57 protein-coding genes, 1 other RNA gene and 3 pseudogenes (2 of these 61 running past the window's edge) are annotated in these 55568 nt (G+C 54.3%); 23 read left to right on the top strand and 38 right to left on the bottom strand.

Features of this window, described 5'->3' with window-relative positions:
• The 4 genes from nrdE to ACE3MN_RS06055 form a co-directional block, all read right to left on the bottom strand.
• On the bottom strand, positions 1-1711 hold the 5' portion of the coding sequence (nrdE, locus tag ACE3MN_RS06040) for a class 1b ribonucleoside-diphosphate reductase subunit alpha (RefSeq protein ID WP_049130992.1). Its footprint begins 434 nt before the window's first position; the window shows 1711 of its 2145 coding nt (coding positions 1-1711); it begins with the start codon at positions 1709-1711; its stop codon lies beyond the left edge, outside the window.
• On the bottom strand, positions 1684-2094 hold the full coding sequence (gene nrdI, locus ACE3MN_RS06045) for a class Ib ribonucleoside-diphosphate reductase assembly flavoprotein NrdI (RefSeq protein ID WP_375364309.1): 411 nt from the start codon (positions 2092-2094) through the stop codon (positions 1684-1686). The genes nrdE and nrdI overlap by 28 nt, the downstream gene beginning before the upstream one ends.
• Positions 2091-2336, bottom strand: coding sequence for a glutaredoxin-like protein NrdH (gene nrdH / locus ACE3MN_RS06050; RefSeq protein ID WP_004135058.1), 246 nt, complete (start codon positions 2334-2336; stop codon positions 2091-2093). Before nrdH ends, nrdI begins: the two co-directional genes overlap by 4 nt.
• A 183-nt stretch (positions 2337-2519) precedes the next feature.
• A complete protein-coding gene (locus ACE3MN_RS06055) occupies positions 2520-2951 on the bottom strand; it encodes a carboxymuconolactone decarboxylase family protein (RefSeq protein ID WP_049089877.1) in 432 nt (143 codons plus the stop codon).
• A gap of 87 nt (positions 2952-3038) precedes the next feature.
• Here ACE3MN_RS06055 and ACE3MN_RS06060 point away from each other — a divergent pair, with 87 nt between their 5' ends.
• Entirely contained in the window at positions 3039-4397 is a 1359-nt protein-coding gene (locus ACE3MN_RS06060; protein WP_375364386.1) for a PLP-dependent aminotransferase family protein, read from the top strand.
• A 63-nt stretch (positions 4398-4460) separates the two neighbouring features.
• On the opposite strand, the gene ACE3MN_RS06065 is transcribed toward ACE3MN_RS06060, so the two are convergent.
• Positions 4461-4787 carry a DUF883 family protein gene (locus ACE3MN_RS06065; RefSeq protein WP_004123945.1) on the bottom strand — a complete coding sequence of 109 codons (327 nt, stop codon included), beginning with the start codon at positions 4785-4787 and terminating at the stop codon, positions 4461-4463.
• A gap of 149 nt (positions 4788-4936) precedes the next feature.
• On the opposite strand from ACE3MN_RS06065, the gene ACE3MN_RS06070 reads away from it, so the two are divergent.
• A complete protein-coding gene (locus ACE3MN_RS06070; RefSeq protein ID WP_004123942.1) occupies positions 4937-5287 on the top strand; it encodes a DUF2002 family protein in 351 nt (116 codons plus the stop codon).
• 36 nt (positions 5288-5323) lie between these two features.
• On the opposite strand, the gene alaE is transcribed toward ACE3MN_RS06070, so the two are convergent.
• Positions 5324-5779: an L-alanine exporter AlaE gene (gene alaE, locus ACE3MN_RS06075; RefSeq protein ID WP_004123939.1), complete on the bottom strand. Its 456-nt coding sequence runs from the start codon at positions 5777-5779 to the stop codon at positions 5324-5326.
• A 706-nt stretch (positions 5780-6485) separates the two neighbouring features.
• Between alaE and stpA the strand changes: the two genes are divergently transcribed.
• Positions 6486-6887 (top strand): DNA-binding protein StpA, encoded by a 402-nt coding sequence (gene stpA, locus ACE3MN_RS06080; RefSeq protein WP_004135062.1) that lies wholly within the window; start codon positions 6486-6488, stop codon positions 6885-6887.
• 46 nt (positions 6888-6933) lie between these two features.
• Here the strand turns inward: stpA and ACE3MN_RS06085 are convergent, their stop codons facing one another.
• The 4 genes from ACE3MN_RS06085 to ACE3MN_RS06100 all read right to left on the bottom strand — a co-directional run bounded on the left by ACE3MN_RS06085 (position 6934) and on the right by ACE3MN_RS06100 (position 9969).
• The gene (locus ACE3MN_RS06085) at positions 6934-7113 is read right to left on the bottom strand and encodes a hypothetical protein (RefSeq protein ID WP_004123934.1); all 180 of its coding nucleotides are present in this window, start codon (positions 7111-7113) and stop codon (positions 6934-6936) included.
• Positions 7114-7204: 91 nt separating this feature from the next.
• Positions 7205-7726 (bottom strand): rhodanese family protein, encoded by a 522-nt coding sequence (locus ACE3MN_RS06090; RefSeq protein ID WP_154932872.1) that lies wholly within the window; start codon positions 7724-7726, stop codon positions 7205-7207.
• 9 nt (positions 7727-7735) lie between these two features.
• Positions 7736-8035 carry an ArsR/SmtB family transcription factor gene (locus ACE3MN_RS06095; RefSeq protein WP_004135065.1) on the bottom strand — a complete coding sequence of 100 codons (300 nt, stop codon included), beginning with the start codon at positions 8033-8035 and terminating at the stop codon, positions 7736-7738.
• Positions 8036-8184: 149 nt separating this feature from the next.
• Complete coding sequence (locus ACE3MN_RS06100; RefSeq protein WP_049085038.1) at positions 8185-9969, bottom strand: sigma-54-dependent Fis family transcriptional regulator; 1785 nt, start codon at positions 9967-9969, stop codon at positions 8185-8187.
• 250 nt (positions 9970-10219) lie between these two features.
• Here ACE3MN_RS06100 and ACE3MN_RS06105 point away from each other — a divergent pair, with 250 nt between their 5' ends.
• From ACE3MN_RS06105 to ACE3MN_RS06135, 7 genes are all read left to right on the top strand, one after another.
• A complete protein-coding gene (locus ACE3MN_RS06105; protein WP_004123921.1) occupies positions 10220-11740 on the top strand; it encodes an aldehyde dehydrogenase family protein in 1521 nt (506 codons plus the stop codon).
• Positions 11741-12409: 669 nt separating this feature from the next.
• The gene (locus ACE3MN_RS06110) at positions 12410-13006 is read left to right on the top strand and encodes a fimbrial protein (RefSeq protein WP_004135068.1); all 597 of its coding nucleotides are present in this window, start codon (positions 12410-12412) and stop codon (positions 13004-13006) included.
• A gap of 149 nt (positions 13007-13155) precedes the next feature.
• Complete coding sequence (locus ACE3MN_RS06115; RefSeq protein ID WP_032710963.1) at positions 13156-13815, top strand: molecular chaperone; 660 nt, start codon at positions 13156-13158, stop codon at positions 13813-13815.
• Between the two features lie 28 nt (positions 13816-13843).
• On the top strand, positions 13844-16378 hold the full coding sequence (locus ACE3MN_RS06120) for a fimbria/pilus outer membrane usher protein (protein WP_098140303.1): 2535 nt from the start codon (positions 13844-13846) through the stop codon (positions 16376-16378).
• Positions 16379-16426: 48 nt separating this feature from the next.
• Positions 16427-17491, top strand: coding sequence for a fimbrial protein (locus ACE3MN_RS06125; RefSeq protein ID WP_004135073.1), 1065 nt, complete (start codon positions 16427-16429; stop codon positions 17489-17491).
• 135 nt (positions 17492-17626) lie between these two features.
• Positions 17627-18421: a CatB-related O-acetyltransferase gene (locus ACE3MN_RS06130; protein WP_049085033.1), complete on the top strand. Its 795-nt coding sequence runs from the start codon at positions 17627-17629 to the stop codon at positions 18419-18421.
• A 35-nt stretch (positions 18422-18456) separates the two neighbouring features.
• On the top strand, positions 18457-19230 hold the full coding sequence (locus tag ACE3MN_RS06135) for a transporter substrate-binding domain-containing protein (RefSeq protein WP_004135074.1): 774 nt from the start codon (positions 18457-18459) through the stop codon (positions 19228-19230).
• A gap of 39 nt (positions 19231-19269) precedes the next feature.
• Here ACE3MN_RS06135 and ACE3MN_RS06140 read toward each other — a convergent pair whose 3' ends face one another.
• A complete protein-coding gene (locus ACE3MN_RS06140; protein ID WP_049085031.1) occupies positions 19270-20190 on the bottom strand; it encodes a LysR substrate-binding domain-containing protein in 921 nt (306 codons plus the stop codon).
• A gap of 144 nt (positions 20191-20334) precedes the next feature.
• Here ACE3MN_RS06140 and ACE3MN_RS06145 point away from each other — a divergent pair, with 144 nt between their 5' ends.
• Together ACE3MN_RS06145 and ACE3MN_RS06150 are read left to right on the top strand one after the other, a co-directional pair.
• Positions 20335-21111: an SDR family NAD(P)-dependent oxidoreductase gene (locus ACE3MN_RS06145; protein WP_049131015.1), complete on the top strand. Its 777-nt coding sequence runs from the start codon at positions 20335-20337 to the stop codon at positions 21109-21111.
• Positions 21112-21175: 64 nt separating this feature from the next.
• Positions 21176-22369 (top strand): MFS transporter, encoded by a 1194-nt coding sequence (locus tag ACE3MN_RS06150; protein WP_098066947.1) that lies wholly within the window; start codon positions 21176-21178, stop codon positions 22367-22369.
• Here ACE3MN_RS06150 and ACE3MN_RS06155 read toward each other — a convergent pair.
• Positions 22366-23268 carry a LysR family transcriptional regulator gene (locus ACE3MN_RS06155; protein WP_004135081.1) on the bottom strand — a complete coding sequence of 301 codons (903 nt, stop codon included), beginning with the start codon at positions 23266-23268 and terminating at the stop codon, positions 22366-22368. The two genes, ACE3MN_RS06150 and ACE3MN_RS06155, sit on opposite strands and share 4 nt — an antisense overlap.
• Before the next feature lie 134 nt (positions 23269-23402).
• On the opposite strand from ACE3MN_RS06155, the gene speB (ACE3MN_RS06160) reads away from it, so the two are divergent.
• Complete coding sequence (gene speB, locus ACE3MN_RS06160; RefSeq protein ID WP_024358403.1) at positions 23403-24374, top strand: agmatinase; 972 nt, start codon at positions 23403-23405, stop codon at positions 24372-24374.
• 19 nt (positions 24375-24393) lie between these two features.
• Positions 24394-24604, top strand: a pseudogene (locus tag ACE3MN_RS06165) (ABC transporter substrate-binding protein); the annotation flags it as partial.
• A gap of 12 nt (positions 24605-24616) precedes the next feature.
• On the opposite strand, the gene ACE3MN_RS06170 reads toward ACE3MN_RS06165, so the two are convergent.
• From ACE3MN_RS06170 to speB (ACE3MN_RS06205), 8 genes are all read right to left on the bottom strand, one after another.
• Complete coding sequence (locus ACE3MN_RS06170) at positions 24617-25411, bottom strand: SDR family NAD(P)-dependent oxidoreductase (RefSeq protein ID WP_004135085.1); 795 nt, start codon at positions 25409-25411, stop codon at positions 24617-24619.
• Positions 25412-25485: 74 nt separating this feature from the next.
• Positions 25486-26418 (bottom strand): glyoxylate/hydroxypyruvate reductase A, encoded by a 933-nt coding sequence (locus ACE3MN_RS06175; protein ID WP_024358402.1) that lies wholly within the window; start codon positions 26416-26418, stop codon positions 25486-25488.
• 5 nt (positions 26419-26423) lie between these two features.
• A complete protein-coding gene (locus tag ACE3MN_RS06180) occupies positions 26424-27152 on the bottom strand; it encodes a class II aldolase/adducin family protein (RefSeq protein ID WP_004135089.1) in 729 nt (242 codons plus the stop codon).
• A complete protein-coding gene (locus ACE3MN_RS06185; protein WP_004135091.1) occupies positions 27153-28673 on the bottom strand; it encodes an amino acid ABC transporter permease/ATP-binding protein in 1521 nt (506 codons plus the stop codon).
• A gap of 24 nt (positions 28674-28697) precedes the next feature.
• Positions 28698-29501, bottom strand: coding sequence for an ABC transporter substrate-binding protein (locus ACE3MN_RS06190; RefSeq protein ID WP_024358401.1), 804 nt, complete (start codon positions 29499-29501; stop codon positions 28698-28700).
• 9 nt (positions 29502-29510) lie between these two features.
• Positions 29511-30587, bottom strand: coding sequence for an isopenicillin N synthase family dioxygenase (locus ACE3MN_RS06195; RefSeq protein WP_064343110.1), 1077 nt, complete (start codon positions 30585-30587; stop codon positions 29511-29513).
• A gap of 12 nt (positions 30588-30599) precedes the next feature.
• Positions 30600-31448 (bottom strand): sugar phosphate isomerase/epimerase family protein, encoded by an 849-nt coding sequence (locus ACE3MN_RS06200; RefSeq protein WP_098140276.1) that lies wholly within the window; start codon positions 31446-31448, stop codon positions 30600-30602.
• Positions 31449-31458: 10 nt separating this feature from the next.
• On the bottom strand, positions 31459-32409 hold the full coding sequence (gene speB, locus ACE3MN_RS06205; RefSeq protein ID WP_004135100.1) for an agmatinase: 951 nt from the start codon (positions 32407-32409) through the stop codon (positions 31459-31461).
• A 116-nt stretch (positions 32410-32525) separates the two neighbouring features.
• Between speB (ACE3MN_RS06205) and ACE3MN_RS06210 the strand changes: the two genes are divergently transcribed.
• The 3 genes from ACE3MN_RS06210 (at position 32526) to ACE3MN_RS06220 (ending at position 35739) form a co-directional block, all read left to right on the top strand.
• Positions 32526-33437, top strand: coding sequence for a LysR family transcriptional regulator (locus ACE3MN_RS06210; protein WP_004135102.1), 912 nt, complete (start codon positions 32526-32528; stop codon positions 33435-33437).
• Between the two features lie 296 nt (positions 33438-33733).
• Positions 33734-34138, top strand: a complete 405-nt coding sequence (locus ACE3MN_RS06215) for a hypothetical protein (protein ID WP_049085044.1) — start codon at positions 33734-33736, stop codon at positions 34136-34138.
• A gap of 248 nt (positions 34139-34386) precedes the next feature.
• Entirely contained in the window at positions 34387-35739 is a 1353-nt protein-coding gene (locus ACE3MN_RS06220; protein ID WP_257999603.1) for an FKBP-type peptidyl-prolyl cis-trans isomerase N-terminal domain-containing protein, read from the top strand.
• Between the two features lie 203 nt (positions 35740-35942).
• Here the strand turns inward: ACE3MN_RS06220 and ACE3MN_RS06225 are convergent.
• The 8 genes and pseudogenes from ACE3MN_RS06225 to ACE3MN_RS06260 form a co-directional block, all read right to left on the bottom strand.
• Positions 35943-36146: pseudogene (locus ACE3MN_RS06225) on the bottom strand (integrase arm-type DNA-binding domain-containing protein); the annotation flags it as partial.
• Positions 36147-36760: 614 nt separating this feature from the next.
• The gene (locus ACE3MN_RS06230) at positions 36761-37441 is read right to left on the bottom strand and encodes a hypothetical protein (RefSeq protein ID WP_375364310.1); all 681 of its coding nucleotides are present in this window, start codon (positions 37439-37441) and stop codon (positions 36761-36763) included.
• Between the two features lie 401 nt (positions 37442-37842).
• On the bottom strand, positions 37843-40176 hold the full coding sequence (locus ACE3MN_RS06235; RefSeq protein WP_375364311.1) for a primase-helicase zinc-binding domain-containing protein: 2334 nt from the start codon (positions 40174-40176) through the stop codon (positions 37843-37845).
• A gap of 11 nt (positions 40177-40187) precedes the next feature.
• The gene (locus ACE3MN_RS06240) at positions 40188-40508 is read right to left on the bottom strand and encodes a DUF5375 domain-containing protein (protein WP_375364312.1); all 321 of its coding nucleotides are present in this window, start codon (positions 40506-40508) and stop codon (positions 40188-40190) included.
• Positions 40505-40732: a hypothetical protein gene (locus ACE3MN_RS06245; RefSeq protein ID WP_004185275.1), complete on the bottom strand. Its 228-nt coding sequence runs from the start codon at positions 40730-40732 to the stop codon at positions 40505-40507. The genes ACE3MN_RS06240 and ACE3MN_RS06245 overlap by 4 nt, the downstream gene beginning before the upstream one ends.
• The gene (locus tag ACE3MN_RS06250; protein ID WP_004132556.1) at positions 40729-40923 is read right to left on the bottom strand and encodes a host cell division inhibitor Icd-like protein; all 195 of its coding nucleotides are present in this window, start codon (positions 40921-40923) and stop codon (positions 40729-40731) included. The genes ACE3MN_RS06245 and ACE3MN_RS06250 overlap by 4 nt, the downstream gene beginning before the upstream one ends.
• Positions 40924-40947: 24 nt before the next feature.
• A pseudogene (locus ACE3MN_RS06255) lies at positions 40948-41277 on the bottom strand (ash family protein); the annotation flags it as partial.
• Positions 41274-41540, bottom strand: a complete 267-nt coding sequence (locus tag ACE3MN_RS06260; RefSeq protein ID WP_032413985.1) for an AlpA family transcriptional regulator — start codon at positions 41538-41540, stop codon at positions 41274-41276. The gene ACE3MN_RS06260 and the pseudogene ACE3MN_RS06255, both read right to left, overlap by 4 nt.
• A 541-nt stretch (positions 41541-42081) precedes the next feature.
• Between ACE3MN_RS06260 and ACE3MN_RS06265 the strand changes: the two genes are divergently transcribed.
• The 3 genes from ACE3MN_RS06265 to ACE3MN_RS06275 are packed head-to-tail and all read left to right on the top strand — an operon-like array spanning position 42082 to position 43645.
• Positions 42082-42819 (top strand): glycoprotein 3, encoded by a 738-nt coding sequence (locus ACE3MN_RS06265; protein ID WP_375364313.1) that lies wholly within the window; start codon positions 42082-42084, stop codon positions 42817-42819.
• Positions 42816-43061: an ogr/Delta-like zinc finger family protein gene (locus ACE3MN_RS06270; RefSeq protein WP_004185270.1), complete on the top strand. Its 246-nt coding sequence runs from the start codon at positions 42816-42818 to the stop codon at positions 43059-43061. The genes ACE3MN_RS06265 and ACE3MN_RS06270 overlap by 4 nt, the downstream gene beginning before the upstream one ends.
• A 17-nt stretch (positions 43062-43078) precedes the next feature.
• Positions 43079-43645, top strand: coding sequence for a phage polarity suppression protein (locus ACE3MN_RS06275; RefSeq protein WP_375364314.1), 567 nt, complete (start codon positions 43079-43081; stop codon positions 43643-43645).
• 515 nt (positions 43646-44160) lie between these two features.
• Here the strand turns inward: ACE3MN_RS06275 and ACE3MN_RS06280 are convergent.
• The 5 genes from ACE3MN_RS06280 to smpB form a co-directional block, all read right to left on the bottom strand.
• The gene (locus tag ACE3MN_RS06280; protein ID WP_079934267.1) at positions 44161-44898 is read right to left on the bottom strand and encodes a hypothetical protein; all 738 of its coding nucleotides are present in this window, start codon (positions 44896-44898) and stop codon (positions 44161-44163) included.
• Entirely contained in the window at positions 44895-46523 is a 1629-nt protein-coding gene (locus ACE3MN_RS06285) for an RNA-directed DNA polymerase (RefSeq protein ID WP_086528024.1), read from the bottom strand. Before ACE3MN_RS06285 ends, ACE3MN_RS06280 begins: the two co-directional genes overlap by 4 nt.
• 2 nt (positions 46524-46525) lie before the next feature.
• Positions 46526-47725 carry an integrase domain-containing protein gene (locus ACE3MN_RS06290; protein WP_086528025.1) on the bottom strand — a complete coding sequence of 400 codons (1200 nt, stop codon included), beginning with the start codon at positions 47723-47725 and terminating at the stop codon, positions 46526-46528.
• Between the two features lie 183 nt (positions 47726-47908).
• Positions 47909-48272: a transfer-messenger RNA gene (gene ssrA, locus ACE3MN_RS06295) on the bottom strand.
• A gap of 144 nt (positions 48273-48416) precedes the next feature.
• Positions 48417-48899, bottom strand: a complete 483-nt coding sequence (gene smpB, locus ACE3MN_RS06300; protein WP_004104655.1) for an SsrA-binding protein SmpB — start codon at positions 48897-48899, stop codon at positions 48417-48419.
• Positions 48900-49048: 149 nt separating this feature from the next.
• Between smpB and ACE3MN_RS06305 the strand changes: the two genes are divergently transcribed.
• Together ACE3MN_RS06305 and ACE3MN_RS06310 are read left to right on the top strand one after the other, a co-directional pair.
• Positions 49049-49486 (top strand): type II toxin-antitoxin system RatA family toxin, encoded by a 438-nt coding sequence (locus tag ACE3MN_RS06305; protein WP_004104653.1) that lies wholly within the window; start codon positions 49049-49051, stop codon positions 49484-49486.
• On the top strand, positions 49476-49766 hold the full coding sequence (locus ACE3MN_RS06310; protein ID WP_024358398.1) for an RnfH family protein: 291 nt from the start codon (positions 49476-49478) through the stop codon (positions 49764-49766). The genes ACE3MN_RS06305 and ACE3MN_RS06310 overlap by 11 nt, the downstream gene beginning before the upstream one ends.
• A gap of 65 nt (positions 49767-49831) precedes the next feature.
• On the opposite strand, the gene bamE is transcribed toward ACE3MN_RS06310, so the two are convergent.
• The 3 genes from bamE to nadK all read right to left on the bottom strand — a co-directional run bounded on the left by bamE (position 49832) and on the right by nadK (position 52947).
• Positions 49832-50173, bottom strand: coding sequence for an outer membrane protein assembly factor BamE (gene bamE, locus ACE3MN_RS06315; protein ID WP_004123807.1), 342 nt, complete (start codon positions 50171-50173; stop codon positions 49832-49834).
• A 147-nt stretch (positions 50174-50320) separates the two neighbouring features.
• Complete coding sequence (gene recN, locus ACE3MN_RS06320; RefSeq protein ID WP_024358397.1) at positions 50321-51982, bottom strand: DNA repair protein RecN; 1662 nt, start codon at positions 51980-51982, stop codon at positions 50321-50323.
• 86 nt (positions 51983-52068) lie between these two features.
• Positions 52069-52947: an NAD(+) kinase gene (gene nadK / locus ACE3MN_RS06325; RefSeq protein ID WP_004104646.1), complete on the bottom strand. Its 879-nt coding sequence runs from the start codon at positions 52945-52947 to the stop codon at positions 52069-52071.
• 124 nt (positions 52948-53071) lie between these two features.
• Here nadK and grpE point away from each other — a divergent pair, with 124 nt between their 5' ends.
• Positions 53072-53662 (top strand): nucleotide exchange factor GrpE, encoded by a 591-nt coding sequence (grpE, locus tag ACE3MN_RS06330; RefSeq protein WP_102649987.1) that lies wholly within the window; start codon positions 53072-53074, stop codon positions 53660-53662.
• Between the two features lie 65 nt (positions 53663-53727).
• Here the strand turns inward: grpE and ACE3MN_RS06335 are convergent, their stop codons facing one another.
• Positions 53728-55017, bottom strand: a complete 1290-nt coding sequence (locus tag ACE3MN_RS06335) for an HlyC/CorC family transporter (protein ID WP_004853327.1) — start codon at positions 55015-55017, stop codon at positions 53728-53730.
• A gap of 18 nt (positions 55018-55035) precedes the next feature.
• On the bottom strand, positions 55036-55568 hold the 3' portion of the coding sequence (locus ACE3MN_RS06340) for an inner membrane protein YpjD (protein WP_004123787.1). 259 nt of this gene lie beyond the right edge of the window; only the last 533 of its 792 coding nucleotides appear in the window; its start codon lies off the right edge, out of view; the stop codon is at positions 55036-55038.

Consider the following 55568-nt stretch of genomic DNA (forward strand, 5'->3'; position numbering starts at 1 on the left):
CGCGCAGCTGCCGCCACATATCGCGGTCGGGCAGAACAATACCGGCACGGGCGAACAGCGCGCGGACTGTCGCCGTTTTCGGCTGCCAGTCGCCTTCCAGGTAGGGGCGGAAATAGTCGCCGCTGGCGTACCGCGACTGCTCGAATCCGGCAAAACGCGTCCCTTTTTCCCGCGCTATCAGCATCGAGGTGCGCAGCGCGTGCCAGGTGATGGTATAGAAATAGAAATTGGTGAAATCCAGGCCCGCTTCGCTACCGTAGGCAATACCTTCGCGCGCCAGATAGCCGTGCAGATTCATCTGCCCAAGGCCGATGGCGTGCGAAGCGGCATTGCCCGCCGCTACCGACGGTACCGAACGGATGTCGCTCATCTCGGAAACCGCCGTCAGGCCGCGCACCGCGACCTCGACCGTGCGGGCGAAATCAGGAGAGTCCATGGTGTGGGCGATATTCAGCGAGCCGAGGTTGCAGGAGATATCCTGGCCGATGCTGGCGTAATCCAGGTTTTCGTCAAAGGTAGAAGGCGAGTTGACCTGCAGGATCTCCGAGCACAGGTTGCTCATATTGATGCGCCCGGCAATCGGGTTCGCGCGATTCACCGTGTCTTCAAACATGATGTACGGATAGCCGGACTCAAACTGAATTTCCGCCAGCCGCTGGAACAGGTCGCGGGCGCGGATCCAGCGTTTGCTGACCCGCTCGTCGGCCACCAGTTGCGCATACATTTCGCTTACCGCGATATCGCCGAACGCTTTACCGTACAGGCGCTCGACGTCGTAGGGGGAGAACAGCGCCATCTGCGCATCTTCTTTCGCTAGCTGAAAGGTGATATCCGGAATCACGACGCCGAGAGAGAGCGTTTTTATGCGGATTTTTTCATCGGCGTTCTCGCGTTTGGTATCCAGGAACCGCAGGATATCGGGATGATGGGCGTGCAGATAGACCGCGCCGGCCCCCTGGCGCGCGCCGAGCTGGTTGGCGTAGGAGAAGGCGTCTTCCAGCATTTTCATCACCGGTACCACGCCGGAGGACTGATTCTCGATGCGCTTGATTGGCGCCCCGGCTTCGCGAAGGTTGGAGAGCAGAAACGCCACGCCGCCGCCGCGCTTGGATAGCTGCAGCGCCGAGTTCACCGCCCGGCCAATGGATTCCATATTATCTTCGATACGCAGCAGAAAGCAGGAGACCAGTTCGCCGCGCTGCTGTTTACCGGCGTTGAGGAACGTCGGCGTGGCGGGCTGAAAGCGCCCGGAGAGGATCTCATCGGTCAGCTGATGGGCCAGCGTCTCGTTACCCTGCGCCAGGGCCAGGGCCACCATGCAGGTGCGGTCGGCAAAGTCTTCCAGGTAGCGCTTTCCATCGAAGGTTTTCAGCGCGTAGCTGGTATAGAACTTCCATGCGCCGAGAAACGTCTGGAAGCGAAAACCGCCGTCCCGGGCATGGGCAAATAGCTCGAGAATAAACTGGCGATTGTAGCGTGCCAGCACCCTGGCATCGTAATAGCCTTCGGCGACCAGCCACGTCAGCTTGTCGTCCTGGCTGGCGAAGGGCACGGTATTGGGCGCGACGTGGCTGGCCATAAACGCCGCCACCGCCTGATGGTCTTTGTCAAACGGGATGCGGCCGTTGCTGTCGTAGAGATTCAGCATCGCGTTGAGGGCGTGGAAATCCGGCGCCTCGCTGGTTATACGTTCTGCGGTTGTCGTTGCCAAAATTCGCTTACTCCTTTACGCACGTTGTCGACATCTTGCGGGGTGCCCATCAGTTCAAAACGATAGAGATACGGTACGCCGCATTTCTGCTTGATGACGTCGCCAGCCCGGCCGTAGGCCTCGCCAAAATTGCGGTTGCCCGCGGCGATGACGCCGCGAATGAGCTGGCGGTTGTGCGGATCGTTAAGAAAGCGGATCGCCTGTCGAGGGACCGCGCCCGCCGTGCCGCCACCGCCATAGCTGGGGACGATGAGAATGTAGGGTTCGTCTACCTGGATGCGCTCGCGCTCGTTAAGCGGAATACGCATGGCGGGCAGCCCCAGACGCTGGACAAACCGGTGCGTGTTTTCCGAACTGCTGGAGAAGTAGACGATCAGGCTCATACGCTGGCCGCTGTAACTGTCGGGCGCAGGCGGTTGATCATGTCGGGACGAAAGCCGGACCAGCGGGTCTCTCCGGCAATGACCACCGGCAGCTGGCGGAAACCTTGCTCGCGCAGCAGATCGACGGCTTCAGGATGGTGGTCGATATTGATCGTGTCGAATTCAAACCCGCGGGTTTCCATGGCCCGCTTAGTGGCATGGCACTGTACGCAGTCGTTTTTAGTGTAAATAGTAATGCGCATGATTCGTATTTCCATTTAAAATAGCAGTACGGCGCTAAAACTGACGTCGCGTGCTATGGGTTACCGATAAAGGAAATACTAGATGTAGTTATTTAAAAGTTCAACAACGCAATATATATGGTTTTTGTAAAGATTAGCCCCCGCAAAAGGATTCTGCGGGGGGCGGGACTTTGTGACGTGAGATTACAGGCGCATGCTCACCGCCAGGCGGTTAAAGGCGTTCATCAGGCTGATGGCGAAGGTCAGATCGCTAATCTGGCGGGCGCTAAAATGGTCCAGCAGCGGCAGATAAACATCGTCTTGCGCATGGCTTTCGGCGATATGGGTGACCGATTCCGCCCACGCCAGCGCCGCGCGTTCGGCATCGCTGAAATGGGCGCTCACCCGCCAGCCTGCCAGCGCGTCCAGCTTGTTCTGCGCCACGCCGGATTTACGCAGGGCTTTGCTGTGCATCTCCAGGCAGAAGGCGCAGCCGTTGATTTGCGACACCCGCAAATACACCATTTCGATCAGCGCGCCATCCAGCTCGCTTTTTTCCAGCGCAATTTTGGCCTGAACCAGGGCGTTATAGACTTCCGGGCTCAGTTCATTGTACGGCTGACGTAGTGTGTTCATTTTACTCTCCTCATTAAGACGCGAGGAAAATAGCACTATAATGGACTGCATAAGATAGCCATATTGTGATGAAAAAAGCAGACCATGATGGACGCCCAAAAAATCCCCCACTACCGACGCATTGCCAGGCAGCTTAAGCAGGCGATTGAACGCGGCGAGCTGGCTCCCGGCAGCAGGCTGCCTGCGAGCCGGGTATATGCTCAGGAGCTTGGCGTATCGCGGGCGACGGTTGAGAACGCCTGGGGCGAGCTGGTGGCGCAGGGGTGGCTGGAGCGGCGCGGACAGGCGGGGACCTTTGTTAGCGAGCGGCTTATTCCGCAGCAAAACGCGCCCGTTCAGCCCGTCGCGGGCGATGAGCCCGCGGCGCCGCTGCCGTTTCAGCTGGGGCTGCCCGCGCTGGATCTGTTTCCACGCGGTCTGTGGGCGCGCGTGATGGGGCGGCGTCTGCGTACGCAAACGCGTTTTGACCTTGCGCCAGGCGATCCCTGCGGAGAACTGACGCTTCGCCGGGCGATCGCCGATTATTTGCGCCTGTCGCGCAGCATTGAATGTCGGCCTGAGCAGGTCTTGATCACCGGTAGCTACGCGGCCTCGATGCGCCTTATATTGCGCACGCTGGCGCGGCCTGGCCAGCAAATGTGGATGGAAGATCCGGGGTTTCCGCTGATCCGCCCGGTAGTGAACGACGAGGGGGTAGCGATCAACCCCGTTCCGGTCGACGACGACGGGATGGATATTGCCTGGGCGCAGCGGCATTACCCGACTGCCCATTTCGCTCTGCTGACCCCGGCTCATCAGAGCCCGCTCGGCGTGGCGCTCTCGCTGTCCAGGCGCAGACAGCTCCTGCTATGGGCGGCGCAGAATAACGCGTGGATTATCGAAGATGATTACGATAGCGAATTCCGCTATCACGGTAAGCCGCTGCCGCCGCTGAAAAGCCTCGACGCCCCGCAGCGGGTCATCTATGCCGGGGCGTTCAGCAAGTCTTTGTTTCCGGCATTGCGCGCTGCCTGGCTGGTGGTGCCTGAACCGCTGGTGGCGCAGTTTCGTGAACAGGCCGCGCTAATGAGCTGTAGCGTGCCGACGCTGTGGCAGCAGACGCTGGCGGATTTTATTCGCGAAGGCCACTTCTGGCGACATCTGAAGAAAATGCGCGCCAGCTATGCCCAGCGCCGCCTGTGGCTTGAGTCGGCGCTGCGCGCGCAGGGCTTTACCGTGGTGCCTCAAGCGGGGGGGATCCAGATGGTGGTCAGGGTGGCCGGTGACGATCGCCTTCTGGCGCAGCGCGCCAGGTGGGCCGGTCTGGCCGTCCAGGCGCTGAGCGACTGGCGGATGGAGAGTCGGGGAGATGGGGGGCTGATCATGAGCTTCACTAATCTGACGTCGGCGGAAATGGCCAACGAGGCCGTGCGTAAGCTTGATGCCGCGCTTTACGCGAAGAGATAACAAAAACCCCTGCAGAGCAGGGGTCGACGCGTATTTGTTATCTTCATGGGTCTGGCAGTTTTATTATCGACGTAAATTCAGTAATACGCCAATAAATACCCCAACGGCTGCTGCGGCGCCGACGCTTTGCCACGGTTTGTCGCGCACGTAGCTGTCAGCGCAGCCCATGGCGTCGCACGCCGCCTGCTGGACGCGGTTGTTGCCGTTAAGCCGGGCGCGGGTCTCTTTCAGCAGCGCCTGCGCTTTTTTGCGCGCGGCCTCTGCTTCGTCTTTGGCGTCGCTGCCCCACGATTTCAGCACCTCTTCCAGCGTATCCGCTAATTGGCTGACATCGTTATGGATATCTTCAGCGCTCTCTTCTACGTTGTTGCGGTTTGCTCGGTTGGCCATTGGTTTCTCCCTTAATTCCATTGAGTCTATAAGTGTAGGACAAGATTTTGAATTATGCTGTAAATAGCCCTTTATGGAATATTCCGAAAGCGTTGCCTTTAATGAATAAGGTAAGGTTAACGTGCGGTAAAAGATAATGAGGAATGAGTATGTATTTAAGACCCGATGAGGTGGCGCGTGTTCTTGAAAAAGCCGGCTTCACCATGGATGTTGTGACGCAAAAAGCGTACGGCTATCGCCGTGGCGATAATTATGTTTATGTGAACCGTGAAGCTCGTATGGGGCGTACCGCGTTAATTATTCATCCGGCTTTAAAAGAGCGCAGCACAACGCTTGCGGAGCCCGCGTCGGATATCAAAACCTGCGATCATTATGAGCAGTTCCCGCTCTATTTAGCGGGGGATGCTCAACAGCATTATGGTATTCCACACGGGTTCAGTTCGCGAATGGCGCTTGAGCGTTTTCTGAGTGGCCTGTTTGGCGAAACGCAGTATAGCTGACAAAAAGCGGCTGGCGGAACCAGTCGCTTTTTTGCATCAACTCAGGCTTTGGCCTGCGGGCAGGGGGCTGACGCGGAACAGGCGACGGCAGTAATCGAGGAAATAGCCGTACGCGGCGCCCATCATCATTGATACCACGATATTGGAACTCACCGCCGCGGCTATCTGATGCCAGTCGGCGCCGACAACCAGCAGAATCGCCACATATACCGGTGACTGGAATGTCACATAGGCCACCACATCGGCAATGTTCTTCATCCAGCCGGACGCGCTGATGCGACGCGCCTGGCGCATCGCGAAATCGCGATAAAAGCCGTAAGGCACCGCAATAATAATGTTCACCGGAATCGCCACCAGTCGCGAAGATAACGACTGCTGAAAAGTCATTCCGGAGAGAAAAATTTCGATCATCATGTTCACAACGGTGCAGTAAACCACCATCGCAAAGGTGTCTGCTACCGCATGACGCAAGCGGGACTGCGCAGAGAACATCGGTATGCTCCTCGAAAATGAAGTCGATAATGCCAAAAGATTGGCGGGAAATCAGCGTTTTTGGGTGCCTGTTTTGATGTGCGTAGATTATATCTCTACATTAAAAGAGGCAACTAGCTATAAATTTTTATTTAAAGGCTTTTGGTCGATAAAATACTCTGCTTCAGGCTGTTTTTTGTTCGTTACGCTACTTTTGTTGCCATTGTTTATTTTTATAATACATTTCAAATAGATAGTTGATTTGTGCGCTGTAGGGATCGGCGGGAGGCCGGTGCGAGAGAGGGCGATTGCGCGACAGAATCGCGTCGCGGCGGGCGTAGCGTCACTTTTGGCATTTTTTACTCGTCAAAAAGCAAAATGTCAGCATGATATGCTGATTTATTCGCTGGGTGAGCATTCAGATTTTTTGCATGACTATTCCGCCAGCGTCAGTGACGCCTTGTGATGGCCTGGCGTGGATATACGGATAACCTGCTGAGCATGCAGGAAATAAGCTAAAGGTAGTGGCTGGTTGATATTTTTCTTTTCGCCCAGGTTTATTCACTGCGTGAAATTTCGCTTTTATCGATTTGTTTATCTTATTTATTGTCAAATATAGCTGATGCTATATCCGCAATTAGTGAAAGGCTGGAAATAAATAATCGTATCAATTAAACTAGCGCCGTAATCTTTGTTTCATTTGCTATTTGGGAATTTTTTGAATTATATGTCATTACTATTAGAGAAATTGAATAATATCCGTTCACTCCGCGCCATGTCCCGTGAATTCTCCATTGACGTGCTTGAAGATATGCTGGCAAAGCTAAGGACCGTCACTGAAGAAAAACGTGCTGAAGAGCAGGCTGCTCAGGCACTGCGGGCAGAACATCAGGAGAAACTAAATACCTGGCTGGAATTAATGATTGCTGATGGTATTACGCCTGAACAATTAGTGGGCCACAATAGCGCTTCCTCGAAAGGCAACAAAAAGCGCCAGCCGCGTCCGCCTAAATATCGTTTTACCGATCATACCGGCGCCGAGAAAACGTGGACCGGGCAGGGACGTATGCCGAAGCCGCTTGCGAAAGCGGTGGCTGAGGGAAAATCCCTTGATAGTTTCCTGATCTAATCGTTAAAACGGTGGGGAAACCCACCGTTATCGTTACCCGGCTTAATCAGCATACGCCAAAATCGCCGTCTTCTTTATATGCCGTCACATCGGCTGCCTTCAGCGTATATTTCTCGCCCTGCTCGTTGCTTGCCTGAACGGCAATAATGCGATCGTCCTCGACTTCAACGACTTTAAGTTTTGGCCCACCCGCGCGCGGTTGTACCAGGTCACCGACTGAAAACATACTGCTTCTCCTGTGTGCTGATAAATCTTTCGCTGACAATAACCATAGCTCAGCAAAAGCGTTACCAACAACTGAGCAAAAGAGGTAGAGGCTAGCGGCGGTTCCACGGCATCAAAGCCAAAAGACGCGCCATACCGCAAAAACCGGTGATCCCGGCGAAGGTTAATCCGGTGCCGACGAAGGCGCTAAGCAGAAAAAAGCCGCTGTTAAAAGCGTAACCTAAAGCGACGCCAAGCAAGATCAGAACCCCGGCGACGATCTGGACCTGGCGCATCAGCGGCAGCGGCTGAGATTTATCCTCTTTCACCGGCAGACCCGCCGCTTTCCACGCCTGAATTCCGCCAGCCAGCAGCCTTGCCTGCGCCGGTGCGGCGGCCTGCGCCAGACGGGCGGCATTATTCTGCGTGCGCGAACCCGCCTGACAGTGAAAAACGATCGTCTCTTCAGGGCTGGCGCGCAGCGCCGCGCCATTCGTCAGGGTTGCCAGCGGCACGAGTTCCGCGCCGGGAATATGCTCGCGGGCGTATTCATCGGCATCGCGGATATCGATCAGCCGCGCGCCGTGGTCGATGAGGGCCCGGGCTTCGGCAGGAGAAAGAGTAGCAATAGTCATAAACGCTCCTTAAGGGCAATAGATTGACTTCAGCGTGGTGACGATGTGCCGAACCGCTGGCCGGGTAATGAAGTAGTGGATGCGCTGCGCCTGACGTTCGCAGCCGATCAGGCCTTCATCGCGCATTCGCGCCAGATGCTGGGAGGTTGCGGAGGGGCTCAGCCCGGTGATGCGCGCCAGTTCGCCGGCGCTGGTGCCCGGCGCATCGCATAGCATGCACAGAATCAATAGCCTACTGGGGTGGCTCATGGCTTTCAGCAGCGCGGCGGCTTCCCCGGCGCTGGCCTGTAGCTGTTCGGGTGTATTCATTTATTTTAGTCTTTTCTAAATTTAGTAAAGTCTAAAATAAAAAGCCGCAGTGCGCCAGCACTGAATGCTGCAGTGACAAAATGGCGCGGCTGAAACCTGGTAACGGTAATGACGGTAATATGGCCGCTGCGCTTCACGCCGCGAGCGAATCAGAAGCGGCTTCCGCGACGAGCGGCGCGGCGATACAGCGTGCTGCGCGCGACGCCTAAAGCCTGCGCGGCCTTACTGATGTTGCCGTTATAGCTTGCCAGCGTATCGGCAATCAGCTGCGCATCGTGCTGCTGAAGCCCACGCGGCGGGCGGGGGGCGGGCGAACTTCGGTATTCCTGGGGCAAATCACCCACTGTCAGCGTTTCACCCTCTTCGGCGAGCGCCAGCAGTACCCTCATCAGGCTTTGCAGCTGGCGGACGTTGCCTGGCCAGGGCTGAGTCGCCAGGTGTTGCACAAGCGCCGGGCCCAGCGCGACGCGACGCTTTTCTCCGCCAAGATCGCGCCACAATCGCTGGATAAACGCCGGGAGTTCAGGCCACTCGCGCAGCGGCGGCAGCGTCAGAGCAAACTCGCGCAGGCGGTAGAGCAGATCTTCGCGGAAGGTACCTTCGGCGACGCGCTGCGCCAGGTTGCGGTGGGTGGCGCAAATCACAGCGAAGTTAACCGGCGAGCTCCGGCTGGCGCCAAGCGGCGTGACCTCTTTCTCCTGTAAGATCCTCAGCAGCCGGGTCTGCAGCGTTAACGGCATATCGCCGATCTCGTCAAGAAACAGCACGCCGCCGTCGGCCTCGCGAATTTTGCCGATATAGCCGTTTTTGTTTGCGCCGGTAAACGCCCCGGGCTGGTAGCCAAACAGCTCGGATTCAATCAGCGATTCCGGAATGGCGGCGCAGTTGATGGCGACGAACTTGCCGCCGCTCCAGCGGCTATGCCGGTGCAGGGTGCGGCTGACGTACTCTTTGCCGCAGCCGGTTTCGCCTTCGATACACAAACCGATCCCGGCGTTAAGCAGACGCAGCAGCTTCTCCCCCTCGCGCTGGCTGGAGAAGAGCAGATCGATACCTGGGCGTGGGGTCACCGCGACGCTTGCGGTAGCGGGCGCGCGCAGACGGTAATAGTAGTGCCGATCCCCGGCGGCGAGCGGCAGCGGTATGCTGACGGCGGTTTGCCGCAGCCGTGGAAAAAGCTGCTGGAAGGTGAGATGGCCGAACTGTTCTGCGTTGAGCGAGAATTCGCGCATCGCCAGCCGGTTGGCGGCCGTCAGAACCGCATCCGTAAACACCAGCAGCAGTTCGTCGACGCCGTCGAGTTTCTCCGGCTGAGGATGCAGGCTCATCAGCCACTGCTGCGGATGCAGACTCTGCTTAAACCACAGATATTCTATTTGCTTCGCGGCGCCTTTCACCCACGACAGCGTTCGCGCGTGCGGATAGTGCGCCGGGCCGGAGATATCCAGCACCCCGGCGATATTGCCATCGGGGCTTTGCAGCGGCACGGCGGCGCAATAAAGTCCCCGGTTGCTGGTCAGGAAATGCTGGCGGCCATCGATTTCGCAGCTGTCGTCAATCGCCAGCGCGGTGCCAATGGCGTTGGTTCCGCGTCCGCTTTCGCTCCACAGATTGCCCGGCGCTAAAGCGAAGCGCTGCGCTTTCTGCATGGCGTGCGTATCGCCAAAGGTTTGCAAAACCAGACCGCTGGCGTCGGAGAGAACCACGACGGATTGCAGGTCGTTGACTTTGCGGGAAAGCGCATTGACGACCGGCTGGGCCAGCGTTTGCAGGCGGCTGTGGCTGGCGAGCCTCTCGGCCAGTTCGCTGGCGTGCAGGCGAGGGAAGTCATCCGTGGCGGGGTCGAGGCCATAGCGCTGGCTACGGCACCAGGAGTCGCTCAGCAGCGGACTCGCTTCGATCTCTGGCGTCAGGGCAAACGGATTTCCTGGCACGGGACACCTCGTGGTTTTATTTGTGTTGCAATATTGTAGCTATAAGGTTTTTGTAGTGTTGCGATTTGCGACACATAAGAGACATTCCGTGCGACAGAACGAAAAGTGAATTTATTAAATAATTGAAAATAAATAATTATTTTAAACCTGGAAAAATGGCATAACCCCTGCAATGGAGGAGAGGCGCAGCGAGCAGCCGTACAAAACTAATACGCCGCTGCGCTTCAACCCTACATGAAGGAGATTCGCGATGCGTTATGCACATCCTGGCACGCCGGGCGCTTTGGTTGCACTGAAGTCAGCCTACGGTAACTTTATTGACGGTAAATTTGTCGAACCGATCGGCGGTGAATTCTTTATGAATACCTCCCCGGTCGATGGTAGCAACATCGGGCAGTTTCCGCGTTCTGATGCCAAAGATATCGACTTCGCCCTTGATGCGGCGCACCGGGCCGCCGACGCCTGGGGTAAAACGTCGGCTCAGCATCGCGCGAATCTGCTGCTGCAGGTTGCCGACCGTATTGAAGCCAATCTGGAATATCTGGCGGTGGCTGAGAGCTGGGATAACGGCAAGCCGATCCGCGAAACCCTTAACGCCGATCTGCCGCTGGCGGTCGATCACTTCCGCTATTTCGCCGGCTGCCTGCGCGCGCAGGAGGGAAGCACGGCGGAGATTGATGAAACGACGGTGGCTTACCATTTCCATGAGCCTCTCGGCGTGGTCGGGCAAATAATTCCGTGGAACTTCCCGCTGCTGATGGCCGCCTGGAAGCTGGCTCCGGCGCTGGCGGCTGGCAACTGCGTGGTACTTAAACCGGCGGAGCAGACGCCGCTTAGCATTACGCTGCTGCTGGAGATTATTGGCGATCTGTTCCCGGCGGGCGTGCTTAACGTGGTGCAGGGTTTTGGCAAAGAGGCGGGCGAAGCGCTGGCAACCAGTAAACGCATCGCCAAAATCGCCTTTACCGGCTCCACGCCGGTAGGCCGGCATATTATGGCCTGCGCGGCGGAAAATATTATCCCCTGTACCGTTGAGCTGGGCGGGAAGTCGCCGAATATCTATTTTGCCGACGTGATGGAAGGCGAAGAAGAGTATATCGAGAAGGCGGTAGAGGGCCTGGTATTGGGCTTCTTTAACCAGGGCGAGGTCTGCACCTGCCCGTCCCGCGCGCTGATTCAGGAGTCTATCTACGAGCCCTTTATGGCGCGGGTCATGGATAAGGTAGCGCAAATTCGCCGCGGCGACCCCTTTGATACCGACACGATGATCGGCGCGCAGGCGTCGCGTCAGCAGTTCGATAAGATCCTTTCCTATATTAAGATCGCCCGCGATGAAGGCGGTAAGATCCTGACCGGCGGCGAACGCGCCAGTATCTCTGCCGAACTGGATAACGGTTTCTATATTCAGCCGACGCTGATTCAGGGGCGCAACGATATGCGCAGCTTCCAGGAGGAGATCTTTGGCCCGGTTATCGGCGTCACCACCTTTAAAGATGAAGCCGAGGCGCTGTCTATTGCTAACCAGACCCAGTTTGGCCTTGGGGCCGGGGTGTGGACGCGGGATACCAATCTGGCCTATCGCATGGGGCGCGGCATTAAGGCCGGCCGAGTGTGGACCAACTGCTATCATATTTACCCTGCGCACGCCGCGTTCGGCGGTTACAAACAGTCCGGCGTAGGGCGCGAAACCCATAAGATGGCGCTTAACGCCTATCAGCAGACGAAGAACCTGCTGGTGAGCTACGGCACGGCGCCGCTGGGTCTGTTCTGATCGGCGCCGTCAGCTATTTATTTTAGGAAAACCCGCAATCTTTAACATGGATTGCGGGTTTATTATTCCATAAAGAAAGTGCTGTTATTCGTTTTGCCTCCCTTGCTTTCACATGAAATACCCTTGCCATTGATATCCCCGATATATAATTACGCAGGTGATTATTGTTTATTTGGTTACGAAAATAAGATAAAAACCAATCTAGGATTTATCCTAATATTGTGTAAATTCACGGTCCGCTCACAGAATGATTGCCGAAAAATCGCGGTAAATTTAAGTGTGATTGTTAAATTACACTGTCTGATGTTGATTTTTAATGTTGTTGTCTCGTGATTTTTGGTTGCGTTAATTAACAAACAGAGCAATGTTTTGAATATTATTTTCATATGTAAAATAAAACAGCATTTCATTAACATAACAAAATATTGCGAATTGTAATGGGTAAGGATAGTATTTATTTGTTCCCTTAATGAATGGTTTATCAATTACGCCGAAGTAACTTTCTTTTTAATAAAAGAGTCAAATAAGCAGCTCAGATTTTTTGCTGCCTGCTATCCTGCGGACGGAACGCGAATATTATTAACATGGAGGATCTGTACGCAGATTTGTACGAGGCTTAAGCCCTCGCGCTCAATCTGTCGAAAATATAAGTTAGAGATGAGATGAATAATGAAAACGCAATTTCGTATTATGGCAATGTTTGTCGGTGCTCTGGTTTCCGCTAGCGCATTATCCAGTCCTTCACAACCGGCCAGTTCAGCAATGACCGTTAACCCCGGTTCTAATGCGGGAACCCAGGGCACGGGCGGCCAGGTAGAATTTACCGGCTCCATTACTGACTCCTCCTGTAATGTCGATAGCACCAGCGCGAACCAAAGCGTCGATCTGGGGAAATGGGCGAGCAGCTATTTTACCGGCGCTGGTTCTGAAACGACGAAAACCGCCTTCCACATTAAAGTAAAAGATTGTCCTTCCACCGTTACCACCGTCTCGGTACTGTTTGACGGTACCCGCGATACCAACAATAGCGATCTGCTGGCGATTAACGGTACCGCAAGCGGGGTGGCGATAAAGCTTTACGAAGACGACAAGTCAACGCCGGTTGATCTCGGCGCCGTGTCACGCGGCCACAGCGTTACCGCTGGCGCGAGCGGGGCGGCGACAGGTACCGCCGATCTGGAATTCTTTGCCGACTATGTCTCAACCAGCGCGGTTTCCGCCGGTTCTGCCAACGGTACGGCCAACTTCAATATGGTTTACAACTAATACCCTAAAAGCGGGTAAAGCTGCGGTTATTCATGGCTTCCCAGACCGAGCTGCCGCCTGGCTGAAATACGGGCTGCAGCATTACTGCAAATTTTTTATCAGCTTCAGGTCGTGATACCCGCTTTTATTATTCCCGGACGGTAGTCATTATGAAACGAACGATCGCCGCGATAGCCTTTTTATTGCTATCAACTGCGGCACAGGCCGGTATTGTCATGGGAGGAACCCGTGTTGTTTATCAGGAAGGGAAACGTGAAGCCGCAATATCGGTCACCAACGCGGATACTCATTCACCTTATCTGGTGCAATCGTGGGTGGAAAACTATGCGGAAAACAATAAAAGCCGCGTGCCTTTTATTGTGACGCCGCCGCTTTTCCGTCTCGATCCCGAACAGCAGAACGTATTGCGTATTAACTATATTGGCGGAACGCTGCCCACCGATCGCGAATCCGTTTTTTGGCTCAACGTAAAAAGCATTGCGCCCACGAAAAAAGATGAAGCGAATAAGCTTCAGGTTAATATTAAATCAAAATTTAAGATTTTCTATCGTCCGAATGGTCTCCCGGGGGAGCCTGCCGATGCATGGCGCAAGGTGACGTTTAAAATCGAAGGTTCCAGACTGGTTGCCCAAAACCCGACGCCCTATTTTGTCTCCTTTTTTGTTATTTCGGTTGGCGCGACAGACATTCCTGAACCCGGCATGATTGGCCCCCTTGACCATAAAGAGTGGCCGATTACTCATTCCGGGGTAGTTAAATGGCGCGCTATTAATGACTTCGGTGGTATTACGGATTACGCGCAACAGTAATTATTTTGCTTCGCCTGGTCGGGATATTGTGAAAAATAACACTTCTGATATGACTTCCGTTTATTCGGCGATCGCGGCGCCAACCGGCGGGATTTTCTTATTGCCGACGGCGATTTTTCTGCTGTGCCAAAGCGGTATCGCGCGGGCGGAGGACTACTTTGATCCAGCGGCATTAGAATTTGCCAATCCGCAGCAAAAGACCGCTGATTTACACTATTTTGCTAAATCAGGCGGCCAGCAGCCCGGGACATATCCGGTCAGCATCTGGGTAAATAACCAGGAAATAGCCCAGAGCGAGGTGACATTTGTCGACAGCAACGGCGCGCTGCAGCCGCAGTTAACCCCGGCGCAGCTGGCGGAATATGGCGTCAACGTCAGCGCTTTCCCGGCGTTTAATACCCTGCATGAGGGAGAGCCGTTCACCCACATCGAACGCTATATCCCCGATGCCAGCAGCCGTTTTGACTTTGCCACTCAGCGCCTGAACTTAAGCATTCCCCAGGCGGCAATGAACGTGCAAAGCCGCGGGTACGTCGATCCGGCGCGCTGGGATGAGGGGATTCCGGCGGCGTTTGTTAACTACAACCTGACCGGGTCGCAAACCCGGCAGTCGGATGACAACAGCCGCTCCAGCTACCTGAATTTACGCAGCGGAGTGAACTTTGGCGCCTGGCGACTGCGTAACGTCTCGTCGATGGAGTATGACCGGACCCGGCGCTGGAATTCACAGAGCACCTGGCTGCAGCGCGACCTGAAGTCACTCAAAAGCCTGCTGCGGATGGGCGATACCTTTACGAGCGGCGACGTTTTCGACAGCGTGCAGTTTCGCGGCGTCCAGCTGATGTCCGATGATGAAATGCTGCCGGATAGCCAGCGCGGCTTCGCCCCGACGATCCGCGGGATGGCGCACAGCAATGCGAAAGTCACCATCTCCCAGCATGGCTACGTTATCTATGAAACGTTCGTTTCGCCGGGGGCGTTCGCCATAAGCGATCTCTATCCGACGGCGCAAAGCGGCGACCTCGAAGTCCAGGTAAAAGAGAGCGACGGTTCGGTGCGGACCTTTACCCAACCCTTTTCAGCCGTACCGTTTATGCTGCGCGAAGGACGGGTGAAATTCAGCCTGAGCGCCGGGCGCTACCATTCGGGGCAGAGCCGGACGCCATCGCCGACGTTTTTACAGGGGACGCTATTTTATGGGCTGCCGGCTGAGTTCACGCTCTACGGCGGTAGCCAGCTGGCGCAGGATTACCAGTCCTGGGCGCTCGGCGTCGGACGCGGCTTTGGCGAGCTGGGCTCGCTTGGGGGCGATGCGACATGGGCCAACACCACGACGCCGTCGGGAAAGCGCTCGGCGGGCCACTCGCTGCGCGTGCAGTACCAGAAGGATTTTGCCGGAACCGGCACCTCATTTAGCCTCGCCAGCTATCGCTACTCTTCTGGCGGTTATTACGACTTTAGCGAGGCCAACGCGCTTGAGAGCCGCAATGGTCTCGTGGACAACAAGCGCAGCCGCGAGGAAATCTCTGTATCGCAGGCGTTTGGCGGTATGAGCAGCCTGGCGATTTCCGCCTGGTCGCAGGAATACTGGCACCGCCAAAGCCGCGATGAAACAATCCATCTCGGATTCTACAGCGCCTGGCGAGGCGTTTCGTGGGGCGTGGGTTATTACTACACCCAGTCTTCCGATCGCCAAAAAGCCGATCGCTCGTGGTCCTTCAACCTGAGCATTCCGCTTGGCGGCCCGCTTGCCGAGAGCGCGATTAGCTACAGCACTACCTCCGGCAATAACGGACGCACCTCGCAGCAGGCGTCGCTGTATGGTTCGATTCCGCGTAATCCCAATCTCTATTATTCCCTGCAGCAGGGCTACGCTAACGGCGGCCAGGGGAGTAACAGCAGCGCATCGCTAGATTACCATGGCGGCTACGGAACCGCGCAGCTCGGCTATCGCCAGGATAGCGCAAGCCATCAGCTGACCTGGGGCGCATCGGGCTCCATCGTCGCCCATCCTCATGGCGTGACGCTGGGGCAGACCGTCGGCGAAAGCTTTGCCATCGTACGCGCGCCGGGAGCCGCCGATGTGGCGATTCAAAACGGCAGCAACGTGCACACCGACTGGCGGGGGTATGCGGTGGTGCCCTCGCTGACGGCGTATCGCAAAAACACCATTACGCTCGATACCGAATCGCTGGCCGACGATGCCGATGTTGAGCTGGAAGGACAGACGGTGATCCCCGGCGGCGGGGCGGTGGTGCAGGCAAACTATCAGACCCATATCGGCAACCGCGTACTGTTTACGCTCAGCGACAGCCGCGGCCCGCTGCCGTTTGGTGCCAGCGTTCGCCTGCATAAGGCTGAAGACGAGCAAGGCGCGGCTCCGGGCGGCATGGTGGCCGATGGCGGGCAGGTCTATCTGAGCGGTATCCCGCAAGAAGGGACGCTTGATGTCGCCTGGAACGCCGACAATATCTCGCGGAAATGCGCGCTGCATTTCCATCTTACCGATACCGTACAGCAGGGGCAGAGTCCGGTAAAAACCGTCTCTGGCGTCTGCCAGTAGGTCAGCACAGAGGTGATTTTGCGCATAGTATCGTTTTTATTGCTGCTAATGGCCGGGATTTATAGCCACGGCGGGTGGGCGGAAACCTGCAAAGTGGATATCGGTCAGATGACCGTTAACGTCCAGAATATCAAGTACCTGCCTACGCTGCCGCTGAATACGCAGATGACCAGCGTGATGGCGGATAACGGCAGCGGAATTCATTTCACCTGCGATCTTCAGCTGCCGAAAGCGGCGGCTAAACGTCTGGTGTATCGGCAGCTTAAAACCGCCTCATCGCCCCTGTCGATCGGCGGCCAGCACGTTTTTCCCTCCGCGCTGGACGGCATGGGCTACACGTTGGGTTTTCAGTGCAGCGGCGGCGCCATTCGCGTGATTGATGGCAGCCATGCGGCCGGTAGCGCGGAGTCCGTGACGGTTTGCGACAGCAATGAAATAGCTAACCTGCTGACGCAGCAGCAGATTGTGGTGAAAGTCTTCGTGACGTTTTATAAGACCGGCGAGGTCGCCCTGGCCAGCGGTAACCACGCTAACGTTCCGGCGCAGCCGCAGATTGGCGAACTGACTATTCAGCAGCAGGCCGACAGCAGTGCCGCTTTTGTCGCCAGCCCGCCGGTCACTCTCGATATGGCCGCGCTGAATGTCGATATCGGCAGCAGCGGCAGCTGTCAGGTCTCAACCGCGAATATTCACGTCAGCCTCGGCGCGGTAAATAAAGCGGAGTTTAAAGGCAAAAATACCGTCGGCGGCAGCGCCAGGAGCTTCTCCATTCCGGTCTTCTGCTCCACGCCGACCGATATCCGTATTGGTTTTTTTGGCGTGACGACGCAAACCGGGGGAACGGATACCCTGGCGCTCAGCAAAGACAATGCCTCCGCAAGCGGGGTGGGCGTCAGGCTCACCTACGGCAATAACAGCGCCCCGGCGCCGGCAGCCGGAACCGGCGTCAAAATTAACGAGGCCAGCAACTTACCTGTGCTCAAGCGGATTACCGCCAGCAGCGCCGGCGCGGCGGAAAATATCAACTTCAACGCCCAGTACGTACAGACGGATGACGCGGTAACCGCCGGCACCGCCAATAGCATGGTGACGTTTGCGCTGGAGTATAACTGACCGTCGCTTTCGCGCTGTGGCTCACAAAAAAGAGATGTCATAACGATTTTTCGCACGGTGAGCGGATCGGTACGCTATCAATGATCGAGAGATTAAGCGGCTGGCCGGGAGTACTTTTGTGCGGGAAAATCGAAAATGAAAATCGCCTTTGGTGATCTTAAGCCTCTATTGCAGGCGCAGCGCGTTTTTGTCGGCGGGCAGAAGCTGGTCTGCGCCCACGCCTTTTACCGTGATGATCTGCCGATCGACGTACCGGAAAATTTAGCTACCGAGGCCTATACCACCTACTGGGGGCGCTGCGGCGAACGGCTGGCCTCACTGGGCGCTTTTAGCTATACGCGAACCCTGCTGCCGGCGCTCATCAGGGTAGGGCGCTACACCTCGATTGCCGATCGGCTCCAGGTGCTGGGCGACCGGCATCCGCTGGAGTGGGCCAGCGCCAGCCCGGTTTTTTATGCCCATCACTCCGGCGTTATGGCGACGCTGGCGGCCGACAGCGGCAGGCCCAACCAGTTTTACCCTTTTGAGAAAACACCCCGGCCAATCACCATCGGCAACGATGTGTGGATTGGTCAGAATGTCACCCTGGCGCAGGGCATCACGATTGGCGATGGGGCCGTTATTGCCGCCAACGCGCTGGTGGTCAAAGACGTCGCGCCGTACGCTATCGTCGGTGGTAATCCGGCGAAGGTCATCCGCATGCGCTTTAGCGAGGCGATTATCGCGCAGCTGCTGGCGCTACGCTGGTGGCGTTACTCTGCCCAGGATATTGCCGCTTGTCCGGTTAATCAGGTTGAACGCTTTTGCGAGCTGCTCGCCGGGCGCGCCGCCGAAGGGACGCTGTCCGCTTTTTCGCCGCCGGTATTGACGGCGACCATGATTAAAGATTTTATGGCGAATAAACAGAACCCGCTGCGCAGCGCGGTTTAATCAAAAGCGGTTCACATTAGGACAAGGATATAAAGATGAAGTTGAAGTCAGGTCTTGCTTTCATCATTGCCGCCATCGCCTTTGGCGCCCAGGCGCGCGACATGAACAGCATCCAACAAAGCGGCGAACTTAAAGTCGGCGTGCCGGGAGACTACGCGCCGCTGGCGTTTCACAATAAAGCCGGAGAACTGCTGGGCTACGATGTGGATATGGCGAAAGATCTCGGCAAGCGGCTTGGCCTGAAGGTGCGCTTCGTGCCGACCAGTTGGCCAACGCTCTCCGCCGATCTGCAGGCCGATAAGTTTGATATCGCCATGGGCGGGGTGACGGAAACCGCGGCGCGGGCGAAGGATTTCGCGTTAAGCCAGCCGGTGGTGCCGAACGGCAAGATTGCGCTGGCTAACTGCGCGTCGGCGCCAGCCCTCGGTAGCCTGGAAAAAATCGACCAGCCGAACGTGAAGGTGGTAGTGAATCCGGGGGGAACCAACCAAAGCTTTGTCGATGAACATATCAAGCATGCGCAAATTATCCGGGTGAAAAACAATATCGATAACCTTGAAGCGCTGCGGCAGAAAACGGCGGATATGATGGTGACCGACCTGATTGAAGGCGTCTATTACCAGAGCAATGAACCGGGCGTATTCTGCGTGGCTAACGAGACGCCGTTCCCGGGCACCGCCAGCTTTAAAGTCTACATGATGAATAAAGATAACCCGCAGCTGCTGGAGAAGGTAAACCAGTGGCTGGCCAGCCAGGATAAAAATGTGCTTAAGCAGAAGTGGCGCATTCATGACCAGGTAAAACCATAGTGCAATAAAGGTTTTCTATGCGGGTTTGGCGGAAGATAATCAGCGCATCGGGTTTTCCGCCAGCACATCGTGAAGCAGCCAGTCATAAAACACCTTTACTTCCGGACGCATGACCGCATGCTGCGGCGTCACGATGTAGTAGGACCAGGTGAGCGGCCAGCGGCGGGCGGGCTGTAGCTGGACGAGCTGCCCCGTGGCGAGGAGCTGTTTTACCAGCGCCCGGCGGACGAGGGCGACGCCGCGCCCGCTAAGGGCGGCAAGGATAACCGCCGACGTTGAGTCGATATGCAGTCCGCTATCGCGCGCCGTCGGGGCCTGAGCCGCGGCCAGCACATCCTCCCATGAGGGAAAGCTGGCGCCGGGATGCGGCGTATCATCATGAATCAGCTTTTGCGCCGCCAGCCAGTCGCCGCAGGCGATTTTTTCTGCCGGGACGATAAGCGGGCTGCACACCAGCACCGCCTCCTCATCCATCAGCCAGGTTTTATCGACCCCGGGCCAGTCGCCGCGGCCGCAGCGAATGCCTAAATCCGCTTCGCCGTGGGCCACATCCATCAGCTTTTCCGTAACGTTGAGGCGCAGGTCGATATTTTCATGGGCGGCGGAGAAGCGATTTAAGCGCTCCATCAGCCAGTTCATCATCAGCACCTGCGAGGCGGTGATCACCACCACCGAACGCGCCCGGCGGCCGCGAAGCTTATTCAGCCCGCTCTCCAGCTTATCCAGTCCCTGCGTAATATCCTGCAGCGCTTCCTGGGCCTCGCTCACCAGGGTCAGACGCGCTTTACCGGCACGGGTGCGGTGCAGCAGCGGATGGCCGACCCACTCTTCCAGCGCCCTGACCAGTTGCCCGACGGCGGCGGGGGTGACCCCCAGCTCGCGCGCCGCGCCGGTAAAGCTGCCGTGGCGGGCGGCGGCTTCAAAAGCGTGAAGCCATTTCAGTCGGTTAAGCGATCGCATGCTGGATATCCCTCAGTCAAATTTCGCCCCAGTATAGGCTATCAAGATAGATTTTCTTTGCTGCAGGACTATTTCTTCTCATTCGTCAGCGCGGTTGTGGACAGGCATGCTGAGGCCATACAAGCAAACGTGAAGAGGTGAATGATGAATACGACGTTTATGGGAAAAAAACTGCTCGTGGTTGGCGGAACCAGCGGTATGGGGCTGGCGACGGCCAAACGGGTGGTGGAGAATGGCGGCAGCGTGGTGCTGGTGGGCAATCGCCGGGAAAAGGCCGAACGGGCGTGCCAGGCGCTGGCGGCAGCGGGGAAGGTAGATGTTATCGTCGCTGACCTGACGAGCGAGGCCGGTATGCAGCAGGTAATGGCGAACATCAATGCAGAGCATCAGGATATCAGCCTGCTGGTCAACGCCGCCGGCGTCTTCTTCCCGAAGCCGTTTATCGAACATGAAATGGCCGATTACGATCGGTATATGCATCTCAACCGCGCGACGTTTTTTATCACCCGCGAGGTGGTGCGCAATATGCTGGCCAACGGCATCAAAGGCTCGATTGTGAATATCGGGTCGATGTGGGCGCAGCAGGCCATCGGCGCGACGCCGTCCTCGGCATACTCCATGGCGAAGGCGGGGCTGCATGCGCTGACGAAAAACCTGGCGATTGAGCTGGGCGGCAGCGGTATTCGCGTCAATGCGGTATCCCCGGCGGTGGTGCATACGCCAATCTATGAAGGCTTTATTCCTGAAGAGGATGTGAAGGCGGTGATGAATAGCTTTGACGGCTTCCATCCCATTGGCCGCGTCGGCACGCCTGATGATATCGCGCAGACCGTCGCTTTTCTCCTCAGCGAGAGCACCCGCTGGGTGACCGGCGCGGTTTGGGATATTGATGGCGGCGTGATGGCTGGTCGGAATGCCTGATTACGTTCATTATGTCAGTCAGGGTATTGGCATAACGAAAACGAATTCAGGATAAAAAGAGTCCATGAGCGCTGAGATAACGCTGCCCGTCGGGCAGCAAAACCAGAATATTATTCGCCTGGCGACGGCACAGGCGCTGGCGGGGGCAAACTCGGTGGTGTTTTACGCCACCGGCGCGATTGTTGGCAACGCCATCGCGCCCTCTCCGACGCTGGCAACGCTGCCTGTGACCATTTTTGTGCTGGGCATGGCCGCCTGCATACTGCCGTTTGGCGCACTGGCCAGAAGGCGCGGACGCAAAACGGTCTTTATGACCGGCACCGGGGCCGGCGTGTTGACGGGAGTACTGGCTGCGCTGGCGGTGGTGCTCGGTTCGTTCTGGCTATTCTGTATCGCGGCCTTTTTCGGCGGCGCCTATGCGGCGGTGGCGGTTTCTTTCCGCTTTGCCGCCACCGACGGCGTCAGCGGCGAGCGGCGCGCCCGGGCGCTCTCCCTGGTCATGGGGGGCGGCGTGGCGGCGGGGGTTATCGGCCCGATGCTGGTGACCGGCACCATGAATCTGTGGCCACCGCACACCTTCGCAATGACCTTTATCGCTCAGGGACTGGTGGCGGCGCTATCGGCGCTGGTCTTGCTGGGGGTAAAAACCGCCGCGCCGGTGGCGCAGACCCAATCTGGCGGGCGTCCACTGGGCGAAATCGTACGCCAGCCGGGGTTTTCCCGGACGGTCTTCAGCGGCGCAATCTCCTATATGGTGATGAACTTTCTGATGACCGCCGCGCCGCTTTCCATGCACATGCACGGTATCTCGCAGCAGGCGTCGAATCTGGGCATTCAGTGGCACGTGATCGCCATGTACGGCCCCGGATTTTTTACCGGCAAGTTGATTAATCGCTTCGGCGCCCGGCGTATTAACGCCGCAGGGTTGATTCTGCTGGTGCTGTCGGTGATGGTTGGCCTCGCCGGTATCGACGTTATGCACTACTGGCTGTCGCTCATCCTGCTCGGCATTGGCTGGAACTTCGGCTTTACCGGCGCGTCGGCGCAGATTATGGATTTTCACCGCCCGGAAGAGAAAACTCAGGTGCAATCGCTGAACGATTTTATTGTCTTCGGGGTCATGATGATTGGCTCGTTTTCCTCCGGCGCATTGATGAATCTCTTCGGCTGGAATGCCGTGCTGTGGGGTTCGCTGGCGCCGGTTGTGGTTGCGCTGGCGGCGGTACTGGTGGGGGGAAGGGCAGCCCAGAGGGTCTAACTTTTGCGTGATTTAACGCGCAAGCGCACGATATCGCGCATGGCGCGAATCAGGGGTTCTTTGCTGCGGCCGCGGCGGAAAATCAGCGAAAAAGGCGCTTGATAGCCATATTCCGTCGGCAGCAGTGCGCGCAGCTTATGCGATTGCACCCATGGCAAAGCGTAGTGTTCCGGCAGATAGCCGACGTATTTGCCGGACAGAATCAGCATCAGCTGCGCTTCCATACTTTCCGCGCTTGCGACGCTCCGCTTAAAGCCCTTACGCCCTAAATCGCTGCTGCTCCAGTAGCTGCGGGTGACCATTCGCATCTCGGAAATCAGTGCTTCCGTCGGATGTTTAAGGGTAAATAGCGAATGTTTGTCGCCGCAATAGAGCCAGTTTTGTTCGCGATAGAGCGGATGGGACACCACGCTATTGGCCTGCAACGAGAAGGTACCGATGGCAATATCCAGTTCATTGTTCAGTACGCCCTGCAAAAGCGCGTTCGGGCTTTTGACCTGTAAATTGATATGCACCCGCGGGAAACGTTCGCTAAATGTGGCGATGATGTCGCTCATCGGCAGCATCGGGTCGGTAATTGTTGAATCGATCACTCCAAAGTTAAAGATCCCGGTTTGTTCGCCGCGTAGCGTCGCCGTATTGCGCTCAAAATCCTCCATTGAATTCAGCAGGTCGATGCTTTGCTGGAGTACGGTTTCCCCTTTTTCGGTCAGAGAAAAACCGCCCCTGCCGCGACGGCAGAGGATGATCCCAAGTTTCTCTTCCAGTTCGCTCATATAGTTGCTGATAGCCGAAACTGTCAGGTTGAGCTCCTGCTGCGCATTGGCGTAGCCCTGGTATTTCGCTACGGTAATAAACACGTGTAACAGCCGCAGATTGGGAAATTTTCCAACTGACATAAAGGGGATACTCCGCTGTAAGCTCCGGTTTTATTGTTATTTTTCTAAACTAATTTTTTGGCTTTGACTATTTTTTCTCTATTCCCCGTTCAGCAGTATGTCTTCATCGCCCAATAAGCCATGGAGACACCGCAATGACTATCGCAACAGAAAAAAACTATCCGCAGCCGCAGGACGGTGAAATCCCGCGCTTTAGCGGATTGCCGACTTTTTTCCGCCTCCCTTTCGCACCGCAGGCCGCTGAGCTGGATATCGGCATCGTAGGCGTGCCGTGGGACGGCGGAACAACAAACCGTGCGGGAACTCGCCACGGGCCACGCGAGCTACGCAATGCCTCAAGCCTGGTGCGTCGGATCCACCAGACTACCCGCCGTTCTCCCTATGATTACGCCCGCGTTGGTGACCTGGGGGATGTGCGTATCAATCCGGTTGATATGCAGGATAGCCTGGCGCGCATTGAGGCCTGGTATCGCGCCCTGGCTGAACAGCAGGTGATGCCTTTAACCGCTGGCGGCGACCATCTCACCACGTTGCCGATTTTACGCGCGCTCGGACGGGATAAACCGCTGGGAATGATCCATTTTGATGCCCACTCGGATACCAACGACAGTTATTTCGGCGGCGAGCGTTTTACCCACGGTACCCCGTTTCGTCGTGCGGTAGAAGAGGGGGTTCTCGATCCACGGCGTACGGTACAAATTGGTATTCGCGGCGCGCTGTTTTCCGCAGATGAACACTGCTGGGCGGAGGAAAACGGCATCACCATCATTCGCATGGAGCAGGTGGACGAGCTGGGTATTGACAAGGTGATGCAGCGGGCGCGCGCGATTGTCGGCGAGCAGCCTACCTATATCAGCTTCGATATCGATGTCCTGGATCCGGTCTATGCGCCAGGTACCGGAACGCCGGAAATTGGCGGTATGACCACGCTGCAGGCGCAGCGCTGCGTTCGTCAGCTTGCGGGATTGAATCTGATTGGTGCCGACGTAGTGGAAGTCTCGCCGCCCTTTGATCAGGGCAATCTCACCAGCCTGACCGGCGCGACCATGATGTTTGAACTCTTGTGCCAGCTTGCCGACGCCCATCATTGGCGCATTTCTCTATAAATAACGAGGGAGCCTTATGATGAAAAGAAATCTCTCATTGCGCTATCTCGCCACTACGCTGGTTCTGGCATCGGGACTTGTCCAGGCGGCCAATGCGGCGGACGCCACCCTGACGCTACAGCTGGCGGATACCAAATTCAGCAGCTTAATCCTCGGCGCGCTATATCACACCGGAGCGTACCCGGCAGGCGGATGCGATCCCCTATGCCAAAACCGGGGCCAATATTATGGTGCGCAGCTTATCAGACAATATCATCCACCACGCCGCCATCAACGCGTAGCGCCGCACCTGACGTCGCTGAAGCCTGTGTCGAGCAGACGTAAACCACCATATTGGCAACTTCTTCCACCGTGGCCGCGCGCTGAATCACCGAGCTTGGGCGGTTCGCCATCACGAACTCTTTTGCCAGCTGTTCCAGCGATTTCCCGGTTTTCGCGACTTCATCTTTCATCATCTCAGCAAAGCCATCAGAGATAGTTGGCCCCGGCAGCACGCTATTGACCGTGACGCCGCTTCCGGCGACAAACTTCGCCAGCCCGCGGGCCAGCGACAGCTGAGCGGTTTTAGTCACGCCGTAATGAATCATATCCGCCGGAATATTACGTGCCGATTCCGAAGAGATAAACACCACCCGACCCCAGCCTTGCTGCACCATAGCCGGTAGCAGGGCACGGGAAAGACGCACTCCGGACATCACGTTGGTTTGCCAGTAGTTTTCCCAAGTTGCATCATCGGTTTCATAGAAATCCTGCGGGCCGTAAATACCGGCGTTATTCACCAGAATGTCGACCCCGCTCACCGCCTGCACCAGCAAATTGACGCCCTCAGCGCTGCTTAAGTCGGCGATCGCCGGACGCGTTGTTGCGCCGGGAACCGCATTTTGCAAACGGGCGAGGGCCGCGCTCACGCTACGCTCGCTGCGACCATTAATTATCACTTCCGCGCCGCTGGCCGCCAGACCTTTGGCGATGGCGAAACCAATACCGCCGGTAGAGGCGGTGACCAGTGCGACTTTCCCCGATAAATCAATATTCATGCTGACAGCCTTATTTTTTGTCGGACAGACCATTAAGCGTAGCAGCGGATATGAGACTATTGACGTTTTCGGGCTTAATAACCGCTCTGTTTGTTCACCAGGTTTTTCAGCGGCAGCGCCTGCCGCAGCCGCTGGATGTTGTCCAGCAGCTGGCGGGCAATCACCTCCGTCTGCGCGATGGAGGCCATATGCGGAGTGATAACCACCTGCGGATGTTGCCATAGCGGGTCTTGCTGGGGCAGCGGCTCGACGGGGAAGACGTCAAGCAGCGCGCCGGAGAGCTTGCCGCTATCCAGCGCCTCGAGCACGTCCCGATTCACCATATGCTCGCCGCGGCCGCAGTTAATCAGCGCCGCACCGTCGGGCAACTGCTGCAGTAAAGGATGGGCGAGGATGCCTCGCGTCTGCTCGGTTAACGGCAGGACGTTGATCAGCGCATCCAGTTGGCCAAGGAATTCGCCGGCCTGCGCCTCCCCGTGGTAGCAGCGCACGTCGGTAAGGGCTTTTTCGCTACGCGCCCAGCCGGAAACCCGATACCCCAGCCCGGCCAGCTGCGAGGCGATATAGCCGCCAATTTCGCCGAGGCCCATGACGCCAACGTGATAATCGGCTGCCGCTCGCTGTGGATACATTTTCCAGACGCGCTCGCGCTGGTGGGCCAGCGCCCGGTCAAAGCGCCGCTGAAACCACAGCACGCCCCACAGCGCGTATTCAAACATACCGTGACGAAAATCTTCATCCACCACCCGACAGAGCGGAACATCGCTGGCGAAAACGCTGGCGGGCAAATGGTCGACGCCGGCGGATGCGGCCTGGATCAGCTTCAGCTGAGGCGAGCGCGCCAGCAGCTGCGGGTCGGGAAACCAGCAGCAGGCGTATTGCGCCTCGCGGGCGGCGGGGTCCTCTGGCAGAACCGCTTTCACTTGCGGAAACAGCGCGAGCGCGGCGCAAATTTCCTCGCTGTACTGAGGATCGTTACAATCCACGACGATGGTTAACTGAGTCATAGGCATTAGCTTTTATAAGAAGTATCAAGACGATCGAGGCGGCGTAGCCACGCCTGCCACACCAGCTGGCGTTCATGTTCAACCCCCATCAGCTGCTCGCAGGCGTGTCGGCTCAGCGGCTCAGGTATCGTATGAATGGGGCTGAGCGGCGCCAGCTGCGCGGCGGCCATCTGGATCTCGCAGGCGCGGTTCAGGTAGTACATGATATAAAACGCATCGGCGACGGTGCGCCCGACCGACAGCAGGCCGTGGCTTTGCAGGATCATGGCGATGTTCTCGCCGAGCGAGCGCTGGATCCGCACCCGTTCATCGAGATCGAACGCCACGCCTTCATAAGGATGGTAGCCGACGCGTTGATAAAATTCGGTGCTGATTTGGTTAAGCTGCAGCAGCCCGTCTGCGCAGGCGGCAACCGCCATCCCCGGCAGCGTATGGGTGTGGATCACGCAGTGGGCGTCTTCGCGGGCCATATGGACCGCGCTATGAATCGTAAAGCCCGCCGAGTTCGCCGGGGCGCTGCCTTCGACGACCTTACCCTGCATATCGACCACGATTAAATTGCTGGCGGTGACTTCGTCAAACATCATGCCGAAAGGGTTAATCAAAAACCGCGGCTCGCCGTCGCCGGGCAGGCGTACGGAAAAGTGGGTATACAGCGTGTCTTCCCAGCCGAAGAGCGCCGCCAGACGATAGGCGGCAGCCAGCTGCTGGCGTAGTTCCCGTTCAGTTGCCATTTATTGCACTCCCATAAATTCACGAATGCGGGTCAGCGACGGATCGGCGACATCGTTACGAATGCGCTGCGGCGGCATATCGCTCTGCACGACGCCGTTTTCCATCATCACCACCCGGTCAGAAATTGATAAGGCGAAGTCCATCTCGTGGGTCACGATAATCATCGTCATGCCTTCGCGGGCGAGGGACTGAATGACCTTCAGCACTTCGCCAACCAGTTCGGGGTCCAGCGCCGACGTGGGTTCATCAAACAGCATGATGTCCGGTTTCAGCGCCAGGGCGCGGGCGATGGCTACGCGCTGCTGCTGGCCGCCGGAGAGCTGGTACGGGTACTTTTCGGCGTGCGCCAGCAGACCGACGCGATCCAGCAGCCACAGCGCCTGCTCCCTGGCGGCGGCGCGGTCAAGCAGCTTGTGATAGAGCGGGGCGAGCATCACGTTATCCAGCACCGTGCGGTGGGGAAACAGGTTGAAGCCCTGGAACACCATGCCGATGCGGCGTACGCCCGCGCGCATTTGCTGTTTATCGACAACGGATGCGCCTTTCAGATAATCCTCGCCGTAAAGAATGATCTCGCCACCGTCGATGCTCTCAAGGGCGTTAATCGTGCGGATCAGGGTGGTCTTGCCGGAGCCGGACGGGCCGATGATGCTGATCACCTCGCCGTTTTCCACTTTCAGGTCGATGCCTTTCAGCACGTGGTGCTGGCCCCAGGATTTTTCGATGGCATGGAGATCCAGCGCTGGCGGGTTGCCGCTGGCGGCCTGCGCTTTTTGCATCTGTACCGGCGGCTTCAGGTTCTGGCGCAGGGTTGCGCATTCACTCTCATTGAGCGTTTGCGGACGCTTACGTTGAATATCCAGCAGGTTTTCCAGCCCCCTGAACAGCCAGGTAAACACCGTCACCACCATGACGTAATAAACGGCGACCGCCAGCAGCGTCTCCATGACGAGGAAATTCTGCGCATACAGGCGCTGGCCGGTCAGCAGCAGTTCCGGCAGCGAAATCACCGACAGAATCGAGCTGAGTTTGATGATGGTGATGTATTCGTTAATCAGGGTGGGCAGGGAAATACGAAACGCCTGCGGGATAATAATTAAGCGCTGAACGCCGATAAAACTAAAGCTTAAGGCATGGCCGGCTTCGCTTTGCCCTTTGGCGACCGAAAGCAGTCCGCCGCGATGGATTTCCGCCATATAGGCCGCTTCGGTCACCGTCATCGATACCAGCCCGGCAATAAACGGAATGCCGAGCAGCGGTTGGGTGGCCGGAAACAGCTGCGGCAGGTTATAGACAAAGACCAGCAGGACCATCAGCGGCACGCTGCGGAAAAACCAAATATAGAGTTCGACGGGAACCTTCAGCCAGCGCGGGCCGGAGAGCTTAGCGCAGGCTAAAAGAAAACCTAATATCAGGCCAATAAACCAGGACAATGAACTGACGACAACTACGGTGACACACGCCTGCCAGAATGCCCCAACGCTAAATAATGAGAAAAAGTATCCCCAATCGAACTCCATACCGACTCCCGTTTCATTATTGTATTAGTTGATGCTTTCTAAGTTGTATTTCTTGATGATGGCGTCGTATTTGCCATTGGCTTTAAGGGTGGCTAACGTTGATTTAATGGCCTCGGCCAACTCGGTATTGCCTTTGGCGACGTAAATTCCCAGCGGCAGCGGATAGACCAGGCGGTTTGAGCTAATGGCCAGGCGACCGCGGCTTTTTTCGACGATAATTTGCGCCGCCGGGGCGATTTCTAACTGGGCGTTGATATTTTTCGACAGCAGGGCCTGGGAGGCTTCCGGCGCGGTCGGGAATTCCTGAATACTAATGGCCGGTTTGCCGTTTTTCAGACAGTACTCGTCGGAGTGCGTTTTCAGGCTCGAAACCCAGGCGGTACCCGCCTGCAGTCCCACCTTCACGCCGCACAGTTCGTCTTCCGTTTTCGGCTGAATAGTGCTGTTTTTTAGCGCAATGATTGACGCGCCGGACAGGGCATAAGGGATAGCGTCCGCCTGCTTCTGGCGCTCGGGCGTCACGTACATACCGGAGATCACCGCATCGTATTTTTTACCGATGCCTAAGATCAGACTGGTGAACTTCGTGTCGATAAGCTGCGGTTTGGCCTTCAGATGCTCGGCGATCAGCGCCGCGAACTCCGGGTCGATACCGACAATGTTGTTATTGCTGTCGTAGGACTCAAAGGGCGGATAGGTCACCTCCATCCCCACTTTAAATACGCCCTCGGTCAGCAGCTCTGCGGCCTGAGCCAGCGGTGAAAAACAAGCGGTGACGGCGATGGATAAAGCCACACGGCGCGAGAGTTTTTTTAGCGTTTTGTTCATCATTTATCCTCACGGGTTATTTACGGTTTTTTGCTGTGCTTGTTTTTTCAGATGACCAAAGGTGTTAGTGCCGCGGGCGCGTTCGGGGAGCTGGAGCTCGCCTCGGGTGACTTTCTCGCGCAGGTAGCGATAGGTCTGTAACGCCTGGCTCCACATATGCTCACCAATGCTCAGTTCTTGATACTCGCTGGCTTCGCCTGCCTCAAGGAAGCCCGGCAGCGGGCGGATCAGCGTGTGGTAGTCGCAGGCGAAGAACAGCGGGAAGGAGTAGCGCTCCTGCGGCACCTTGCGTACGCGGTGTGCAGTTGCAACAAATGTGCCAGCGCTCAGGACTTCGAGCATGTCGCCGATATTAATCACGAAAGCCTCTTCTCCGGTCGCGTTCTTCAGCGGCGGGGCGTCGATCCAGTCGCTATCTTCATTCAGCACTTCAAGACCCGGCTGGTCGGCGAGCAGCAGAGTGAAGCACTCATAGTCGGTATGTGCACCAATACCGGGAACGTCTTCGGCGCTGGCGTCAAAGGGGTAGTGGATCAGGCGCAGCTTCGACGGCGGGCAGGTGACCATCGACCTGAAATAGCCTTCCGGCAGGCCAAGGGCGAGAGCGAAGGCGTCAAACAGGCGATGTCCAAGGGCGAAGACCGCCTCATAGTAGGCCAGCACCCGGGATTTAAACGCCGGCACGTCCGGCCACTCGTTGGCGCCAATCAGCGGCGTTTTCGCGATGACGTACGGGTGGTCGTCAGCGGCCTGAAAGCCGATATCGAACGCTTCTTTGTGATCCGGCTTGCCAGAGCCGTAAATCTCTTCGCCTTCCGGAACGTAGCCTTTATGGCTTTTCGACTGTCCGATGTAGTACGCCATCTTGCGCTCCATCGGCAGGGCGAAAATCTCTTTGGCCGCCGCGCGGACCCCGGCAATCAGTTCAGGCGCGATGCCGTGGCCGGTAATGTAGAAAAAGCCGACTTCGCGGGCCGCCTGGCCGATAGCGTCGGCCACCGCCTGGCGTCGGGCGAGATCGTCGCAGGTCAGGTCGCTGATATCGATGGTCGGTAATTCAGTAAAAGAACTTTTTGCAGCGGTCATTTCTCCAGTTCCTTATTCAGTTAGCGAGGTGAATTCAACAAAATGCCGCTGTTCACGCTGGGCCATCCAGGCATTCAGCGACCACAGGTCGGCGACCGGAACGTTAGTAAACGGCAGGTGATGCAGGTAGCCATCGGGGCCAAACTCCGGCGTAAGGGTGGTTTGCTGGTAGCCGCGCCGGCGCTGCGATTGCCAGATCTGTTCCCAGAAGCGCTGTTGAAACTGCAGGGCTGACTGATATTCCGGCGCGGCGGGGTGCGGCACCTGCGGTCCCTGGTCGTAGCCGACGCGGGCCTGAATATGGTGAACCCGTTCGATAAAAGCGCTGAAGTCATCGCAGGGGTCATCCAGCAGGCGCTCGCTTACCACGATCCAGTGGCTGATATCGGCGGTAAAGCGCAGCTGCGGCAGCTGTTGAACGATCTCCAGCGTCAGCCACGGGCTATACAGCGACGTGGCGCGATGGGTTTCAAAGCTGCAGAACAGCTCATATTCGGCGGCGAGCTCATGCGCCCTGCCGAGAAAATCCACCTGCTGCGCCAGCGGCCAGCGGTCGTTACCGGCCAGCAGGTTTACGAAGCGCGGATTAAGCGCTTTTGCCGCCGCAAAACGTTCTTTTAAGCGCTCCAGGTGCTGCGCGGGCGTTTCGCTCTGAGCCGGAATGACGCCGCCGCCGCTGAAGGCAATGGCGATATACTCCAGCGCGGACGCGTCGATGCGTTGGGCCAGCGTCCGCTGCTCTTCCACCGTCAGCGGAACCCGCGCTTCAATGCCGCAGCAGCCGACGCTTTTGAGTTCGTTGACCGTTTGCTGCCACGGGGTGGTGACGCCCCACAGCGTACGAAAGACGTTAAGCTGCATGGTTTTTCCTCTATGGGTATTTCACGCCGGGGAGAACGCAGAGCATTTCATACAGCAGGTTGGCGGCCAGCTGGGATGTGTTGCCGCTGACGTCGTAGGGAGGCGAGACCTCGACCAGGTCGCAGCCTATCAGGTTCAGGCCGCGGCAGCCGCGCACGATTTCCAGCGCCTGAATCGATGTCAGGCCGCCGACTTCCGGAGTGCCGGTGCCGGGTGCCCAGATGGGGTCGAGGCTATCGATATCAAAGCTGAGATAAACCGGGCCATCTCCCATCTGCTGGCGAACCTCGGCCATTAGCGGGGCCAGGGATTTGTGCCAGCACTGCTCCGCCTGGACCAGACGAAAGCCGCGATCGACGCCCCACTGGAAGTCGCCGGCGGCGTAGCCCTGCGCGCGTTGGCCTATCTGAACGACGCGTTTGAGGTCCAGCAGCCCCTCTTCGACGGCGCGGCGGAAGGTGGTGCCGTGGGCGATCTTTTCGCCGAACATTTCATCGTTGGTATCGGTGTGGGCATCGATGTGAATCAGCCCAACCGGACCGTGCTTTTTGGTTAGCGCGCGCAGTATGGGCAGGGTAATGGTGTGATCGCCCCCGAGAGTCAGGGGGATAAGCGGAAAACTATTCAAACCGGTGTAGTAATCTTCGATGATTTGCACCGATTTGAGCAGATTGTAGGTGTTAATCGGTACGTCGCCGATATCCGCTACCGACAGAGAATCAAAAGGCGCGGCGCCGGTGGCCATATTGTACGGACGAATCATCACCGATTCGGTACGAATGTAGCGCGGCCCGTAGCGCGTTCCGGAACGTTGTGAGGTCCCGATATCCAGCGGGATGCCGACAAATGCTGCATCAAGTCCCTGTAAGTTATCAATAAATGGCAGGCGCATCATTGTGGCGCGGCCGCCAAAACGCGGCATTTCGTTGCCACCCTGCGGTTGATGAAAGACGTTATCCATTTCAGCTCCTGAATCTGACCAACAAAACTCAACAACTGGGATAGTGCGAAAGATGCGCTGGACTTTAAATCGTCTGCCGCAAATACTTAGTTCATTTATTAGTGAACTAAAACGCCATGCTTAACGACGCGACGCTTAACATTCGACAGCTCCAGGTTTTTGAGGCGGTGGCCCGTCTTGAGAGCTATGGCCGGGCCCAGCAGGAGCTGGGGATTTCCGTTTCCGCAATCAGCAATGCGATGTCGCAGCTGGAAGGCCAGCTTGGCTTTAGCCTGTGCCAGCGCGGGCGCGGCGGCTTTGCGCTGACCGAAAAAGGGCAGCATTTTTTACAGCAGGCGATCCGCGTGCTGAGTGAACTGAACGAGCTGGAGCGCCAGTCGGCGCTGCTGAAAGGCGAGCATAGCGGTACGATTTGTATCTCAACGCTTGATTCCATCGAAACGGAAACCGCGCTGTCGCTGCCGGTGGTGCTGCGCAGCTTTAGCGATAAGTTTCCCAATGTGCATATCAAGCTGATTATCCGTACCCCGGCGGAACAGCTAAACGGCGTACTGAATAACCATATCGATCTCGCTATCGGCAGCTACAACTCGCGGGTGCATAACATCATTAGCGAACCGCTCTACCGCGAGCAGCACTGGCTCTACTGCAGCGACCTGCATCCTATGTTCTTTAGCCGACAGCTCGATAAAGAGCTGATCAGCCAGTGTCCGCTGGTGACGCGCAGCTACTGGAATACCAGCGATCTGCGGCGGCGCGGCTTCAGCAAGGGCAGCGCGACCGTTGAAACCGTCGATGCGCAGCTGCTGTTGATCCTGTCCGGGAAATATATCGGCTACCTTCCCGAGCACTACGCCTGGCCTTGGATTAAGGAGAATCGCCTGCGCGTGCTGCTGCCCAATGAGTTTGGCTTTCAATCTCCCTTCTCAGCGATATGCAAACGCGGGCGCAGCAATGAACCTTACCTGAAGGAGTTTCGCAATCTTCTGAAGAAGAATACGGTGGCCAGACCGAAGTGGAGTGAGTGATCTTTTGGTCTGGATTTAGAAAAAACTTATGCCTGATTTGATTTGGCAAACGCCCGTTGAATATCAGGCATATAAACTGCGGTTTGCTATTAAAAATATGGATTTGAGTAAAATCTCAGATAAAAATATCGCTAGGTACCAGGATAATTCCCATCTATTAATTGGTTAAAAAATAGCCTTTTTGTGTGTTTTTTCTGAATTAATGGCAAATCTAACGACTGGCGTTGTTTGTTAAAATTTTTTCTGCTGGAATCGACAAATATATTTTTTGAACTTTTTTTCTAATGGATGGGAAAATGATAAGAAATAGATTATTAGCATTGGTGTGCATTTCTGTCGGTTTATTACAGGGGTGCGCTAATGTTAAAAAACCACAGAGCGCGCTAATAAAAAAAGATGTGATGCAAAATGAACAGCCGGCTCAGATTCCTGCCTTACAGCAGTGTATCCAGGATGTTGATGCTTTAGTTAAGCTCGATAAAAAGTTTCAGCAGGATTCAAACGAGCTGTATGGTTTAATCAACGACGCTAAGTTTTATGCTTCTGTTTCAAGCCAAACGTCGGCCAGCGTAAAGTCAACGATTACTCCACTTTTTGAATACAAGATAAATGATAAGTGTAATAGTATTTCGCAGAAATTAATTAAAGAGTTCGAAATCCGGGCAAGAAAAGCCGAACTTAAGAATGGGCTGGCCAGATGATGTACCATAAGGGGGAATTGAATATATATAATCTTCGCGGTCTTGCGATTTTATTGTCTCTCTTTACCCTTATTATGATGTCTCCCGCTCGTGCTGAGAGAGGAGATTTCCTTGATAATATATCGAAACTCGAAATCAACAATCCGCCGGCCTCAGACGCCGCCAGCGGGGATTCGGCGTCGGCTAAACAACATAACGATAGCCGTGATAAAAAAGCACCGCAAAAGCAGGACGTCGTCAGAAAGAAAGTGAATCAGACGAAAACTGAAAGTACGCTTAGCGCTTTGCGCAAACAAAATGCGGAGCTGAGCGCTGCGGCCAAAGCGGCGGAGAAAAAGCTCGATGAAACGACGCGCCAGCTGTCGGCGCAGATTGCCGCGCTGAAAGCGCAGCGTGGGCAGCAAGAGAGCGGCGATCCTGCCGCCGCTAGCGCGCTGATGAAGAAAAACGCCGAGCTGACCGCCGCCGCCGACGCGGCGCAAAAAAAGCTGGATGACACGACCCGCGACCTGTCGGCGCAAATTAGCGCATTGAAGGCTCAGCATGCGCAGCGCGAAAGCGGGCAGAAAACCGCGCTTGATGCGCTAACGAAAAAGAACGCCGAGCTGGCCGCCGCTGCTGCTGCCGCGCAGAAAAAGCTCGATGACACGACCCGCACGATGTCGGTGCAAATCGCCGCGCTGCAAACCCAGAAGGAGCAGGGGGAGAGCCTGCAAAAAACCACCATCGATACGCTGATGGGAAAGAATCTGGAACTTCGCGCAGCAGCAACAGCGGCGCAGAAAAAGCTGGATGAGACCACCCGCACGCTATCGGCGCAGATTGCCGCGCTGAAAACTGAGAACACGCAGGGCGAAAGCCAGCAAAAAACCGCTCTTGACGCGCTGTCGAAAAAGAACGCTGAGCTCATCGCGGCGGCTGAAACGGCGCAGAAAAAATATGATGCTTCAGTCGCTGCGTTGAATGATAAAAATAAAGAATTACAGTCTACGCTCGATAGCCTGGCCATCAAGCAAAGCGATGTAAACCTGGCGGATAAAAGCAACAAAAATGCCTATGCGCTGGGTGTTTTCTACCTGACTCAGGCGCTATCCGATGTGAATAAAATGGCCGACAATGATGTCAAACTGACACCTTCAGCGTTGGTTTCCGGGTTTAACGATGCCTATAATAAAAAACTTAGAATGCAGGAAAACGAAATTGAAAGCATCGTCAACATGCTTAACGAAAAACTATCGTCTAAGTACGTTGATATGGAAAAAAGAATCATGGCTAAAATCAAAAACAAAAAATATGAGGTTTTGCCTAATGGCGTCTATTTTGTGATTGATAAAAAGGGGAAAGCTCCGTATAAGCAGAATGAGACTTTATCCTTGAATATTCTGGAGAAAAAGTTGGATGGTACGCCGATACTTAATACGATGAATTCAACGATGGTGTACGATAAACAAACCGATCCGCTGCTGGCTAAGGTATTATCATCCGGTTTTAAAGGCGGAACGGTGACGCTGTATGGTCAGGCCGGCTCATTATATAGCACCACGCCGGCTGACGTGAATCCTGATACTTTAATCTCCATCACCTTCGAGTTAATGCCCTAAACGATAAATAGCGAGTTCCGGCCGGATTTACGCATCCGCAAAGTCATTGCCCGTATACGAAATGTTTGCAGTCACGCGCCTGGGACGGATATTGCTTCTGTAACAATCGCCTGGCGGGCAGATTATTACCCAGCGCGCATTTAACCGGTCGCTTCCAACTGCAGTAAATCCATCAGATATATGAGGTTTGAGTCAAAGGCGTTAGGGTAGGCACCGAAGCTCTGTTTGGTTTGTTGTTTGGTCAGAAGTCGGTAGTAGCGGAACTGCCAGAGCTTACTACCGCTGGACTTGATTAATAGGGTAATTCCGTCACCATCATACTGCTGCTAATCATCATATTTAGGTTTGGCGGCTTTGGTTTCCGTATCAGTTAACGGCTTGGTTTTCTTGCCATGGGGAGTCTCCATGCGTTTAGGCCCAACGAAAACAATAGAGCTTTGCGTTGGGCCTACCAATGGGATTAAAAGGTTCAGATTTAATTAGTTGGCATCAGACTTCGCGGGACAAATTCAAGGCACAAAAAAGCCCGCAGGGCTTGCGCCGTGCGGGCTCTTAGGACTTCATCGGATGACTCTGGTAATCACCAATGGAGAATTTTGGTGGGCTGGCGGAGTCTGAATGAATCATGTAACCATTTAAATTTAAATGATTTTAATGTATTCAACTTTCATTTGTGTACCTAAGCGTGTACCAATTATGGAATGTCATAGCATTCTTACCTATCTAAAGTTGTCGATTGCTCTTCTTCCTGATGATTTTTCTGTATCTACAAAGGCTAGAGAAAAAGTTTTTTTGGTGAAAACTGTTCACTGAGAGTTTTTGTTATTTATTTTCATGGTGTTAGCGTGTGAATACTCCGTGAACAGTGAACACTTTACTGTTCACCTCCGCTGGTTGTAGGTGCAAGCGTTATAGTCTGCTGTGAGCGAAAAACAGAAGTTCGAATGATTATTACACTTTCAAACTTTAAAAATGTCTTATCGTTTTAACGCATGGAAACTGTGTCAGAGATATATAATTTTTAATTGTCTGAACTTGGTTTTGGGATTGTAGACATCAAAACTTCAGGGTAGGCGACTTCCTGTTTTACTCGCCTCCATTCAGCACCTAAAATGGCTTCAGTATATGTTTGTGCTTCACCAATCAGCCTAATCATTTCTTTGAGTTGAAATTGGGTTTCAGTTGGCGTTCTTATTCCCTGGTAATTGCCTATAGTAGACCTAATATCTACTAGGCAATCCCTAAGCATGATGTGTAGTTTCTCTTGCGGGTTTAGCCTGAACATAATGCGGGTATGTCGTTCCTGATGTTCGCGGTCTCGCGCTCCGTTGTCAGGTGAGAATGCATCAGCCGCTTCTTGATAAATCCCTTCAGCCTTAATTTGGTCTACTTCTCCATTTGCATCAGTTGCATCTTGCATAACGCGTAGCTTTGCACGATCACGCATAGCATCCCACTTCCAGATAATCTCTTGCGATAAAGCCAGGTGAAAGGCCATGTCAGTACGCAGTTCATCAATCCACTTCTGTCGTTTGTCTGCAATAAATGACGCTGTTGAACGATGTGAGACTAGGTGCTGCAGATCAAGTTGTTTTGTAATCTGTTTTCGAGCCAGATAAGCGATTAATAATTGAGCTACGACGCCAATACCGGCAACAGTGCTGGCAATAATTGCTGACAATACAGGAGCGGTTAATGACATTTGATTTTACCTCAGGTAATTGTCTAAACTCCGACAGATATTGTTCGAATATACCGCGGCAATCTTATCAAACTCAACAGGCATCTTGCCTTGGACCGTTAACGTCAGCGTTAAGAAAAATGGCATTGTCTATTTTAACGCTTGAGTGTTATCTGAGTAGCTCAACTTTGATTAAGATAGATTGATTTGTGGCATGTCCGCTTTTGGCACTGAGCGGTCTGATCATTTTGGAGGGGAAAAAGTTTTTTCTGGAAAAACTGTTCACACTGTTCACTCGGTATTTTTATTGTTTATTTTCATGATGTTATCTTGTGAATACTCGGTGAACAGTGAACACTTTACTGTTCACTCGGCCCGGTATGCAGGTAAAAAAAAGACCGGCTGCTGCCGGTCCGGGTAGGTTATATCGCGGTGGGTTCGTCGCACTTCGGCAGCCAGTCGGCGTTGCTTTCCTCCCTGAGGGTGAGATTGGTCTGCATGCCCTGATTTGTGCGGCGCTTCTCGTAATTCAGACCGTACTCTTTCAGCATGGCTGAGAGCCCCTTGCCGAACATGGTCAGGCTGAGCGCGTTCCTGTAGCCGTGGGCCTCCATGTACACCAGATAGGCGTGATACAGATACAGGCGCGGCTGGCGCGGGATAATATTGGCGTTCCCCATATACATCCCGTCCGGCTCCGGCAGCGCTTCCAGATAGCCGCAAAAATCAAAGGTCGGGTCAGCGTCGCGCTTGATGCTTAGTGCCTCGTCGGAGTTCTGCTGCGACTGGAGCAGTGAACGGGCACTCATCGGGTCGCTGAACTGCTGCATTAACTGGCGCACAATCACGGCCAGCTCGCGGGCGATTTTATCCCTGAGCTGCGGGTCGCGCTCCTCCGGGGCTATCTGCTCCGGGAAGTGGATAATCACCCGGCGACGTGACACGCCGCCGCTGCGGTCGGTGAAGCGCATCGGGTTATTGTTCACGGCCAGAATCACCGCCGGGATATGCGTTGAGTACGGGTTCTGGTATTTCGGGTCGACCGACACCGCATCGCCGCCGGTGATGGCCTTGAGCCCCGCACCGTCACCACTCCATTTCTCCTGGTCAGGCAGACGTATCAGCGAGAAGCCAATCAGGGAGGCACGCTTACGCGGGTCTTCCAGCGTGTCGATATTCGCCGATGTGGCGTTATCCTCTCCGGCCAGCATCGTGGCGATTTCGGCCAGAATACTTTTCCCGCTGCCACCGGGGCCGGTCACTTCGAGAAAGAGCTGCCAGTCGTAGCGGTTCGCCAGCACCATAAACAGCGCGGCCAGAATCACGTCGCGTTTTGTCGGGTTGCCACTGGCCGCCCGATCGAGCCAGCGCCAGAAGTTAGGCGCATGGGTTTCCAGCGTTTCCCCTTCTACCGGCGGAGTAAAATCCACGTCGCACAGCGTGCGAAGCCAGTGCGATTTGCTGTGCGGGCTGAACAGGCCGCTCTGGGTATCGAGTACCCCGTTGCGAAAACCAATCAGACGGCGTGCCGGTGCGGCCTGCTGAGGAATAATCAGCTTCAGCGTCTCCACCACTGAGGTGATTCTCCCCGACGAGAACGGGGCGCGCAGGCGCTGGAAAAGCCCTGCTACGTCGCGTTCGAAATTGGACGGCTGAATGACTTTCCATATCCCTGCTTCATAACGGGACAGGAGCTGGCCGTTCGCATCCACCGCCAGCGCTTCGCCGTAATGCTCATGTACCCGCCAGGCCTTGTCGCTGGCGCTCATGGCGGTAAATTCCGCCTCGCTCATGGTATCAAACGGACTTTGCGCCGGTGGCCGGATGGCGTCATAAATCGCTTTCCGCGTGACCTCCTCGCCGTGCTGCATAAACGCATCATTCCAGTCGCCGAACACCGGCGGCAGGGCAACAACGCCCTCACAGGCGTCTGCGGCCACAGCGGCTTTACTCTGGCCGTCGCCGTTAAGGTCACGGTCGGCGGCGAGGACAATCTGACAGGCCGGGTGTTTCTGACGGGCCAGGCTCGCCAGAGAAAGGAGGTTCACGGACGACAGCGCCACCATGACGGTTTCGCCGGTCAGGTGATGCACAGTTAGGGCCGTTGCATAACCCTCCGCTATCCACAGGCGTTTCCCGGCCTGTTTCTGCCCGTCGATGAGATGACATGCTCCTTTCACCTGCCCGCCTTTCAGGGTGCGCTTGAGCCCCTCAGCATTAATAAACTGGAGGTTAACCAGCGCGCCGGACTCGTCATACAGCGGCACCACCACATCACCGGCGCGGTAGGCCACGCCGCCGGTTTTGTGCGGCGTGGTCAGCGTCAGACACTCCCGGGCGGGAAGGCCCTTGCGGGTCAGGTAGGCGTTGCCGGTGGCCGGGCGGGTTTTCTCCATCAGCCTGACGGCCAGCGCAGTGGCCGCTTTACGGTCGGCCTCTGTTCCGGCCTCTGCGGCTGCCACCACCTCCGGGGCCACCGGCGGCATATTGCCGGTGACGGCGTTCACCTTCCCGGCGGCCTCGGATGCCGACATGCCGAACACCTTCTCAACCAGTTTCAGGCCGTCACCGGCGCCGCACTGGTTACAGAACCATGTGCCACGCCCCTCTTTATCGTCAAAGCGGAACCGGTCAGCGCCCCCGCACACCGGACAGGCCTGATGGCGGTTTTTTATCACTTTCATTCCCAGCGCCGGAAGAATGCGCGGCCAGTGGCCGCACGCCTGTTTTACGGTGTCCGTTACGTTCATTTTCATGGTTTTCTCCCTCAGTGCAGTACAGGCGATGCCAGATGGCGGGCGCAGAGCTCATCCATCACGGCGAGCCCGAGGAAGGACAGCGACGGGGCGGCTTTCAGCGGCCCGGCCTGCATCAAATCTTCCAGCAGCGCACAGGCAATCAGACGGCCTTTTTCCTCGCCATGCTGGCGCAGGTAGAAGCCCTCCAGCTCGGCGGCGATGGCGCTTTCCAGCGCGTCGAGGGTGAGGTGAGGATAGCGGTGCTGACGTTCGCACAGGGTCAGCCAGGCACAGGCCACGGCGCGGCGATACAGGGCGGCACGTAATACGGGCGGTAATGGCGTTTTCATACGTTGCCCTCCCCGGTGAACCAGCGGTGGTTGCAGCGTTCGACCACGCCGTCGAGCTGGGCGGTCATCAGGTAAATCACGGAGGTGAGCTGTAACTGCTGGGTCGGGTCACGACGCAGGGAGGTACAGTCCTGCACCTGCATCAGGTCGCTGACGAGCTGGCCGACATTGCGCATATGTTCAAGGCATTCGAGGTCACGGGCAGTAATCGTGGAGTGTCTCATGCGCGCACCTCCGCCACCGGCAGACGACCGGCAAACGAGAGGACGTAATCGCGAACGAGGGAAAGGCGTGCGGCGTGTTCATCCCCGGCGACGGCGCGGAGCATACAGATGCGGGGCTGACGGTCTGCGCGACGAACAGCGGCAAACACAAAGACAAACTGCGGGTGTGACGGAGTGAGGGTCGTAGCCATAGGGGCAACCTCCATTGAGTAGCGGTTAACGCCACCACCGGAGTTCTCACGCTCGGGTGGTAGCCCAGACGGGGGTGAGAAACCGGCCTCAATGGGTACCGGCCAGCCCGAAGGCTGCCCCGCCTGAGCCACCATTACGCAGATACAGCAACGGCTTAAGAACCGATGCGTAAACAACAGGTGCACATAGGCATAGACACAAAAAAAGACGCATGGCGCGTCCGGTGTCGCCACTGAGTAACTCGGGTTCTCACGCCCGGCTGCCGATTTTGCGACAGCGGCGAAACTATACCTGGAAACGGCAAAGGGAAGCAAGCCAGAAAAAGGGGCTTTTTGCGGAACGGGCATCATCATGCGTCATAGCCCCGGTTGCGTTCGGCGATACGGTCTGCCATCCATGTGGTGATTTCCGACTGCGCCCACGCCACGTTTTTCCCGCCGAGGGAGATTTGCTTCGGGAAAGCCTCCCGGCTGATGAGGTCGTAAATCGTGGAGCGGGACAGCCCGCACAGATGCATCACTTCGGGCAGGCGAATAAAGCGCTCCTGAACGGCATCAGAAACCGGCATCAGCGGCGCGGCAGGGGCAGAAGACGGGGAAGAAAAAGCGGTGTGCATCGGGCTACCTCATAAAGTCCATACAGTGCCGGTCGTGTCCGTCCGGCCTCGGGTAGCTCTCTATTTTGTGAATATTTTCCCTGAGGGCAACAAGTCTTTTTGTAGTGGCCCACCACACAACAGAACGATTTTTAGACAGTGGCAAACGTTGGCCATCTTTTGGTAAACGTTGGCAAACTGGTGGCCCATTCCTGATTACTTTTATTTATATATTATTGGTTTTTAATCGCAAAAAAGACTAAATGGGCAGGGCTCCGTCAAAAAATAAAGGTGAACAGTAGTGAACAGTCGGTGAACACTTCTGACCTCAACTGTTCACCACTTAACTTACTGTATTACTTATATTTTTATTTAAAGTGAACAGTAGTGAACAGTTATATGTAAAAAAACAAACGGTGAGTATGCTTTTCCTGAGACCTTTCTCTGGCAAGCCGGGTTTTGACGTCCTGTTTGTGCCAGAACTGCCACAACCGCAACAGGTCGTGTTGTTGTGTGCGCCCCGGCAGAATCACCTCATGTTGAAATCACGAGGAAACCTGCCATGACCGACACCACCTTTATCCCTGATTACCTGCAACCGGCGCTGGAGCGACTGGCCGCCGCCAGAGCGGCCCATCTTGAACAGGCCCGCCGGATGGAGGACACCCTGGCGGCCATCACCCGTGCGGAGGAGCAGAAAGCGGCGCTGGAGCAGGGCAACGGCAGCGACACCCGCACATGGCGCGCTGCTTTCCGTGCCGGGGGCGCCATGCTGACCGATGAGCTGAAAAGCGGCCATATCGAACGCGTGGCCCGCCGGGAGCTGGCTCAGGAATGTGACAACCTGACTGAAGTGCTGGCCTTTGAACGTGACCTGCTGAAAGTCGCCTGCAACAGCACCGCGCGGGCATTCCGCCAGGCGCATCACGCCGTACTGTCTGAATACGCGAAGGAAGAGCTCGACCGGGCGCTGAATGACACTCTCGGGCCACTGGTCCGGGCGATGGTGCTGAAAGCGGATGTGATGGCAAACCCGCTCGCCAACACCATTGGCCATCAGGGCTACACCGAGCCGGAGAAAGAGGTCATGCATCAGGTGGTGACCTTCCTGACCAGGAAAGTGAGCGACTTCTCCGTCACGCCAGCGGATGAGCCGGTGCTCTCCCTGACTGGTTTCCCGGCCGTCGCGCTTGCGCATATGGACCACGACGCCGCCAGCACGCCCGGCGAGCGCAAGGTCTGGCAGGCGAAAATCCGTCAGCGCGAGGCTGACCTGAAAGCGCGGGGGCTGCTGCCATGATGCACTGTCCGTTCTGCAAAAAGTCGGCGCATGCCCGCACCTCCCGCTATCTGTCGGAGAACGTCAAACAGCGCTATCACCAGTGCACCAATATTGAGTGCTCGGCGACGTTCCGCACCACTGAAGCCATCGACGAGGTTATACGTCCTCCGGCGGAGAAAGCGCCGCCTGTCGCGGAGCCGGTCACACCCCCGGCACCCCGTAAAGTGCAGGGCTGTTACAGCTCGCCATACCGTCATTAATCAGGGGAGAACTGACCATGACCACCCTTACGCTACAGCAGGCTTTTGAAGCCTGTCAGAAGAACGAAACCGCCTGGCTGAACCGTAAAGCCGAACTGGCGGCCGCAGAGCAGGAATATCAGGAACAGGTGCTGGCCGGGGATGAGCGTATACCGGGCAGAATGCAGACACTGCACGACATTATCGATGTCAAAAAATGGGAGATAAATCAGGCCGCCGGGCGCTATATCCGCTCCCATGAAGCGGTACAGCGCATCAGTATCCGCAACCGGCTGAATGACTTTATGCAGGCGCACGGGACAGAGCTGGCCGCCACGCTTGCCCCGGAGCTGATGGGACTCAGCCAGCAGCCCGCACTCCTGACCGGCCATGCGCTCGACCGTTCGGCGCATTACCTGCGCGAAGCGCTGTCCGTGTGGCTGAGTACCGGTGAAGAAATTAATTATGCGGCAGAAGACAGTGATATTTTAACGGCCATCGGATTCAGGCCTGACGCGGCTTCGCGGGTGGATAATCAGGAAAAATACACCCCCGCACAGAGTCTGATTTATGCCCGCTGGCGCACGGAACTGGCCGGCAGGTAGCCCCGCAAAAAATCCACGAAAGTACCGCTATTTTCCCGAATTAAGCCATGCATCCACAGGGTGCATGGTTTTGCATGCACTTTCCCGTCCCGTCACTCCCTTCGCAGCCCCGTTCCGGCGCGGCCTGAGCCTGTTGATGCACCTGCATGAAAACCGACCCACGAAGCGGGCAGGCGAGGAGGGGAAAGCACTGCGCGCAAGAACTACAAAGTGTGTGTTTATTTTGGCAGTAAAATACAATGCTATACAGTACTGATTCTTTGGGGGTTGTGATAATGAGAACCTCATTAACCTTATGAAGATACTAGGATGCAGGTTTTGGCATAAAGCAAATATTTACGGAGGGAAACGTAATAAGTAAAATTAGTTATGCGTGTAGATGTTAGATTGGATTAACACATTGTAATATATAGAATTATTAAAGTGGAATTGTCTTTGCTTTTAATGTTTTAAATATGCGGATTTACGCCTCCGAATGTAAAAATATCTTGGAGGCGTGCTTTGTATATTAATAATTACCGCTGAAACTCCGTGTCTATGAAGTTTTCATCAGTTATGGCCGTCATTATCTGGAAAAACATTTCTTCTGGCTGGATGAATGCTAGTTCACGGCATAGGATTGTTATGTCATCATTGTAAACTATTCCCATTCTAGGATTGAATAATTCAAACTTTTGGAGAGGGCGTTTTTCTCTGGAGTAGAAGTTAAGTGTAAAATAGATTAGTAATTGTCTTAAATCATATACACTAAATTTCCTATCGCCAGATTTTATTTCTACAAGTGTATTTGGGTAGTAAATGTCTCCGTATGAGTTATTGATTATCCCACAACCTGAAAATAAAGGTGAGGAGATGGTTTGGTATATGCGATACCTATTTAATATATTCCACGCTATACTTTTAATGCTGTTATATTCGGGAACTGATAAAGGTAATTCAAAATTAGAACCGTAGCTAAATTTTCTTAATTCAAGCTCTGTTTTCTCTATAACTCTCGAGAATTCTGGGGCGTAAAAAAGATCATTCGACAAAAGTAATTGCTCGCTAATAATATTGTTATGTATTGCAACATACAGATTAAAACCACACTCATTAACAAAAACATTATTTTCCTTTTTCCCATTTTCATCAAGGGGGGGATAAACATCATCAATCAAACTACCGTTAACTATTCTTATAAAATTATTGGCGTTTGGAAGAAGTTGATTCCAATATGAAGTGAATTTTCTTGAAAAAGTCAATTCAGAAATCATAAAGCATCCTCCAGATTACGTGATGTTTGTCTGTAACTAGCCCAATCTCTGTATATTACTTCAATGAAGTTAAAGGTTGCTTTATTGTGGTCTCTCCAGTGCCTCCCTTCGTCACCGAGTAAGAAACTGGAGATTATCAATAATCTGCGTTGCAAAGGATGTAATCCAGCAAAGTTTTTCTTTATGTCTGAGAGCCAAGGAATTACTCTTAGCTTTGCCATTGATTGAGTTACAGTATTTTTTATCAATTGACTTTCTGGGTTTTTTTTATAAATCTCAGTAAGTATAAGTACTGATTTTTCACTATTTTCTTTAGATAGCATTCTGGCGACATAAGCAATGTTTAACTCTGCTTTGAGAATGTAAGATTCATCTCTAATTAATTGAATTATTTTATCCAGGATAATATTTTTTGTGGTGGTGTCAATTTTTTGCCAATTAGCAGATGCTACTTGCATTATTGTGGTGAATATTGGATATAGTTCATTTAAATTATTGAACATAACTTTAAATGCACTTGAAATAGTTTCATTCGATGTTACGGAAAATGCTTTAATCAAATGCTTGCTAAATGATTGATTTATTTTTGATTTTTGTAGTTCGCTATTGAGCATGGCTAAGAGATCAAAATCTTTTAGAGCCTCTTTAATTTCTTCATACTCCTCAACTGCATTTGCTGAATAAGGGTCAAATCTGATAGGTAAGCTCATGAATTTTGCTTTCATAGGGGCATCTTCATCTTCCTCGCTTCCATGTAATTTTGCTTTAGTTACAGATAAAAATTCTTCTTTTGAGACAATGTTGGTTTTATGTTTTTGCAACGTCAGACCTTCATTCTCCATTAATTTTTTGCTGATAAAGGTTAATATGTTATGAGCTTCCTCTTTAGATTGGCAAAAAATAATGAAGTCATCAACATACCGTTTATAGTTTATTTGATTCATTGAGAGTAACTGGTCAATGGAGTCTAAGGCAAGTTCAGCAAGTATTCTAGATGCAGGGCATCCTACTGGTACACCATATGATTTTGTTTCAGTGAATAATTGTAGCAGTTTTTTTATTTTATATGAGTATTCCCTTTGCGGATCAATGCGATCTAAGGCGTTCTCTAATCGGTGATGATATATCCTTGGATAGAAATCAGCAATATCACAAGTAAGTATATACTTGATACTATCATCTTGACATTTAGTTATGCTGTCCTCCTGATATTTTCGCCATGATATTCCTTTATCAAAAAGAGTTCCTTCATCTAAGTTAGGAGAAAATCTATATGAGTACACTTTATCTGAGTTCGCTCTTCTGTCTTCAATATCTTTAGATAAACGTATGACAAGCCCTAAGAAAAAAGCGTTCCAGTATGGATCTATTTGAGTTGCCCATCGATAACCATAATAACCTACACTTGAAAAACTGTTAATTAGAGTCGGCTGATAATCAACTTTATGTTGTTCGAAGTTTTCGAATGTATCCATTAAAGCATCAATGACTATGTCTTTTTTGTCCTCGAATAAACGACTCTCGAAAGGATATGGGAAAATATCAGTATCACCATGTTTAATGATGTTTAATAAAGCCAAATTAAAACAGTCTTCTAACTTATTATTATTAAATACGTTAGGCATTCTTATTTACTCCTAGCTTCTTTGATATATTCTCCCCACCACGTAAGTAGTTGGGTTCTCTGTTCTAAATAAAGAGCATGATTATATGCTCTCCTAACTTCATTTTTATCCGTATGTGCAAGAGTTGATTCGATTACATCTGCATTGAATCCTTGTTCATTTAACGTTGTACTTGCGATAGACCTTAAGCCATGTGCAACAAGTTTTCCACCATAACCGATCCGCTTAAGTGCAGCATTAGCCGTCTGGCTATTCATTGCTTGTTTGGGATCGTTTCTGCTCGGGAAAATATGTTCTCGGTGAGCACTTATAGGTTTCATTATCTCCAAAATATCTAATGCTTGGGATGATAAAGGAACAATATGTTCACGCTTAGCCTTCATCCTATCGGCTGGAATCGTCCAGAGCTTTGTATCGAGATCGATCTCAGCCCACCGAGCGCCAGAAGCCTCAGAAGGGCGCACAACAGTCAGGAGCTGCCACTCAATAAGACAGCGAGTCGGTACAGACAAATTTGACATAATCAAAGAGCGCATGAGCTTCGGCAATTCTTCTGGTCGTAGCGTCGGCATGTTTTGTTTTTTGGGTTTCTCAAAGGCCATACCAACACCTGATGCCGGATTTGCATCGATTAAGCCAGTGTTCACCGCATAAATCATAACCTCATTTACACGCTGTACTAAGCGGCGAACTGTCTCCAGAGCTCCGCGCGCTTTGATTGGCTCCAATGCTTCAACAATCGTTCTGGCCTTTATCTCCTGAACGGGTATTGCACCGATTGCCGGGAACACGTCCTTATCTAAAGAGCGCCATATATCTTTCGCGTAATCCTCTGTGACGCTTTTGCTTTTCATTTTGAACCAGTTGGCGGCCACTGTTGAGAAAATGCTATCCAGCTCAATCTGACGTTGCTCTGATGCTTGCTCTTGCTGCTGTTGTGGATCCATCCCCTGCGCGAGCGTAGCCAAATATTGGTCGCGTATCTGACGAGCTGCTGCGAGTGTAAGGGCAGGATATGAGCCGAGACTCAAATTTGTGCGGCTGCTGCTTCCCGGTCGTTGATAACGGAAGCGCCAGAGTTTTTTACCGGAGGTTTTGACGAGCAAGAACAGGCCATCACCATCATGCAGGGTGAAGTCTTTTTCGCGGGGTTTCGCTTTGAGGATTTCGTTGTTAGTGAGGGGGCGTGTAATGCGCGCCATGTCTGGATCCCTTCCATAATTGGTACACGTTTAATGGCCCACAGTATAGCGTGTACCTAAACGTGTACCAATTTTCTCTGGATTTAGCCGGATGTTCTCGGACAACGACAGATACAAAAAAGCCCGCAGGGCTTGTGCCGTGCGGGCTTTCTGTACTTCACCGGACGTATCCGGATCATTATTTGGTGGAGCTGGCGGGAGTTGAACCCGCGTCCGAAATTCCTACATCCTCGGTACTACATGCTTAGTCAGTCTTTACATTCGCCTGGCACCTGCGGACAGACACGCCACTACCAGACTAGCCTGATTAGTTTTAACGCTTCAACCCCAGGCAGGGCCTCCACGCGATCTCTTTTGGGTTTGACCTCTCTTTGATCCCCGTCTTAAGAGCGGAAGCTAGGGAGAGAGGGCTCAGAGCAGGTTATTAAGCTGCTAAAGCGTAGTTTTCGTCGTTTGCGACTATTTTTTTGCGGCTTTTTACGAGGCCAACCGCCCCTCGGCATGCACCTTGGGTTTCGCAAATCCCGTCGAATCCAGAATCAGCCCCAATGTGTACGTTGAGTATAACAGATTTATGAATGCGCTTACCAGCCCTCGTTTCGAGGATTATGGCGTCAGGTTGGGTGAAAAATCAGCATCAACAATGATATAGCGTCAGGGTCAGCAAAACTGACCCTGATGGAAAGGGGAATTAACGACCCGCGTGCTTCATAATTCGGGCTTTATCTACCGCCCACTCGCGGTCTTTGATATCGGTACGCTTGTCGTGCTGCTTTTTACCTTTCGCTACGCCGATTTTGACTTTGCACCAGGCGTTCTTCCAGTACAGCGAAAGAGCGACCACAGTGTAACCTTCGCGGTTGATACGCCCGTACAGGGTATCCAGTTCACGCTGGTTGAGCAGGAGCTTGCGGGTACGCGTCGGGTCGCAGACGTAGTGAGTGGAAGCAACGGCCATTGGCGTAAAGTTGGCGCCAAACAGATAGGCTTCGCCATCTTTCAAAATGACATAGCTATCACCTATGTTGGCTTTACCTGCGCGGAGAGATTTTACTTCCCATCCCTGCAGGGCAAGACCAGCCTCGTATTCATCTTCGATAAAGTATTCATGACGGGCGCGTTTATTCAGCGCTATGGTGGCTGATCCAGGTTTGTGGGCTTTTTTCTTAGTCATAATATCCTGAAGTCATCGTCTTAAAACAGTCGTACCTCAATCTTCCCGCGAGGCGTAATGGGCTATCTTAGCACGAGTTGCGGTACAGCGTTTTTTTTAGCAGCAGATAAATGATATTATTTGCACCGTGTTTATATGTGGAACCTGCTATGCCTCAGATTAGCCGTACCGCCCTGGTGCCGTTCAGTGCGGAACAGATGTATCAACTGGTAAATGATGTGAAGTCCTACCCTGATTTTCTGCCGGGCTGTACCGGTAGCCGGGTTTTGGAGCTCGGGCCGACGCAGATGACCGCGGCGGTTGACGTATCCAAAGCGGGTATCAGCAAGACCTTCACAACGCGAAATACGCTGACCAGTAACCAAAGTATTCTCATGAGTCTGGTCGATGGTCCGTTTAAGAAGCTGATTGGCGGTTGGAAATTTATCCCCCTAAGCCCGGAAGCGTGCAAAATTGAGTTTCATCTCGATTTTGAATTCACCAATAAGCTGATTGAAATGGCGTTTGGTCGCATTTTCAAAGAGCTGGCCATGAATATGGTGCAGGCGTTCACGACGCGGGCAAAAGAGGTCTACAGTGCTGGCTAACATCGTCGTTGAAGTAGCCTACGCGCTGCCGGAAAAGCAGTATCTGCAAAGCGTTAAGCTGGAAGAGGGCGCGACGGTCGAGCAGGCGATCGTGGCCAGCGGTCTTCTGGCGCTGCGTGATGATATCGATCTGGCGAAGAACAAGGTGGGTATTTATAGCCGCCCGGCGAAGCTTCAGGATCGGGTCCACGATGGCGATCGGGTAGAGATCTATCGGCCGCTGATTGCAGACCCGAAAGAACTGCGTCGCCAGCGGGCTGAGAAGAGCGCGGGAAAGTAACCGTTTCGCGCAAAGCTCAGAGATAAAAAAAGCGCTCATTGAGCGCTTTTTGCATATTGATAGCCTTACTCCGCCGTCAGGGCAGGTTTGTTATCAATGTTGGTCAGCACACCGCTGCTGTTGAAGGTCAGGGTAAGCGTCTGTTGGGTAACTTTTTCATGCCCAGGCTGCTGACGGAAAACGTAGAACCAGGTATTGGTGCCAAACGGATCCGACATCATCGGGGTACCAAGAGCATAGGCAACCTGTTGTTGCGTCATGCCGACACGAATTTTTGCTACGTCGGTTGGTGCCAGATAGTTACCCTGGTTAATGTCAGGACGGTAAACCACTCGTTCCAGAGTGGAACAGCCTGCGGTCAACATAAGAAGAACCGCTGCGGCAGCAGTCAGCATTTTACAGCGCATAGTGATTTGATTCCTTTTTGGGCCCGAGCAGTACGTGGCTCATCTGTAATATGCCGATGATAATAGACCTTTGCCCGGTTGGGAACCTTCGGCTGCAGGTCTATCGGCAATTTGCTGTTCACTATGACTCTGTGAAAATCAAAAAGTTTAGGCGGCAAGCAACTCTTTCGCGTTTGCCAGGGTATTACGAGTGACTTCACTACCGCCCAGCAGGCGGGCCAGTTCCTGCAAACGAGCGCGTTTATCCAGAGGGTGCATGTGCGTCTCGGTCATTTCACCGTCCGTTTCCTTGCAGACGAAGAAATGGTGATGTCCACAACCGGCAACCTGCGGTAAGTGGGTGACGCACATCACCTGGGTTGATTCGCCTAATTGACGCAGCAGTTTACCGACGACCGCCGCCGTAGGGCCGCTGATGCCGACATCCACTTCATCGAAAATCAACGCCGGAGTTTCCATCTTACGCGCGGTGATGACCTGAATCGCCAGCGCAATACGTGACAGCTCGCCTCCGGAGGCAACTTTAGCAATCGGCTGCAGCGGCTGACCCGGGTTAGTGGTGACGCGGAATTCGATATGGTCCGCGCCTTCAGCCGTAAGGTGGCGTTCATCAAACGCGACATCAATGGCGAACACACCGTGCGGCATCGAGAGTGAGTGCATACTCTCCGTAATTAGCCGAGTCAATTCATCGGCGCTATTTTGGCGCAGGGTATGCAGCTGCTTTGCCGTATCCAGCGCCAGCTGATGATGCTCAACGACCAGTTGGCTAAGAGATTCCAGAGAACCGGCGCTATCATCCAGCATACGCTGCTCTTCCAGTAGTGATTGGTAAAGGTCAGGAAGCTCTTCGGGCGTGATTTGGTGCTTCCGCGCCAGGGCGATCTGTCGGGAGATACGCTGCTCCAGCTCAAACAGGCGGTTCGGATCGAGATCGAGGCGATCGTGATAATGGCGCAGTTCGTCCGTTGCTTCGCTAAGCTGGATAGACGCCTCTTCAAGCATATCGAGTACCCCGGAGAGGTTACTGTCCATACCTGCCAGCTCGCTGACCAGCTGCTTCGCGGCGTACAGTTGACTCTGCAGGTTGGATTCTTCGCCGTCCGCCAGTACCGTCAGCGCATGCTGGCAGGTCGTCAGCAGCTGACCGCTGTTAGCCAGACGTTTGTACTCTTCGTCAATTTGTTCGAATTCACCCGACTGCGGGTTGAACTCGTTTAGCTCTTTTAATTGATATTGCAGCAGGTCCGCACGGGCTGCGCGCTCCTGGCTTTGCTGCTGATGCTGCGCCAGATCGCGACAGCTTTTATGCCACTGACGATAGCGCTCTGCCATTATCTGAGTAAGCGCATACTCACCGGTATAGCCATCAAGCAGCGTCTTCTGGTGTTCGGGTTTAGTCAGCAGCTGGTGGGCATGCTGGCCGTGGATCTGGATAAGCAGTTGACCCAGATCGCGAAGCTGGGATAAAGGGACAGCCGTGCCGTTAATAAAACCGCGAGAGCGGCCGTCTGCGCTGATGACGCGGCGAAGTAAACACTCACGCCCGTTTTCCAGCTGGTTCTGTTCCAGCCAGCGCTGAGCGGCAGGTGTGTCTTTCAGGGAGAAGCGGGCGCATAGATCAGCCCGGTTGGCGCCTCTGCGCACCATATCGGCTTCCGCCCGACCACCGAGGCACAGCCCCAGCGCGTCGATAGCGATCGATTTACCGGCGCCGGTCTCGCCGGTAATGGCGGTCATACCGCTGTGAAAATCGATTTCAAGCTCACGAACAATAGCAAAATTACTAATAGTGAGTTGTGCCAACATAGCTGCCTTCCTGTATGAAAAACCATTACTGTGTTTTCGTACAGTATAATCTGGTTTTTTATCCAGTAAAGGGGCTGGCTATAAAATCAGAACAATTTTTTCGACCAGCCAAGCTTGGTGCTTAATGTATTGAAATAGCTGTAATCTTTTGGATGGATGAGATTAAGGTGATAATCACAGCGGCGGATCAGCACATCTTCACCATCCTGAATTGGAAGCGCTATCTGGCTATCGCAGCTAATTTCGAGGTCGCTACAGCGTTGAGAAAAGCGCAGGCGAATGGTGCTGTCACCATTGATCACCAGCGGGCGTGCCGAGAGCGTATGCGGGAACATGGGGACCAGGGTGATAGCATCCAGTGAAGGCGTGAGAATCGGCCCTCCGGCAGAGAGTGAATAAGCCGTGGAGCCGGTGGGCGTGGAGATAATCAGGCCATCGGAGCGCTGAGAGAAAGCAAACACCTCATCAATGTAAACTTCAAACTCAATCATATGCGCCACTTTGCCGGGGTGCAGGACAACTTCATTAATTGCCGTGCTGATGCGCTTCTGGCAATCCTGCTGACACACCTGAGCTTCCAGCAGAAAGCGTTTTTCGGCGATATAGTGGCCTTCGAGCACATCGGCGAGCTGCTGTAGCGCGTTATCCGGGTCGAGATCGGTCAGAAAACCGAGGTTGCCGCGGTTAATCCCAATAACGTTAATGTCGTAGCGCGCCAGCGTACGCGCTGCGCCGAGCATATTGCCATCGCCGCCAACCACGACGGCCAGGTCTGCCTGTTGGCCAATTTCGGCCAGCGTCCCGGTCTTCACATTGCTGAGCTGCAGTTCATGCGCGATTTGCTGCTCAACCAGCACTTCATAACCTTTGCTGGACAGCCAGCGCCAGAGCATTTCATGTGTGGTCAGCGCGGTTGGGTGACGAGGGTGTCCCACAATGCCTATACACTTGAAGTGGTTCTTCATGATCTGGATGTCCTTGCGTTAAATGAATAGTGACAATCTGGCCGCGTTCCCTTGAAACCAGGAAACTGATCCCCATAATAAGCGAAGTTAGCGAGATGAATGCGAAAAAAACGCGGAGAAATTCATGAGTAGTAAAGAACAGAAAACGCCTGAGGGGCAAGCCCCGGAAGAAATTATCACGGAGCAGCACGACGACGTTGAGGCGGTAGAGCCTGAGGTTTCGGCTGAGCAGGTGGATCCGCGCGATGAAAAAATTGCGAATCTGGAAGCTCAGCTTGCTGAAGCGCAGAAGCGCGAACGTGAAGTATTGCTGCGTGCGAAAGCTGATGAAGATAACCTGCGCCGCCGTACCGAGCTGGATATCGAAAAAGCGCATAAGTTTGCGCTGGAGAAATTCGTCAACGAGCTGCTGCCGGTCATCGACAGCCTGGATCGCGCGCTGGAAGTCGCTGATAAAGCTAACCCGGCTATGGCGCCGATGGTTGAAGGCATCGAACTGACGCTGAAGTCCATGCTCGACGTGGTACGTAAGTTCGGCGTGGAAGTGATTGGCGATACGAACGTGCCGCTGGATCCGAACGTCCATCAGGCCATTGCGATGGTTGAGTCCGAAGACGTCGCGCCAGGCAACGTGCTGGGCGTTATGCAAAAGGGTTATACCCTGAACGGTCGTACTATTCGCGCGGCGATGGTCACCGTCGCGAAAGCGAAGTAAATAAGCGAAACGGCTACCGCGAGGTGGCCGTTTTTCTATTCCCTTCTGCCAGTCCGCAGGGGGGGCTATGACTCAGCCACGCTCTCGCGAATGGGTTTAACCGGCATCACCTTCACCCGTTTAATCATATTCTCCTGAACATCAAGAATATCGATATCATACTGTTCAATGCGTACGCGGGTACCCGGAGCGGGGATCTCTTCGAGTGCTTCGAGGATGATACCGTTAATGGTTCGCGCTTCATCTTCCGGGAGATGCCAGTTAAATGCCTTGTTGATTTCCCGTACGTTGGCGGTTCCATCGATAATCACTGAGCCATCATTAAGCGGCGTCACCTCTTCAGCAAGCGTAGGCGACATTGAAGTCGTAAAATCGCCGACGATCTCTTCGAGGATATCCTCAACCGTAACCAGTCCCTGAATGTCGCCATATTCATCAACGACCAGACCCACTTTCTTTTTATTGCGCTGGAATTTCACCAGCTGCGTACTGAGCGGCGTTCCTTCCGGCACGAAGTAAATTTCATCGGCGGCGCGCAGCATGACTTCTTTTGTGAACTCTTTTTTCTCGGTCATCAGGCGATAAGCTTCGCGTACCCGCAGCATGCTGATGGCATCGTCCAGCGTGTCGCGGTACAGCACGATGCGCCCGTGCGGAGAGTGAGTCAGCTGGCGGACAATGGATTTCCAGTCGTCGTTAATATTGATACCGACAATATCGTTGCGCGGGACCATGATGTCGTCAACGCTGACTTTCTCGAGGTCCAGCACGGAGAGCAGCATGTCCTGATTGCGGCGGGAGATCTGCGAACGTGATTCATTAACGATAGTACGCAGCTCATCTTTGCTTAATGCCCCGCTAATGACAATGTCGGTTTTAATGCCCATCATGCGCATCAGAATGCGGGTAATCGTGTTGAGCAACCAGACCAGCGGCATCATCAGTATTTGCAGCGGCGCAAGCAGGAGGCTGCTGGGATAGGCGACCTTTTCCGGATAGAGCGCCGCAATGGTTTTTGGCAGCACTTCGGCAAACACCAGCACCACAAACGTCAGGACGCCGGTGGCAATGGCGACGCCGGCATCGCCGTACAGGCGCATGCCCACAATGGTGCCCAACGCCGAGGCAAGAATGTTGACGAGGTTATTGCCAATGAGAACCAGGCTAATGAGACGGTCAGGCTTACGCAGGAGCTTTTCGACGCGTTTTGCCTGACGATTGCCCTGCTTGGCCATATGACGCAGGCGATAGCGGTTTAGCGTCATCATGCCGGTTTCTGAACCGGAGAAATAGGCGGAGATAACCACCATGACGATCAGCGTCACGATCAGCGTGGTGGTGGAGATATGTTCCACTTGGGCTTCCTTAAAGACTTAGCTCATGAACTGTTGCAATACGCGGCTACCAAAGTAGGCCAGCGTCAGCAGCCCTGCGCCAGTCACGTTAAACCAGACGACCCGGCGTCCGCGCCACCCTTCATGATAGTGGCCCCAAAGCAGGACGATATAAACGAACCACGCAATAATAGACAGTACTGCTTTATCAATGTTTTCCGCGCTAAACAGGTTGTGCATATAAAACAACCCGGTGCACAGCGTCAGGGTTAATAGCACCACGCCTATCTGGGTGATGTGGAACATTTTACGTTCAATGCTCATCAGCGGCGGCATTTCGCTACTGAAGGTCAACTTTTTATTCTTCAACTGATAATCAATCCACGCCAGCTGCAGAGCGTAAAGCGCAGCGATAATCAGCGTAGCATAAGAAAAGAGCGACAGGCCGATATGGACCAACATCCCCGGCGTGGTTTCCAGATGCGTGATGTACTCGTTCGGCATAAAGGTCGCGAACGCGAGGTTGATTAAGGCGAAGGTGTAGACAATGGGCAGCAATAGCCAGCCGCGAT

It is taken from the genome of Klebsiella grimontii, from assembly GCF_042137965.1.
In the GTDB taxonomy this organism is placed as follows: Bacteria; Pseudomonadota; Gammaproteobacteria; order Enterobacterales; family Enterobacteriaceae; genus Klebsiella; species Klebsiella grimontii.

Excerpts from the sequence above, each read along its gene's own strand:
- ACE3MN_RS06090 (WP_154932872.1), bottom strand. The coding sequence starts at position 7,726 with ATGACTATTGCTACTCTTTCTCCTGCCGAAGCCCGGGCCCTCATCGAC.
- ACE3MN_RS06180 (WP_004135089.1), bottom strand. The coding sequence starts at position 27,152 with ATGGCAACTGAACGGGAACTACGCCAGCAGCTGGCTGCCGCCTATCGT.
- ACE3MN_RS06240 (WP_375364312.1), bottom strand. The coding sequence starts at position 40,508 with ATGAAAACGCCATTACCGCCCGTATTACGTGCCGCCCTGTATCGCCGC.
- grpE (WP_102649987.1), top strand. The coding sequence starts at position 53,072 with ATGAGTAGTAAAGAACAGAAAACGCCTGAGGGGCAAGCCCCGGAAGAA.
- ACE3MN_RS06285 (WP_086528024.1), bottom strand. The coding sequence starts at position 46,523 with ATGCCTAACGTATTTAATAATAATAAGTTAGAAGACTGTTTTAATTTG.
- ACE3MN_RS06235 (WP_375364311.1), bottom strand. The coding sequence starts at position 40,176 with ATGAAAATGAACGTAACGGACACCGTAAAACAGGCGTGCGGCCACTGG.
- ACE3MN_RS06305 (WP_004104653.1), top strand. The coding sequence starts at position 49,049 with ATGCCTCAGATTAGCCGTACCGCCCTGGTGCCGTTCAGTGCGGAACAG.
- bamE (WP_004123807.1), bottom strand. The coding sequence starts at position 50,173 with ATGCGCTGTAAAATGCTGACTGCTGCCGCAGCGGTTCTTCTTATGTTG.
- ACE3MN_RS06060 (WP_375364386.1), top strand. The coding sequence starts at position 3,039 with ATGGACGCCCAAAAAATCCCCCACTACCGACGCATTGCCAGGCAGCTT.
- ACE3MN_RS06185 (WP_004135091.1), bottom strand. The coding sequence starts at position 28,673 with ATGGAGTTCGATTGGGGATACTTTTTCTCATTATTTAGCGTTGGGGCA.
- nrdI (WP_375364309.1), bottom strand. The coding sequence starts at position 2,094 with ATGAGCCTGATCGTCTACTTCTCCAGCAGTTCGGAAAACACGCACCGG.
- ACE3MN_RS06065 (WP_004123945.1), bottom strand. The coding sequence starts at position 4,787 with ATGGCCAACCGAGCAAACCGCAACAACGTAGAAGAGAGCGCTGAAGAT.
- ACE3MN_RS06260 (WP_032413985.1), bottom strand. The coding sequence starts at position 41,540 with ATGCACACCGCTTTTTCTTCCCCGTCTTCTGCCCCTGCCGCGCCGCTG.
- ACE3MN_RS06140 (WP_049085031.1), bottom strand. The coding sequence starts at position 20,190 with ATGCGATCGCTTAACCGACTGAAATGGCTTCACGCTTTTGAAGCCGCC.
- ACE3MN_RS06145 (WP_049131015.1), top strand. The coding sequence starts at position 20,335 with ATGAATACGACGTTTATGGGAAAAAAACTGCTCGTGGTTGGCGGAACC.
- ACE3MN_RS06070 (WP_004123942.1), top strand. The coding sequence starts at position 4,937 with ATGTATTTAAGACCCGATGAGGTGGCGCGTGTTCTTGAAAAAGCCGGC.
- ACE3MN_RS06125 (WP_004135073.1), top strand. The coding sequence starts at position 16,427 with ATGGCCGGGATTTATAGCCACGGCGGGTGGGCGGAAACCTGCAAAGTG.
- ACE3MN_RS06270 (WP_004185270.1), top strand. The coding sequence starts at position 42,816 with ATGATGCACTGTCCGTTCTGCAAAAAGTCGGCGCATGCCCGCACCTCC.
- ACE3MN_RS06115 (WP_032710963.1), top strand. The coding sequence starts at position 13,156 with ATGAAACGAACGATCGCCGCGATAGCCTTTTTATTGCTATCAACTGCG.
- ACE3MN_RS06195 (WP_064343110.1), bottom strand. The coding sequence starts at position 30,587 with ATGACCGCTGCAAAAAGTTCTTTTACTGAATTACCGACCATCGATATC.
- ACE3MN_RS06275 (WP_375364314.1), top strand. The coding sequence starts at position 43,079 with ATGACCACCCTTACGCTACAGCAGGCTTTTGAAGCCTGTCAGAAGAAC.
- ACE3MN_RS06135 (WP_004135074.1), top strand. The coding sequence starts at position 18,457 with ATGAAGTTGAAGTCAGGTCTTGCTTTCATCATTGCCGCCATCGCCTTT.
- ACE3MN_RS06130 (WP_049085033.1), top strand. The coding sequence starts at position 17,627 with ATGAAAATCGCCTTTGGTGATCTTAAGCCTCTATTGCAGGCGCAGCGC.
- ACE3MN_RS06085 (WP_004123934.1), bottom strand. The coding sequence starts at position 7,113 with ATGTTTTCAGTCGGTGACCTGGTACAACCGCGCGCGGGTGGGCCAAAA.
- speB (WP_024358403.1), top strand. The coding sequence starts at position 23,403 with ATGACTATCGCAACAGAAAAAAACTATCCGCAGCCGCAGGACGGTGAA.
- ACE3MN_RS06190 (WP_024358401.1), bottom strand. The coding sequence starts at position 29,501 with ATGAACAAAACGCTAAAAAAACTCTCGCGCCGTGTGGCTTTATCCATC.
- ACE3MN_RS06095 (WP_004135065.1), bottom strand. The coding sequence starts at position 8,035 with ATGAATACACCCGAACAGCTACAGGCCAGCGCCGGGGAAGCCGCCGCG.
- ACE3MN_RS06200 (WP_098140276.1), bottom strand. The coding sequence starts at position 31,448 with ATGCAGCTTAACGTCTTTCGTACGCTGTGGGGCGTCACCACCCCGTGG.
- ACE3MN_RS06230 (WP_375364310.1), bottom strand. The coding sequence starts at position 37,441 with ATGTCATTAACCGCTCCTGTATTGTCAGCAATTATTGCCAGCACTGTT.
- recN (WP_024358397.1), bottom strand. The coding sequence starts at position 51,982 with ATGTTGGCACAACTCACTATTAGTAATTTTGCTATTGTTCGTGAGCTT.
- stpA (WP_004135062.1), top strand. The coding sequence starts at position 6,486 with ATGTCATTACTATTAGAGAAATTGAATAATATCCGTTCACTCCGCGCC.
- ACE3MN_RS06245 (WP_004185275.1), bottom strand. The coding sequence starts at position 40,732 with ATGAGACACTCCACGATTACTGCCCGTGACCTCGAATGCCTTGAACAT.
- ACE3MN_RS06150 (WP_098066947.1), top strand. The coding sequence starts at position 21,176 with ATGAGCGCTGAGATAACGCTGCCCGTCGGGCAGCAAAACCAGAATATT.
- ACE3MN_RS06290 (WP_086528025.1), bottom strand. The coding sequence starts at position 47,725 with ATGGCGCGCATTACACGCCCCCTCACTAACAACGAAATCCTCAAAGCG.
- ACE3MN_RS06105 (WP_004123921.1), top strand. The coding sequence starts at position 10,220 with ATGCGTTATGCACATCCTGGCACGCCGGGCGCTTTGGTTGCACTGAAG.
- ACE3MN_RS06055 (WP_049089877.1), bottom strand. The coding sequence starts at position 2,951 with ATGAACACACTACGTCAGCCGTACAATGAACTGAGCCCGGAAGTCTAT.
- ACE3MN_RS06265 (WP_375364313.1), top strand. The coding sequence starts at position 42,082 with ATGACCGACACCACCTTTATCCCTGATTACCTGCAACCGGCGCTGGAG.
- alaE (WP_004123939.1), bottom strand. The coding sequence starts at position 5,779 with ATGTTCTCTGCGCAGTCCCGCTTGCGTCATGCGGTAGCAGACACCTTT.
- ACE3MN_RS06175 (WP_024358402.1), bottom strand. The coding sequence starts at position 26,418 with ATGACTCAGTTAACCATCGTCGTGGATTGTAACGATCCTCAGTACAGC.
- ACE3MN_RS06210 (WP_004135102.1), top strand. The coding sequence starts at position 32,526 with ATGCTTAACGACGCGACGCTTAACATTCGACAGCTCCAGGTTTTTGAG.
- nrdH (WP_004135058.1), bottom strand. The coding sequence starts at position 2,336 with ATGCGCATTACTATTTACACTAAAAACGACTGCGTACAGTGCCATGCC.
- ACE3MN_RS06155 (WP_004135081.1), bottom strand. The coding sequence starts at position 23,268 with ATGTCAGTTGGAAAATTTCCCAATCTGCGGCTGTTACACGTGTTTATT.
- nadK (WP_004104646.1), bottom strand. The coding sequence starts at position 52,947 with ATGAAGAACCACTTCAAGTGTATAGGCATTGTGGGACACCCTCGTCAC.
- smpB (WP_004104655.1), bottom strand. The coding sequence starts at position 48,899 with ATGACTAAGAAAAAAGCCCACAAACCTGGATCAGCCACCATAGCGCTG.
- ACE3MN_RS06110 (WP_004135068.1), top strand. The coding sequence starts at position 12,410 with ATGAAAACGCAATTTCGTATTATGGCAATGTTTGTCGGTGCTCTGGTT.
- speB (WP_004135100.1), bottom strand. The coding sequence starts at position 32,409 with ATGGATAACGTCTTTCATCAACCGCAGGGTGGCAACGAAATGCCGCGT.
- ACE3MN_RS06280 (WP_079934267.1), bottom strand. The coding sequence starts at position 44,898 with ATGATTTCTGAATTGACTTTTTCAAGAAAATTCACTTCATATTGGAAT.
- ACE3MN_RS06215 (WP_049085044.1), top strand. The coding sequence starts at position 33,734 with ATGATAAGAAATAGATTATTAGCATTGGTGTGCATTTCTGTCGGTTTA.
- ACE3MN_RS06170 (WP_004135085.1), bottom strand. The coding sequence starts at position 25,411 with ATGAATATTGATTTATCGGGGAAAGTCGCACTGGTCACCGCCTCTACC.
- ACE3MN_RS06250 (WP_004132556.1), bottom strand. The coding sequence starts at position 40,923 with ATGGCTACGACCCTCACTCCGTCACACCCGCAGTTTGTCTTTGTGTTT.